We start from the raw sequence: 57,066 nt of genomic DNA on the forward strand, positions 1-57,066 counted from the left end.
AAACATACCAAAAACGAAAACGCAATAATTTACATGAGTACAGACACCTGAAAAAACAACATCAACAACCGTTCCCTGGACGCGTTCTTCGGTCGCGAAACTGCCCGCATGGTAGTTCGCCAGCCGCTGGAACTGACCGAGACTGTCGAAAAATTCGACATCTACGTCACTGTCATCGGCGGTGGTGTGAGTGGTCAAGCTGGCGCAATCCGCCACGGTATCACCCGCGCTCTGATGCAATATGACGAAACCCTGCGTGGCGCTCTGCGCAAAGCTGGCTTCGTTACTCGCGATGCTCGCGAAGTTGAACGTAAGAAAGTCGGTCTGCGTAAAGCGCGTAAGCGTCCGCAGTACTCGAAGCGTTAATTCGCTTTTCGTTCAAAAAGAACGCTCAGTTTCCTCTTGGAACTGGGCGTTTTTTTATGGGCGTCTATTATGGGGTGTGACGACACGACTCATCGGTAGATGCCCCGTCTCATAAGGCCTCCCGATTTCGCCAAATGGCGATGCCCTTGCGACTAGAAGGGCTTTTCATTACCATTCGGCAGATTTTTTTGACAGCTAGAACAATAATTCAAAGAGAAGCCTGGCCAAGCGGGCCTCTAAAAGCTGATGGGAGAGGACAATGAGCAATGACGGCGTGAATGCAGGCCGGCGTCGCTTCCTCGTCGCGGCCACTTCCGTGGTTGGCGCAGCAGGAGCGGTGGGGGCTGCGGTCCCGTTCGTAGGGTCATGGTTCCCGAGTGCCAAGGCCAAGGCCGCCGGGGCGCCAGTCAAGGTCAACATCAGCAAGATCGAGCCGGGCCAGCAAATGATTGCCGAATGGCGCGGCCAGCCGGTGTTCATTGTCCACCGCACTCAGGAAATTCTCACCAACCTGGGCAAGATCACCGCCCAGCTGTCCGATCCGGAGTCCAAGAACTCCACCCAGCCTGCCTACGTTGACCCTGTCGTACGTTCGATCAAGCCCGAGTTGCTTCTGCTGATCGGGATCTGTACCCATCTGGGCTGTTCACCGACCTTCCGCCCTGAAGTGGCGCCCGCAGACCTGGGCAAGGACTGGGTCGGTGGATACTTCTGTCCTTGTCACGGCTCCCATTACGACCTGGCTGGGCGCGTTTACAAAGCGCAACCTGCACCCCTGAATCTGCCAGTGCCGCCGCATTCCTACGAGTCGGACTCAATCATCGTCATTGGTGTCGATCAGGAGAAAGCGTAATGAGCAAATTCATGGAGTGGATCGATGCGCGCTTCCCTGCGACCGCGATGTGGGAAGACCATCTCAGCAAGTATTACGCCCCCAGAAACTTCAACTTTTTCTATTTCTTCGGATCACTGGCGTTGCTGGTGCTGGTCAACCAGATCGTTACCGGCGTCTGGCTGACCATGAGCTACACGCCTTCGGCAGAGGAGGCGTTCGCCTCCGTCGAGTACATCATGCGTGATGTGGAGTACGGCTCGATCCTGCGCCTGCTGCATTCCACCGGTGCCTCGGCCTTCTTTATCGTCGTGTACCTGCACATGTTCCGTGGCCTGCTCTATGGCTCCTACCAGAAACCCCGCGAGCTGGTGTGGATCTTCGGCATGCTGATCTACCTGGCGCTGATGGCAGAGGCGTTCATGGGCTATCTGCTGCCCTGGGGGCAGATGTCGTACTGGGGCGCTCAGGTGATCATCTCGCTGTTCGGCGCGATTCCGGTCATTGGGAATGATCTGACCCAGTGGATTCGGGGCGACTACCTGATCTCCGGGATTACCCTGAACCGCTTCTTCGCCCTGCACGTGGTCGCGCTGCCCATCGTCATTCTCGGGTTGGTGGTGCTGCACGTACTGGCGCTGCACGAGGTCGGCTCGAACAACCCCGATGGTGTGGACATCAAGAAGTACAAGGACGAGAACGGCAAGCCGCTGGACGGTATCGCCTTCCACCCGTACTACACGGTCAAGGATATTGTCGGGGTGGTGGTGTTCCTGTTCATTTTCTGTTCGATCGTGTTTTTCTTTCCCGAAATGGGCGGTTACTTCCTCGAGAAGCCCAACTTCGAGCAGGCCAATGCCTTCAAGACCCCGGAACATATCGCACCGGTCTGGTACTTCACGCCGTTCTACGCGATTTTGCGGGCGATCCCCGACAAACTTATGGGCGTCATGGCCATGGGCGCGGCGATTGCGGTGTTGTTCGTCTTGCCCTGGCTCGACCGCAGCCCGGTCAAGTCCATGCGCTACAAGGGCTGGCTGAGCCGAATCTGGCTGGTGGTGTTTTGTGTGGCCTTCGTGATCCTGGGGATGCTCGGCGTTCTGCCGCCCAGCCCCGGTCGCGCGTTGCTGTCGCAGGTGTGTACGTTCCTGTACTTCGCCTACTTCATCCTGATGCCGTTCTATACAAGGATCGAGAAGACAAAACCGGTTCCGGAAAGGGTGACTGGCTGATGAAAAAGCTACTGGCTGTTTTGCTGCTCGCCGCGCTGCCGGTGTTGGCTCTGGCTGATGAACACGGACCCGAGTTGGAGAGCGTCGACATCGATGTCTCGGACAAGGTCGCCATGCAGGACGGTGCCCGGACATTCGTCAACTATTGCATGGGCTGTCACAGCGCCAAGTTTCAGCGCTACGAGCGGGTCGCCGATGACCTGGGCATACCTCACGAACTGATGCTCGACAAGCTGGTGTTCACCGGTGCCAAGATTGGTGATCACATGGTTGCCGGGATGCAGCCGGCCGACGCCAAGACCTGGTTCGGTGCAGCGCCGCCTGATCTGACGCTGGTGGCGCGGGTACGCGGCACTGACTGGCTGTACGGTTACCTGCGCTCGTTCTATGAAGACCCTGCGCGGCCTTGGGGGGTGAATAACAAGGTCTTCCCTAACGTGGGTATGCCCAACGTACTGGTGGGCCTGCAAGGGCGCCAGGTGATCGGCTGCAAGCAAGTGCAGGCAGTCGAGGACGGCAAGAAACAATATGACCCGCTGACCGGATCGCCGCTGACCCACGAGGCTTGTGATCAGCTGACCATCGTGCCCAAGACCGGCACCCTGACCGAAGAGCAGTTTGATGAGAAGGTGAAGAATCTGGTGACCTTCCTTGCCTACTCGGCCGATCCGGTCAAGCTGCAACACCAGCGCATCGGCACCTATGTGCTGCTGTACCTGGCCATCCTGTTCATCTTCGCTTACCTGCTCAAGCGCGAATACTGGAAGGATGTGCACTGACCGATTGCCGGTCCTGTTATAGACCAAACGCGCTCTGAAGAGCCTCGTTCGGGGAATGGCCACAGAGCGGGTATAGTGGCGGGCTGAAGATTGCAGAATTTACTTCGAGTAAATGAGCTATCTTGTCGCCCGCGACGAACACCCGCTGAATGTGGACGTTGCCGGAGGCGCCTTCAGGGCGCGTTCGTTTTTTCTGCTTTTATATTTTAACAAGCGAGGAGGACCGCCATGGGCGTGACCAACCGGTTGGCCTGTTACTCCGACCCCGCCGACCACTATTCCCACCGCGTGCGCATTGTGCTCGCCGAGAAGGGTGTCAGCGCCGAGATCATTGATGTTGTGCAGGGGCGTCATCCGCCCAAGCTGATCGAGGTGAATCCGTACGGCAGCGTGCCGACCCTGGTCGATCGTGACCTGGCGTTGTACGAGTCGACGGTGGTGATGGAATACCTGGATGAACGTTATCCACATCCACCTTTGCTGCCGGTCTATCCGGTGGCCCGAGCCAACAGCCGTTTGCTGATCCATCGGATCCAGCGCGACTGGTGTGCCCTGGTGGACCTCATTCTGGATCCGCGCAGCAAAGAAGCTGCACGCGTCCAGGCGCGCAAGGAGCTGCGCGAAAGCCTGACCGGCGTATCGCCACTGTTTGCGGAAAAAGCTTTTTTCCTCAGTGACGAGCAAAGTCTGGTCGATTGCTGTCTATTGCCCATACTCTGGCGCCTGCCGGTTCTGGGTATCGAGTTGCCGCGGCCCGCCAAGCCGCTGCTTGATTATATGGAGCGCCAGTTTGCGCGTGAGGCATTCCAGGCAAGTCTGTCTGGTGCTGAACGTGACATGCGCTAAGGCCTAAGGAACCGTTCGATGAACTCCAGTCGCCCCTATCTGATCCGCGCTCTTTATGAGTGGATCGTGGATAACGATTGCACGCCGCACATTTTGGTCAATGCCGAGTACCCGTCCGTGCAGATCCCGCAAGGCTTCGCCAATGACGGGCAGATCGTCCTCAACATCTCGCCGAGTGCCGTGCGCCACCTGCACATGGATAACGACGCGGTGAGCTTCGAAGGCCGCTTTGGCGGCGTACCTCACAGCCTCTTCGTGCCCGTCGCCGCGGTCATGGGCATTTATGCGCGTGAAAACGGCCAGGGCATGGTCTTCGACCTGGAGCCTGCCGTGGATGATGATGAAGATCTGGACATGGATGACGACATGCCACCACCGGACGACGAGCCGCCACGCCCAAGCGGCCGGCCGAGTCTGAAAGTGGTCAAGTAGTCGACCTGCTGTAACGAAAAAGGCGATCCCTGAGGATCGCCTTTTTTTGTGTCGCCGTTTTGCTGGCTCTAACCTATTCCTGTAGCGGTCCGGCTTGCCAGCGCTAGCGGCGTGTCAGTGACAGATCAGTCGGCTGACACGCCGCTACCGCCGACAAGCCGTGTTGCTGCAGGGGCAGGGTTCGTCAGTCGATGTACTCGAACAGCTTCACGATTTTCTGCACGCCTGCCACGCCCTGCACCAGGTTGGTGGCGCGGGTCGCTTCGGCCTGGGTCAGCAGACCCAGCAGGTAGACGATGCCGTTTTCGGTCACGACCTTGATCCGCGAGCCCGGAATGGCGCTGTCGGTCAGCATCTCGGTCTTGATCTTGCTGGTCAGCCACGTGTCGTTGCTGCGTGCCAGCAGTGAGGAGGGCGCCATCACTTGCAGTTCATTGTTGACCTTCTTGACCTTCTGCACCTGGCTGGCGGTTTGCTCGGCCAGTTGCTTGAGGTCGGCGCGCGGAGTCTGCCCCGCCAGTAGAACCACGCCGTTGAAGCTGGTCACCACGATGTGCGAGGCGTTGTCCAGATCGGGGCTGGCCTTGGCTACGTTGACCGCTACCTTGGTTTCGATCAACGAGTCGTCGATCTTGCTGCCGAAGGTGCGAGTACCGCGGTCGTCGTCGATTGGCGCTTCCCGGCTGGCGTTGATTACCGAGCTGCATCCGCTGATGCCCAGGCACAGCGTCAGGGCCAGCAGGCTGAGACGTTTGGATATCATTCTTCACTCCCGAACAGTTGGCTGTCGATCAAGTCGCATAGGCAATGGATCGCCAGCAGGTGGACTTCTTGAATGCGTGCAGTGACCTTGGCCGGGACGCGGATTTCGACGTCCTCCGGCAGCAGCAGCGATGCGACATCGCCGCCGTCGCGACCGGTCAGGGCCACAACGATCATTTCGCGGTCATGGGCAGCCTGAATCGCCTGGATGATATTGGCCGAGTTGCCGCTGGTGGAGATGGCCAACAGCACGTCACCCGGTTGACCCAAGGCGCGAATCTGTTTTGAGAAAATCTCGTTGTAGCTGTAGTCGTTGGCGATCGAGGTGATGGTTGAGGTGTCAGTGGTCAGCGCAATGGCTGGCAGGCTCGGTCGCTCACGCTCAAAGCGGTTCAGCAGCTCGGAAGAAAAATGTTGCGCGTCGCCGGCCGAACCCCCGTTGCCGCAGGCGAGCATTTTGCCTTCGTTGAGCAGGGCGTTGACCATCACCTGGCTGGCTTGCTCGATGTGCGGTGCAAGAACGTCCATCGCCTGTTGCTTGGTATCGATGCTGGCCTGAAAAAGCTGGCGAATTCGGGATTGCATGTCCATCTATGAAAACCTTAATAGGGGCGGCTGGTCGGGCGACGTCTGAGGTCATCGGCTTCCCGGCACAAAACTGTGCAGCCCGCAAAGCAAAGAGCAAAAAAAAACGGTGTGGGTTATGTAGGTCGGCAAGCTTGCTGGCGAGCGATGGCGCGTGGTCGGCAGCATACTTCAGCTATCGAATGCATTCTGCAGCCAGTTCAATGCAGGCCCTGCACCCGGATCGCCGTTGATTGCGACGACATCGAAGCGGCAGGGCGAATCCGACCATTGCGACTCGCTCTGCAAAAACCATTGTGCGGCCAGGGTGAGCTTTGCCTGCTTGCGAAAATCGACGCTTTCCAGCGCGCCACCCCATCCAGCGTGGCGCCGATAGCGAACTTCGACGAATACTACTGTATCGCCGTCGAGCATGACCAGATCAAGCTCGCCGCGTTTGCATGACCAGTTCTGCGTGACCAGCTGTAAACCGTGTTGCTGCAAATGTCGCAGGGCACAGGCTTCGGCCTCTTGCCCTGCGGTTTTTCGCGTGTTGCCTGTGGTCAAGGTGCGGTGTCCGGCAGGCGCTGGACCTTGCCATCGACGAACTGTGCCCAGGGCAGCTGGCGTTCGATGCGCTGGCCCTGGCCGATGGCCAGGCTGCCAGACAGCCCGTCGATGCGGCTGTCGGGGAGGGTTTTGAGCTGGGTCAGGCGGGGCGCCAGGCGATAGGCATCGATGCCCATGGCGTAGAGCCGACCCAGGCTGCCGGCCGCTTGAGGCCATTGTGCGGTGACCTGCTGGCGCAGCGGATCGGTGGTGTTGAGCAGCCACGGGGTTTCGCAGAAGCGCACGCCACTCAGGTCGTTGTACATCGCCGGGTCGCCACTGTTGGTAAACAGGTGCGAGGTGGCATAGACCGGAACGTCGCCTGCGTACTGGAAGACCATGGTCGGTTTGATCTGCTGAGCCTGCTGCGGCGTTGCGGCCAGAAACATGAAGTCGACGTCCTGGCGACGGGTCGGCTGTGCGGCCATCTGCGCGCCGGTGGTGCTTTGCAGGCGCTGTGCCCGACCTTCGCTGTTGCGCAACTGGAACAGGTCGGCCACTTGCTGTGCCAGGGCCACAGGTTGATCAATGCGCTCGACACCCAGCAGGGTGCCGCCCTTGGCTTGCCAGCTTTGACGGAAGGCATCGAGGACGCGGTCGCCCCATTCGCCCTTCGGCACCATCGCCACGGCACTGCGCTTGCCGTCGGCCCATGCGCGACGTGCAACTTCGCGAGCCTCGTCTTCTGCCGCCAGTCCGAACTGGAACAGCTCGGCCGGACCTTGTGCGCTGGAGTCGCTGTAGTTCAGTGCCAGGGTAGTGATCGGCAATTGCTGGTGAGTGCTCAGCTGTTTGACCAGCGGTTTCTCCAGCGGACCGACCACCAGTTGCACGCCGGCTGCCTTGGCCTGGGCATAGAAGGCGTCCATCGACGTCACCCGGGAACTGTCGAATACTTCGATGGCGGGCGGTTTCTGGCCCGCTTGTTGAGCCTGGTAATGCGCGGCCATGAAGCCGTCCCGCAGGGCTCGGGCCACCGAGGCAAGAGGGCCTTCCTGTGGCAGCAACAGCGCGATCCTGGTCAGCGGCTCGCTTTTCAGTTCGCGCAACTGGGCAAGCGAAGTTGGCAATTGACGTGCTGCAGGGTGCTGCGGGTTCTGGGCTTTCCAGTTGTCAATGGCAGCCTGTTGCTGTTCCAGAGTGCCGGCGCCCTTGACTGCGCGAGCCAGGCTCAGCCAGCCGCCCATGTCGTCGTTGGCGGTGCTCTGCAGTTGTTCAGGAGGCAGGGCTGCGACCAGGGTCCAGATCGCGTCGTTGTTGGCGCTCAGTGCATCGCCCTGTAACAAGGGCCCCATGAACACGCGCTCGCTGGCGGCGGCAAGTGCCTGACCATCGGCTTCCAGTGCGCGAGCACGCACGGTGTGGCTGCGGGTCTGCAGATCAACCGGCATTTCAGCCAGATGCTGCATGCTCGGGTGGTTGAGCGCGGTCAAGGCAGCCTTAGGCTGGCTGCGACCCAGGGCCAGTTCGGCAGACAGCGTATTGGCGTAGATCTGCTTGTCGGTCTTGAGCTGATCCATTTGCACTTGTTCGAGGATGCTGGCGGCGCGGCTCGGGTTGTTCTGGCGCGCGGCGAGGTCGGCTGCGGTCAGGCGCAGCAGCGCTGCCTGATCAGGAGACTTGGCGGCCGCGGCTTGTTCGAGCAATTGCTCGATGCTGGCGTCGGGGGTGCGTGGCAGTTCGCCAAGGCTGGAGGAGGGCGAACCGGCGCAAGCTGCCAACAGGGCAGCCAGGCAGAGGGCAGAGAACAGCCGCAGGCAAGCGATCATGTATATGTCCTGATACTCGAGCAAATAAGCGTGGAATTGTACCCAAGCACTGGCCGGGGCGCGATGTTGTAGGTGCTAAAGCAGTGATATTGGTTGCCCTGGGGCGCGATTGCGCGCTTCAGTCAGGGTATTTCCCTGTCGCCAGCGGTACCACGGACATGTTGAGCGGATGTATTCGTCCATTGTTCAATCTCCCTGTGTGCAGCGCCTTAACCTGTACAATGCAGGCTTTTATCGAACATGAGGTGTGCGCTTTGACTGCTCCGGGTGCTTTGAATTCCACTACAGGCTCGCTTTATGTGGTGGCCACGCCGATCGGCAACCTGGATGACATGAGCGTACGTGCCTTGAAGGTGTTGCGTGAGGTTGCCTTGATTGCCGCCGAAGATACCCGGCATTCATTACGACTGATGCAACATTTCGGCATCGCCACACCGCTGGCCGCTTGCCATGAACATAATGAGCGCGAAGAAGGCAGTCGCTTTATTGCCCGCCTGCTGGCTGGGGACAGCGTTGCGCTGATTTCGGACGCCGGAACCCCGCTCATTTCAGATCCGGGTTATCACCTGGTGCGTCAGGCGCGGGCGGCGGGCATCACGGTCGTCCCGGTCCCGGGGGCCTGCGCGTTGATCGCGGCGCTGTCGGCGGCCGGGCTGCCCTCCGATCGTTTTATCTTCGAAGGTTTCCTGCCCGCCAAGTCGGTGGGGCGCAGGGCGCGGCTCGAGCTGTTGAAGGAAGAGCCGCGCACGGTCATCTTCTACGAAGCGCCCCATCGGATTCTCGAGTGCCTGCAAGATCTTGAGCAGGTTTTCGGCGCAGATCGCCCGGCGGTGCTGGGGCGTGAGTTGACCAAGACATTCGAAACCCTCAAAGGACTGCCCCTGTCCGAACTGCGCGCCTTTGTCGAAGCTGACAGCAATCAGCAGCGCGGCGAGTGTGTGGTGCTGGTTGCCGGCTGGAGTGAGCCGCAGGGAGAGGATGTGATCGGTGCCGAGGCGCGGCGCGTACTGGACTTGCTGTTGCAGGAAATGCCGCTCAAGCGCGCGGCGGCATTGGCGGCGGAGATCACCGGCGTGCGCAAGAATCTGCTGTATCAGGTGGCACTGGAGAAACAGAAAAGCGAGTGACCGGCCCCCGTCGGCCCGTCAGGTAAATGAGCGAGGGGCTTATTAAAGCTTGTTCTTGAGCCGCCCTGCCATTAACCTTGGCGGCGGAGAGTCGATTGGACAGTCGCTGCCTTTCATTGTTCCGCAATGAAGGGGGGAGGAAAGTCCGGGCTCCATAGGGCGGAGTGCCAGGTAACGCCTGGGAGGCGTGAGCCTACGGAAAGTGCCACAGAAAATAACCGCCTAAGCACTTCGGTGCCGGTAAGGGTGAAAAGGTGCGGTAAGAGCGCACCGCACGTCTGGCAACAGTTCGTGGCTAGGTAAACCCCACTCGGAGCAAGACCAAATAGGGTTCCTAGGCGTGGCCCGCGCTGGAACCGGGTAGGTTGCTAAAGATGTCCAGTGATGGCCATCGTAGAGGAATGACTGTCCTCGACAGAACCCGGCTTACAGATCGACTCTCCACCTCCCCCCCCCTCTTTTTTTATCTCGCAGAACCCCCTTCGTAATGTCGAAAAAATCTTAAACCTCACAAAGTACTTTAACTTCGTGCGGCATCTATTTGAGTGGTCTCGGATTTGTCTGTCAGAACCTTCCGAATTTTCGCAACACTCCTGCATTACCACTCCTAAATCTCCGTCCTGTAAGGGTTTTCCTTAAGAAGTTGCCTTGACGGTGTGGTGGGCGCATTCCTATAGTGTGCGCAAGTGGCGGAAAGTGGCGTGAAGTGGGTTTTTTGACCGCAAAAAGATAATATTCGGAGATCGCGCCTGTGTTCCGTGGTGCCAACGCAATCAATCTCGACGCAAAGGGCCGTCTCGCTATGCCGAGCCGGTACCGTGACGAGCTGGATTCGCGCAGCGCCGGCCAGATGATCGTGACCATTGATACTGTCGACCCTTGCCTGTGCATCTATCCGCTCCCGGAATGGGAATTGATCGAAGCCAAATTGCGTGAGCTCGCCACCTTCCGTGAAGAGAACCGTCGCCTGCAGCGCCTGTTGATTGGCAATGCAGTTGACCTGGAGCTCGATGGCAGCGGGCGTTTTCTGGTGCCGCCACGGTTGCGCGAATACGCCGGGCTCGATAAACGAGTCATGCTGGTTGGCCAGCTGAACAAGTTTCAATTGTGGGATGAGGACGCCTGGAACGCACTTGCTGATGCGGACCTTGCGGCCATTCAAAAACCGGGTGCGATGCCTGATGAACTGCGTGATTTGATCCTGTGACTACGAATAGCGGCTTTACCCACATCACCGTACTGCTCGAAGAAGCCGTCGAGGCTCTCGCGGTGCGCGCCGATGGGTGCTATCTGGATGGCACATTCGGAAGGGGCGGACACAGTCGCCTCATATTGCAGAAGCTTGGGCCGGACGGCCGGCTTCTGGGCTTCGACAAGGATCCTCAAGCGATTGCCACAGGGCAAACGCTGGCGGCCGAAGACGGCCGCTTTGTCATTGTGCAGCGCAGCTTTGCGGAGCTGGGCGCTGAGGCTCTGGAACGTGGCCTGGCGGGGAAAGTCAGCGGTATCCTGCTGGATCTGGGCGTTTCCTCTCCACAGCTGGACGACCCTGAGCGCGGCTTCAGTTTCATGAACGATGGCCCGCTGGACATGCGCATGGACCCGACTCGCGGCGTCAGCGCTGCCGAGTTCATCGCCACCGCGCCTGCCGAAGAAATTGCCCGCGTGTTCAAGGAATATGGCGAAGAGCGTTTCGCCCGACGCATGGCGGGTGCTGTGGTCGCACGTCGCGAAACTCAGCCTTTCGAGCGCACGGCTGATCTGGCCGAAGTGCTGAAAGTTGCCAACCCTGCATGGGAAAAGGGCAAGAACCCGGCGACCCGTGCATTTCAGGGCCTGCGTATTCACGTCAATAACGAGCTGGGCGATCTGGAAGCCGGCCTTGAGGCTGCTCTGCAAGCGTTGGAAGTGGGCGGCCGACTGGTCGTGATCAGCTTCCACTCGCTGGAAGATCGCATCGTCAAGCTGTTCATGCGCAAACTGGTCAAGGGCGAGGCGGATAACATGCCGCGTAACCTGCCGATCCGTCACCAGGCGTTCGAGCCGAAAATCAAGCTGATCGGCAAGGCGCAGTTCGCCTCCGATGATGAAACCCGTGCCAATCCGCGTTCGCGCAGTGCGGTCATGCGTGTCGCGGAGAAACTTCGGTGAGCCGCGGTATCTTCAAACCATTGCCGGGCGGCAGCTTCTTCATGCTCCTCCTGTATATCGCCGTCCTGGTTTCGGCAATTGCGGTGGCCTATAGCGCGCACTGGAACCGTCAACTGCTCAACTCGCTGTACTCCGAGCTCAGCGTCCGCGACAAGGCGCAGGCCGAGTGGGGGCGCCTGATCCTGGAGCAGAGCACCTGGACCGCCCATAGCCGCATCGAAGCCCTGGCCACCGATCAGCTGAAAATGCGCATCCCGAACGCCGCCGATATACGGATGGTGTCGCCATGATGAAACTCGAAGGGGCACTGTACCCTTGGCGGTTCCGCGTCGTGGTCGGCCTGTTGTCAGTCCTGGTGCTGGCCATCGCCTATCGCATCGTCGACCTGCAGGTCATCGATCACCGTTTCCTTATCGAGCAGGGCGACGCCCGCAGCCTGCGTAACGTCTCCATTCCGGCACACCGTGGTCTGATCACCGACCGCAACGGTGAGCCTCTGGCCGTCAGTACGCCGGTGTCCACCATTTGGGCGAACCCGTCCGAAATGCAGGCGGACAAGAGCAAGTGGCCGCAGCTGGCACAGGCATTGGGCCAAGACCCCAAGGCCATGACTGAGCGTCTGAACGAGCAGGCCAGCAAGGAATTCATCTACCTGGTTCGTGGCCTGACCCCGGAGCAGGGGCAGTCGGTGCTGGATCTCAAAGTACCTGGCGTCTACGGCAAGGAAGAATTCCGCCGTTTCTACCCGGCAGGCGATGTGACCGCTCACATGGTCGGCTTTACTGACCTGGACGATCACGGCCGCGAAGGCGTGGAGCTGGCTTACGATGACTGGCTGGCCGGCGTGCCGGGCAGAAGGCAAGTGATCAAGGATCGGCGCGGCAGGCTCATCAAAGACCTGCAAGTGAAGAAAAATGCCAAGGCCGGGAAGACCTTGGCTTTGTCTATTGATCTGCGCCTGCAATACCTGGCGACCCGCGAGCTGCGCAACGCCATTCAGGAAAACGACGCCAAGGCGGGCAGCCTGGTGATCATGGACGTGAAGACTGGCGAAGTGCTGGCGATGGTCAACCAGCCGACCTACAACCCGAATAACCGCCGCACCATGGTCCCGGCCGCGATGCGTAACCGCGCGATTATCGACGTGTTCGAGCCGGGCTCGACCATGAAGCCGATCTCGATGACCGCCGCACTCGACAGCGGCCGCTGGAAGCCCAGCGACAAGGTCGAGGTGTATCCGGGCACCCTGCAGATCGGCAAATACACCATTCGCGACGTGACCAAGACCGAAGGCCCGATCCTCGACCTGACCGGGATCCTGATCAACTCCAGCAACGTCGGCATGAGTAAAGTCGCGTTCGATGTGGGCGGTGAAGCGATCTTCCGCGCCATGCAGCGCGTAGGGCTGGGCCAGTACACAGGCCTGGGCTTCCCGGGCGAACGCGTGGGCAACCTGCCGAACTACCGCGAATGGCGCAAGGCTGAAACAGCCACTCTGTCTTATGGCTACGGTCTGTCGGTGACCGCGCTGCAACTGGTACACGCCTATTCGGCACTGGCCAACAACGGCAAGATCGTCCCGCTGACCATTCTCAAGACCGATAAACCGTCGGAGTCGACCCAGGCGATCCCGGAAGCGACCGCGAAAACCCTGCAAGGTATGTTGCAGCAGGTTATCGAGGACCCGCGTGGTGTGTATCGCGCCCGCGTGCCGTCGTACCACGTCGCCGGCAAGTCCGGCACCGCGCGTAAGACGTCGGTGGGTACCAAGGGTTACGCCGAAAACTCCTATCGCTCTCTGTTCGCAGGTTTCGGCCCGATGAGCAACCCGCGCTACGCCATCGTGGTGGTAATCGACGAGCCGAGCAAAGGCGGCTACTTCGGTGGTCTGGTCTCCGCGCCGGTGTTCAGCAAGGTGATGTCAGGTACCTTGCGCCTGATGAACGTGCGCCCGGACAACCTCGCGCCGGTTCCGCCCGAGCAGCAGGCCAACGCCGCACCGGCAGTCGTTCCAGTCAAAGGAGGGCGCGGCTGATGCCTTTCAACCTGAGCAAGATTTTCGCCCAGAGCGACCGTGATCTGCTGATTCGTGAGTTGACCCTGGACAGCCGCAAGGTGCGTCCGGGTGACCTGTTCCTGGCGATTCCGGGGCTGAAGGTCGATGGGCGCGATCACATTACCGATGCCATCGCTCACGGCGCTGCTGCTATCGCCTATGAAGTGCAGGGCGCCACGGTATTGCCAATCACCGATATCCCGATGATTCCGGTCAAGGGCCTGGCTGCACAGCTGTCCGACATCGCCGGGCGCTTCTACGGTGACCCGAGCCGCAGCATGAATCTGGTGGGCGTGACGGGCACCAACGGCAAGACCAGTGTTACCCAGCTGATCGCGCAAGCGCTGGATCAGCTCGGCCAGCATTGCGGTCTGATCGGCACGCTGGGCACCGGCTTCTATGACCAGCTGAAAAGCGGCATTCACACGACTCCCGATCCGATCTCCGTTCAGGCCACCCTCTATGACCTGAAAAAGGCCGGGGCCAAGGCGATCGCCATGGAAGTATCGTCCCATGGCCTGGATCAGGGCCGTATCACGGCACTGGCGTTCAACGTCGCGGTGATGACCAACCTGTCCCGCGATCATCTGGATTACCACGGCACGATGCAAGCCTATGGCGCCGCCAAGGCCAGGTTGTTTGCCTGGAATGACCTGCGTTGCCGTGTGGTCAACCTCGACGACGACTTCGGCCGGCAGCTGGCTGCCGAACAGCACCCTTCGCGCGTGATCACCTACAGCCTCGAAGACAGCAGCGCCTACCTGTACTGTCGCGATGCGCATTTCGACGACGATGGCGTACGCGCCACGCTGGTGACGCCGCAGGGCGATCACGCCTTGCGCAGCAGCCTGCTGGGGCGTTTCAACCTGAGCAACGTACTGGCTGCGGTCGGCGCGTTGCTGGGGCTCGATTACCCGCTGGATGACATTCTCAAGGTACTGCCCAGACTCGAAGGCCCTGTCGGGCGCATGCAGCGTCTGGGCGGGGGCACGCGTCCTTTGGTAGTCGTTGATTACGCGCATACCCCGGATGCGCTAGAGAAGGTTCTGGCTGCATTGCGCCCACATGCCAAGGGGCAACTGAGCTGCCTGTTCGGTTGTGGCGGCGATCGCGATCGCGGCAAGCGTCCGCTGATGGCCGAAGTCGTCCAGCGTCTAGCCGACAAGGTGCTGGTCACTGACGACAACCCACGCAGCGAAGACCCCGCCCGTATCTTTGACGACATCCGCGCAGGTTTCGTCGTGCCCAATAGCGTCGAGTTCGTCGCCGGTCGTGGTCAGGCCATCGCCCGGATCATTGCTCAGGCCAGCGCCGCCGATGTGATCGTGCTGGCAGGCAAGGGCCACGAGGATTACCAGGAAATCGACGGCGAGCGTCATCCGTTTTCCGATCTTGAACAAGCCGCCAAGGCGCTGGACGCATGGGAGGCCGCACATGCATAAGCCGCTCTCGTTCAGCGAACTGCTGCTACCGCTCGATGCTCGCCGCACCGGCGAGGATTGCAGCTTCAGCGGCGTCAGCATCGACAGCCGTGCGATCAGCGCGGGTCAGTTGTTCGTGGCACTCACCGGCCCGCGTTTCGATGGTCACGATTACCTTGATCAGGTCGCAGCCAAGGGCGCGGTCGGCGCGTTGGTCGAGCGTGAAGTGCCGGGCAGTTCTCTGCCGCAACTGATCGTTGGCGATACCCGCAAGGCACTGGCGCAGTTGGGTGCGATGAATCGCAATGCCTTCATTGACAAGCCGGTTGCGGCCATTACCGGCTCCAGTGGCAAGACCACGGTCAAGGAAATGCTGGCAAGCATCCTGCGCACCCGCGGTTCGGTGCTGGCCACGCGCGGCAACCTGAACAATGAACTGGGTGTTCCCCTGACATTGCTGGAGCTGTCACCGGAATTTGACGCCGCAGTGATCGAGCTGGGCGCATCGCGGGTCGGCGAGATCGCCTTTACGGTCAGCCTGACCAAGCCTCATGTCACCGTGATTACCAATGCCGGAACCGCTCACGTGGGCGAGTTCGGCGGCCCCGAGAAAATTGTCGAGGCCAAGGGCGAGATTATTGAAGGTCTCGATGCCCAGGGTGTCGCCGTGTTGAATCGCGACGACAAGGCATTCGATATCTGGGTCGCCCGCGCGGGTGCACGCAAGGTGCTGAGCTTTTCCACCAGCAGCAATGGGGCGGACCTGTACGCCAGCGACCTGGGCATCGACGCCCGTGGCTGCCCAGGCTTCACGCTGCACAGCCCCCATGGCTCGGCGCAGGTCCAACTCAATCTGCTGGGCGCTCACAACGTGGCCAACGCACTGGCAGCCGCCGCTGCCGCCCATGCGCTCGATGTGTCCCTGCCGGGCATCGTCGCCGGGCTGGGCAGCGTGCAGCCGGTCAAGGGCCGCACCGTCGCCCAACTGGCGAGCAACGGCATGCGCGTGATCGATGACACCTACAACGCCAACCCGACTTCCGTGGCCGCTGCCACCGACATCCTCGCCGGTTTTTCCGGTCGTACCGTGCTGGTGCTCGGCGATATCGGGGAATTGGGCGACTGGGCCGAGCAGGGCCATCGCGATGTTGGCGCCTATGCCGCCGGCAAGGTCGATGCGCTGTATGCCGTTGGTCCCTTGATGGCCCATGCGGTCGAGGCTTTCGGGCAGGATGCGCGGCATTTTGCCAATCAGGCCGACCTGATCGAGGCGCTGGGCGCCGAGCAAGACAAAAACACCACTCTTTTGATCAAAGGTTCTCGCAGTGCCGCGATGGAAAACGTCGTCGTGGCCCTGTGTGGATCCCAGACTTACCCCTTGAAGGCGGAGAAACATTAATGCTGCTGCTGCTGGCCGAGTATCTGCAACAGTTCTACAAAGGCTTCGCGGTCTTCCAGTACCTGACCCTGCGCGGGATCCTTGGCGTGCTCACTGCACTGTCATTGTCCCTGTGTCTGGGCCCATGGATGATCCGAGCCCTGCAGAACAAACAGATCGGCCAATCCGTGCGAAGTGACGGACCTCAATCGCACCTGTCCAAATCCGGCACTCCCACCATGGGCGGGGCATTGATCCTGTCTGCCATCGGCATCGCCACCTTGCTCTGGGCTGACCTGAGCAACCGCTATGTGTGGGTCGTGTTGATCGTCACGCTGTTGTTTGGCGGCATCGGCTGGGTCGACGATTACCGCAAGGTCATTGAAAAGAACTCAAAGGGCTTGCCAAGCCGCTGGAAGTACTTCTGGCAGTCGGTGTTCGGTCTGGGTGCTGCAATCTTCCTTTATATGACCGCGCAATCGCCGGTGGAAACCACGCTGCTGATCCCGATGCTCAAGGACTTCAGCATTCCGTTGGGCATCGGCTTCGTGGTGCTGACGTACTTTGTGATCGTCGGCTCCAGCAACGCGGTCAACCTGACTGACGGCCTGGACGGTCTGGCGATCATGCCAACGGTCATGGTCGGTGGGGCATTGGGTATCTTCTGCTACCTGTCCGGTAACGTGAAATTCGCCGAATACCTATTGATCCCCTATGTGCCGGGCGCGGGTGAACTGATCGTGTTCTGTGGCGCGTTGATCGGTGCGGGGCTGGGTTTTCTCTGGTTCAACACCTATCCGGCCCAGGTGTTCATGGGCGACGTCGGCGCGCTGGCGCTGGGTGCAGCCCTTGGCACCATTGCGGTGATCGTTCGTCAGGAAATCGTGTTGTTCATCATGGGCGGTGTGTTCGTGATGGAAACCCTGTCAGTGGTCATTCAGGTCGCATCCTTTAAATTGACCGGCCGCCGCGTTTTCCGCATGGCGCCGATCCACCACCATTTCGAACTCAAGGGCTGGCCCGAGCCGCGTGTGATCGTCCGTTTCTGGATCATCACCGTGATTCTCGTGTTGATCGGTCTCGCCACGTTGAAACTGAGGTAGAGCAGAGTGTCACTGATCGCGTCTTCTCACTTCCGCATCGTTGTCGGCCTCGGCAAGAGCGGCATGTCCCTGGTTCGCTTCCTGGCGAACCGGGGTGTGTCGTTTGCCGTGGCTGATACGCGGGAGAATCCGCCGGAACTGGCGACCTTGCGTCGTGACTATCCGCAGGTGGAAGTGCGTTGTGGCGAGCTGGATGTGGAGTTTCTCTGCCGTGCCGACGAGCTGTACGTAAGCCCCGGTCTTGCGCTGGCAACCCCTGCGTTGCAGCAGGCCGCCGCCCGTGGCGTGAAACTGTCCGGCGACATCGAGCTGTTCGCGCGTAACGCGAAGGCGCCGATCATCGCGATCAGTGGATCGAACGCGAAAAGCACCGTGACCACCCTGGTTGGCGAGATGGCCGCAGCCGCTGGCAAACGGGTTGCCGTTGGCGGCAATCTGGGGACTCCGGCGCTGGACCTGCTCAGCGACGACATAGAGCTGTACGTCATGGAGTTGTCGAGTTTCCAGCTGGAGACCACCGATCAACTCTGCGCCGAGGTTGCCACCGTGCTCAACGTCAGCGAAGACCATATGGATCGCTACAGCGGCCTGCCGGCTTATCACCTGGCCAAGCACCGGATCTTCCGCGGCGCTCGCCAGGTGGTGGTCAATCGCCAGGATGCCCTGTCACGACCATTGATCGGCGAAGGCGTGCCTTGCTGGACCTTTGGTCTGAACAGACCTGACATCAATGGCTTCGGTCTGCGAGAAGAGAACGGCGAAAAGTATCTGGCGTTCCAGTTTGAAAATCTGCTGCCGGTTCGTGAGTTGAAGATTCGCGGCGCGCACAATCAAGCCAATGCCCTGGCTGCCTTGGCGCTGGGCCATGCAGTGGGTCTGCCATTCGATGCGATGCTGCGCAGCCTGCGCACCTTCGCCGGCCTGGTGCATCGGTGCCAGTGGGTTCGCGAGGTCGCCGGCGTCAGCTATTACGACGACTCCAAGGCCACCAACGTCGGTGCAGCGCTGGCGGCCATTGAAGGGTTGGGCGCGGACATCGACGGCCAGTTGGTACTGATCGCCGGCGGAGATGGCAAGGGCGCCGATTTCTCTGCACTCAAAGCCCCGGTCGCCAACCATTGTCGCGCCGTTGTCCTGCTGGGGCGCGATGCCCAACTGCTCGCTGATACGTTCGGCGATTCGGTGCCTCTGATACGCGTCAATACATTGGAAGAAGCTGTGCAACGTGCTGCCGATTTAGCTCAACAGGGAGACGCCGTGCTGCTGTCCCCAGCCTGTGCAAGCCTGGATATGTTCAAGCATTTCGAAGAGCGCGGACGCCTGTTCGCCCAGGCCGTGGGGGACTTGTCATGATCTTTGGCGTGATCAAGCCTTACCCGTCGCCGATCATCAGTGGTCGGGGCGTCGACGTCGATTTCCCGATGCTTGCCGGTTGCCTGGCGTTGCTCGGCCTGGGGCTGGTGATGATCACTTCCGCCTCCTCGGAAGTGGCCGCCGTGCAGTCGGGCAATGCCCTGTACATGATGACCCGCCACCTGATCTATCTGGTGCTGGGGCTGGGCGCCTGTATTGCGACCATGATGGTGCCGGTTGCTACCTGGCAGCGTCTGGGCTGGCTGATGCTGATCGGCGCGTTCGGTCTGCTGATCATGGTGATCGTCCCCGGGATCGGGCGCGAGGTGAACGGATCGATGCGCTGGATCGGCTTCGGCATGTTCAACGTGCAACCATCGGAAATCGCCAAGGTGTTCGTGGTGATCTTCCTGGCCGGTTACCTGATTCGTCGTCAGCAGGAAGTGCGTGAAAGCTGGATGGGATTCTTCAAACCGTTCATCGTGCTGCTGCCCATGGCCGGTCTGCTGTTGATGGAGCCTGACTTCGGGGCCACCGTAGTGATGATGGGCGCGGCCGCCGCGATGCTGTTCCTGGGTGGTGTGGGCCTGTTCCGCTTTGCCCTGATGGTGGCGCTGGCCGTGGCCGCCGTGTTCGTGCTGGTTCAGGCGCAGCCCTATCGGATGGCGCGTCTGATCACTTTCACCGACCCGTGGTCCGACCAGTTCGGCTCCGGCTACCAATTGACCCAGGCGCTGATCGCCTTCGGTCGCGGTGAGTGGTTCGGCGTCGGCCTGGGCAATAGCGTGCAGAAGCAGTTCTATCTGCCGGAAGCGCACACCGACTTCGTGTTCTCGGTATTGGCCGAAGAGCTGGGTGTGGTGGGTTCCCTGGCCACGGTCGCGCTGTTCGTGTTCGTCAGTATCCGGGCGATGTACATCGGCATGTGGGCCGAGCGCGCCAAGCAGTTCTTCGCCGCGTACACCGCGTATGGCCTGGCGTTCCTGTGGATCGGTCAGTTCCTGATCAACATCGGGGTGAACGTCGGCCTGCTGCCGACCAAGGGTCTGACCCTGCCATTCCTCAGCTATGGCGGCAGCTCGCTGATCATCTGCTGCGCCAGTCTTGGTCTGTTGCTGCGCATCGAGTGGGAATCGCGCAACAACATGGGCAGTGAAGAGGCCGAGTTCAACGAGAGCGATTTTGCCGAGGAGCCCACCCATGGCCGTCGGTAATGTGCTGATCATGGCCGGCGGCACCGGCGGACACGTGTTCCCGGCACTGGCTTGCGCTCGCGAGTTTCAGGCGCGCGGTTACACCGTGCACTGGCTGGGCACGCCACGCGGCATCGAAAACGAACTGGTGCCAGCGGCCGGATTGCAATTGCACCTGATCAACGTCAGCGGTTTGCGCGGCAAGGGTCGACTGTCTTTGCTCAAGGCACCGTTCATGCTGATCAAGGCGCTGCTGCAGGCGCGCAAGGTCGTGCGCGAGCTCAAGCCGGTATGCGTGGTCGGCTTCGGTGGCTACGTGACCGGCCCTGGCGGTCTGGCTGCCAGGCTTGCGGGTGTGCCGTTGATCATCCATGAGCAAAACGCCGTCGCAGGTACCGCCAACCGCAGCCTGGCCTCGTTTGCCAGCCGCGTGTGTGAAGCGTTCCCGCAGACCTTCGCCGTGTCGCCCAAGCGCCGCACCACCGGTAATCCGGTGCGTGCCGAGCTGTTTTTCGAGACCCCGCGCCAGGCGCTGGCCGGGCGCAGGCCACGGTTGCTGGTGCTGGGCGGAAGCCTGGGTGCCGAACCGTTGAATAAATTACTGCCCGAGGCGCTGGCCCAGGTGCCCGCGCAGCTTCGTCCTGAAGTGTTTCATCAGGCGGGCAAGCATCACGATGAAATCACCACCGAGCGGTATCGCGCGGCCGGTGTCGAGGCGCAGGTGGCGCCCTTCATCAAAGACATGGCCCAGGCTTATGGCTGGGCGGATCTGGTGGTTTGTCGCGCAGGCGCGTTGACCATCAGTGAACTGGCGGCCGCTGGACTGCCGTCGTTGCTGGTGCCGTTGCCCCACGCGATCGACGATCACCAGTCGCGCAACGCCGAATATCTGGCTCGTGAAGGCGCTGCCTTCGTGATGCCGCAAGCGACAACTGGCGCCGCAGAGATGGCGGCTCGCCTGAAAGAGGTTTTGATGCAACCCGAACAATTGAAACGCATGGCAACCACGGCTCGCCAACTGGCCAAGCCGGATGCCACCAACACTGTCGTCGATGTCTGCCTGGAGGTGGCCCATGGTTGAGAATCAACGCGCCATGCCACAGCCGGAGATGCGCCGGATTCGCCGCATTCACTTCGTCGGTATCGGCGGCGTGGGCATGTGCGGGATTGCCGAAGTGTTGTTGAACCTGGGCTATCAAGTGTCCGGGTCCGACCTCAAGGCATCGCCCGTGACCGAGCGGCTGGAGTCTTTCGGTGCACAGATTTTCATTGGTCACCGCGCGGAAAACGCAGCGGTCGCCGACGTGCTGGTGGTGTCCAGCGCGGTGAACCCCTCCAACCCGGAAGTGGCGACCGCGCTTGAGCGTCGCATCCCGGTAGTGCCGCGCGCCGAAATGCTCGCCGAGCTGATGCGCTATCGCCATGGCATCGCGGTTGCCGGCACTCACGGCAAGACCACCACTACCAGCCTGATCGCTTCGGTGTTTGCCGCCGGCGGCCTCGATCCGACATTCGTGATCGGCGGCCGCTTGAACGCAGCGGGCACCAACGCGCAACTGGGGACCAGCCGTTACCTGATTGCCGAGGCCGACGAAAGCGACGCCAGCTTCCTGCACCTGCAACCGCTGGTAGCCGTGGTCACCAACATCGACGCCGACCACATGGCGACCTACGAAGGCGACTTCAACAAGTTGAAGAAGACCTTCGTCGAATTCCTCCACAACCTGCCGTTTTACGGTCTGGCAGTGGTGTGCATCGATGATCCGGTGGTGCGCGACATTCTGCCCTCGGTCAAGCGTCCGACCCTGACCTACGGCTTCAGCGAAAACGCCGACGTGCGTGCGATCAACGTCCGTCAGGAAGGCATGCAGACCCACTTCACCGTGCTGCGCCGCGATCGCGAGCCGCTGAACGTCTCGGTGAACATGCCGGGCAACCACAACGTGCTCAACTCGCTGGCGACTATCGCCATCGCCTCCGACGAAGGCATCACCGACGAAGCCATCGTACTGGGCCTGTCAGGGTTCCAGGGCGTGGGTCGACGTTTCCAGGTCTATGGCGAACTGCCGGTCGAAGGCGGCAGCGTGATGCTGGTCGACGACTACGGTCACCACCCGACCGAAGTTGCGGCGGTGATCAAGGCCGTGCGCGGTGGCTGGCCGGATCGGCGCCTGGTCATGGTCTACCAGCCGCACCGTTACAGCCGTACCCGCGACCTGTACGACGATTTCGTCCAGGTGCTCAACGACGCCAACGTCTTGCTGCTGATGGAAGTCTACCCGGCCGGTGAAGAACCGATCCCCGGCGCCGACAGCCGCCAGCTGGCTCACAGCATCCGCCAGCGCGGGCAACTGGACCCGATCTACATCGAGCGTGGCGTTGAACTCGCGCCGCTGGTCAAGCCGCTGCTGCGTGCCGGGGACATTCTGCTGTGCCAGGGTGCCGGCGACATTGGCGGCCTCGCTCCGCAGTTGCTCAAGAGCCCGTTGTTCACGGGCGCTATCGTGGCCTCAACCGAAGGTAAGCTGAAATGACAGCCGCCGTGCAGTCCTCCCTGATCTCGACCCTGGAGCCAGAAAGCTTCGGTCGCGTTGCCGTGCTCTTCGGTGGCAAGAGCGCGGAACGGGAGGTGTCGCTCAAATCCGGTCACGCGGTGCTTGAAGCGCTGCGTAGCGCGGGTGTTGATGCGTTCGGTATCGACGTGGGCGACGATTTCCTGCAACGGCTGGTCAGCGAGAAGATGGATCGCGCCTTCATCGTCCTGCACGGGCGCGGTGGTGAAGACGGCACCATGCAGGGCCTGCTCGAATGCCTGGAAGTCCCGTACACCGGCAGCGGCGTGCTGGCTTCGGCGCTGGCCATGGACAAACTGCGCACCAAGCAGGTCTGGCAGAGCCTGGGCCTGCCGACGCCGCGCCACGCGGTATTGGGCAGCGAAGCCGATTGTATTTGCGCGGCGACGGAACTGGGCTTTCCTTTGATCGTCAAACCCGCCCATGAAGGTTCCAGTATCGGTATGGCCAAGGTGACCGGCGTCGACGAATTGATCGCCGCCTGGAACGCCGCCAGTACCTACGATTCGCAAGTGTTGGTCGAACAATGGATTGAAGGTCCGGAGTTCACCGTCGCCTCTCTGCGCGGGCAGGTATTGCCGCCCATCGGCCTGGGTACCCCCCACAGTTTCTACGACTACGACGCCAAGTATCTGGCCAGCGATACCCAGTACCGGATTCCCTGCGGCCTGGATGCAGCCAAGGAACAGGAACTCAAGGCGCTGACAGCGCGTGCCTGCGAAGCGGTAGGCATCGCCGGCTGGGCGCGTACCGACGTCATGCAGGACGCCGAGGGCAAGTTCTGGCTGCTGGAAGTCAATACCGTGCCCGGCATGACCGATCACAGTCTGGTGCCCATGGCTGCGCGTGCGGCCGGGCTTGATTTCAAACAGTTGGTGTTGGCGATCCTGGCCGACAGTGTCCAGGTGCGGGGGTAAATCATGCACGGCGCGACGCTACGTCATCAGCAATCAGTCCCCGGCCGCAAGCCGGTCCCCCGTGGCGCCAGCCGTATGGTGGCCAAGGAGCCGTTGTCGGCGCGCATGCCGCGACCCAATTTCGGCTTTTTGCGCAGCCTGATGTGGCCGGTGCTGCTGGTGCTGTTCGGTTTTGGTACCTATGAAGCGGCCCAGCGTCTGCTGCCGTATGCCGACCGCCCGATTTCGCGGATCAACGTCCAGGGTGACCTGAGCTACATCAGCCAGCAGGCCGTGCAGCAGCGTATCGCGCCGTACGTGGCCACCAGTTTCTTCAACATCGACCTGGCGGGCATGCGCACCGAGCTTGAAAAGATGCCATGGATCGCCCATGCCGAGGTTCGCCGGGTATGGCCGGACCAGGTGGTGATTCGCCTTGAAGAGCAATTACCGGTTGCGCGCTGGGGCGAGGAAGCCCTGTTGAACAACCAGGGTCAGGCTTTCACTCCGCGTGAACTGGCCAACTACGAACACCTTCCGCAGTTGTTCGGGCCTCAACGGGCTCAACAGCAGGTGATGCAGCAGTACCAGGTACTGAGCCAGATGTTGCGCCCGCTGGGCTTCTCCATCGCTCGTCTGGAATTGCGTGAGCGAGGCAGCTGGTTCCTGACCACCGGTGCAGGCAATGCAGGCCCGGGCCTGGAGTTGCTGTTGGGACGAGACCATCTGGTGGAAAAGATGCGCCGCTTTATCGCCATCTACGAAAAAACGCTTAAAGAACAGATCACGAACATTGCGCGAGTCGACCTGCGTTACAACAACGGCCTTGCCGTCGGTTGGCGTGAACAGGCGTCAGCGCCAACGACGGACAAACCCGCCGTCGCGAAGAATTGATAAGAGGCAGGACCCATGGCAAACGTGCAAAGCGGCAAAATGATCGTCGGATTGGATATCGGCACCTCCAAGGTGGTGGCGCTGGTAGGCGAAGTCGCGGCTGATGGCACGCTGGAAATCGTCGGTATCGGCACCCATCCTTCACGCGGCCTGAAGAAGGGCGTGGTGGTGAATATCGAGTCGACCGTGCAGTCGATTCAGCGCGCCGTGGAAGAAGCGCAGCTGATGGCTGGCTGCCGTATCCACTCGGCGTTCGTCGGTGTCGCCGGCAACCACATTCGCAGCCTGAACTCCCACGGCATCGTGGCGATTCGTGACCGCGAAGTGAGTGCGGCCGACCTGGAGCGCGTACTCGATGCCGCGCAGGCCGTCGCCATTCCGGCTGACCAGCGCGTCCTGCACACCCTGCCGCAGGATTACGTGATCGACAACCAGGAGGGCGTTCGTGAGCCGCTGGGCATGTCGGGCGTGCGTCTGGAAGCCAAGGTGCACGTGGTGACTTGTGCGGTCAATGCTGCGCAGAACATCGAGAAGTGCGTGCGTCGTTGCGGTCTGGAAGTCGACGACATCATTCTCGAGCAACTGGCCTCGGCCTACTCGGTACTGACGGACGACGAGAAAGAGCTGGGCGTTTGCCTGGTGGACATCGGCGGCGGCACCACCGACATCGCCATCTTCACCGAAGGCGCGATCCGTCACACCGCGGTGATCCCGATTGCCGGCGACCAGGTCACCAATGACATCGCCATGGCGCTGCGCACGCCGACCCAGTACGCCGAGGAAATCAAGATCCGTTACGCCTGCGCGCTGGCCAAGCTGGCCGGTGCCGGCGAAACCATCAAGGTGCCAAGCGTTGGCGACCGGCCACCGCGTGAACTGTCGCGCCAGGCACTGGCCGAAGTGGTCGAGCCACGCTACGACGAGCTGTTCACCCTGATCCAGGCCGAACTGCGTCGCAGCGGCTACGAAGACCTGATTCCGGCCGGCATCGTGCTCACCGGCGGTACTTCGAAGATGGAAGGCGCGGTGGAACTGGCCGAGGAAATCTTTCACATGCCGGTACGCCTCGGCGTGCCGCACAGCGTCAAGGGGCTCGCGGACGTGGTTCGCAACCCGATCTACTCAACCGGCGTCGGCCTGTTGCTGTACGGATTGCAAAAGCAGTCTGACGGCATCTCGTTGTCCGGCCTTTCCGGCGCCGGTAGCAGTTATAGCGATGAACCGAAGGCTCCCGTGTTTGAGCGTCTCAAACGCTGGGTCCAGGGGAATTTCTAAGATTCAAAAAGTGGTAGGCAGGCAACAGGCGACATAAAACTAGAGAACTGAAGGAGAGGGAACATGTTCGAGCTCGTAGACAACATCCCACAAAGCCCGGTAATTAAGGTTATCGGCGTTGGCGGTGGCGGCGGCAACGCAGTCAATCACATGGTCAAGAGCAACATCGAGGGCGTCGAGTTCATCTGCGCCAACACCGATGCTCAAGCCCTGAAAAACATTGGCGCACGTACCATTCTGCAACTGGGTACCGGTGTGACCAAGGGCCTGGGTGCAGGTGCCAACCCTGAAGTGGGTCGTCAGGCGGCACTGGAAGATCGTGAGCGCATTGCTGAAGTGCTGCAGGGCACCAACATGGTCTTCATCACCACCGGCATGGGTGGCGGTACCGGTACCGGTGCTGCGCCGATCATCGCCGAAGTGGCGAAGGAAATGGGCATCCTGACCGTTGCGGTGGTCACCCGTCCGTTCCCGTTCGAAGGTCGCAAGCGCATGCAGATCGCCGATGAAGGCATCCGCGCGCTGTCCGAAAGCGTCGACTCGTTGATCACCATTCCCAACGAGAAGCTGCTGACCATCCTGGGCAAGGACGCGAGCCTGCTGTCGGCTTTCGCCAAGGCTGACGACGTTCTGGCAGGTGCCGTTCGCGGTATTTCCGACATCATCAAGCGTCCAGGCATGATCAACGTCGACTTCGCCGACGTCCGCACCGTGATGTCCGAAATGGGCATGGCGATGATGGGCACTGGCTGCGCCAGCGGTCCGAACCGTGCGCGTGAAGCCACCGAGGCTGCGATTCGCAACCCGCTGCTCGAAGACGTCAACCTGCAGGGTGCGCGCGGTATCCTGGTCAACATCACTGCCGGTCCTGACCTGTCCCTGGGTGAGTACTCGGATGTGGGTAGCATCATTGAAGCGTTCGCCTCCGAGCACGCGATGGTCAAGGTCGGTACCGTTATCGATCCGGACATGCGTGACGAGCTGCACGTGACTGTGGTCGCCACTGGCCTGGGCGCGAAAATCGAGAAGCCTGTAAAGGTCATCGACAACACCATGCAGACCGCTCAAGCCGCACCTGTGCAGCAGCACGCAGTCCGCCAGGAGCAGCCTTCGGTGAACTACCGCGACCTGGACCGTCCGACCGTGATGCGCAATCAGGCACACGCCGGCGCCACCGCTGCGGCCAAGATGAATCCGCATGACGATCTGGATTACCTGGACATTCCAGCTTTCCTGCGTCGTCAGGCTGATTGATGTTTTCTATCAGGGCTACAAGGGTGATTGGTGTTCAGCAAAGGCCAGGTCTGCTATCATCGCCGGCCTTTGTTGATACTAATTCGCGATATGCGCTGAAGCGGCCAATGCCATGATTAAACAACGCACCCTGAAGAATATTATCCGTGCCACAGGTATCGGCCTGCACTCGGGGGAGAAGGTTTACCTGACCCTCAAGCCTGCGCCTGTGAACGCTGGCATTGTGTTTTTCCGTACCGACCTGGAGCCGGTCGTCCAGATCAACGCTCACGCGCTGAATGTTGGCGACACCACGCTCTCCACCACGCTGTTCAACGGCGATGTGAAGGTCGATACGGTAGAACACTTGCTGTCGGCCATGGCCGGCCTTGGCATCGATAACGCCTACGTTGAACTCTCTGCCTCCGAAGTTCCAATCATGGATGGTAGCGCAGGTCCCTTCGTATTCCTGATCCAATCGGCTGGCCTGGAAGAACAGGACGCACCGAAGAAATTCATACGCATTCTTAAAGAAGTCTGCGTTGAAGAAGACGGCAAACATGCCAAGTTCGTGCCCTTCGAAGGGTTCAAGGTGAGCTTCGAAATAGATTTCGATCACCCGTACCTGAAGAACCGCACGCAAAGTGCAAGCGTCGACTTCTCCAGCACTTCTTTCGTGAAAGAAGTGAGCCGTGCGCGTACTTTCGGTTTCATGAAAGACATCGAGTACTTGCGCAAACACAACCTTGCACTGGGCGGTAGCGTCGAGAACGCAATCGTCGTGGACAAGGACGGCGTGTTGAACGAAGACGGCCTGCGTTACGAGGACGAATTCGTCAAACACAAGATCCTGGATGCCATCGGTGACCTGTATCTGTTGGGCAACAGCCTGATCGGTGAGTATCAGGGCTTCAAGTCTGGACATGGTCTGAACAACCGTCTGCTACGTGAATTGATTTCACAGGAAGACGCTTGGGAAGTCGTGACCTTCGAAGATGCCAGTACCGCACCGATCTCGTACATGCGCCCTGTAGCGGCGGTGTAATAGTCTCTCTTCTAGTTTGATATTTAAGGCCACCTTCGGGTGGCCTTTTTTATGGGGTTTTGTTTTGGTGTCTGGAGGGCGTGGCCCAGACTCCGGCGACGCTCCGTGGGCCCGATCAATCAACCCGATCTCCTACAGGTTCTGTGGCGTACCGAAAACATGTGAGCGCCACGAATTGTGGCTTTGAGGCGTACGGGGATTCGGTGAGCGCTGCAAAAAATCACCTGCTGTTAAGCATCAGGCGTTTTGGCCTTCCCATGCGCCGCCAGCCGCTCCAGTGCCGCCTTCAATTTCGGATCGCTGATGCCCTCGGCCGTCTCGCTGATCGTCTCCGCCGCCGCCACCGATAAATCCCGCGAATGACCAACGGCAGCCCGATGCACCGTCGCGGGCTGAACCTTGAGCTGCAGCCGAGTCAGATTGGCGAACTCCTTGAACGCCACCAGCTGCCGTTGCAAGCGCTTCTGCTGATAACGCAAACGCGTTGCCCAGTGCCCGTCGGTGACGATCAACAGCAATGTGCCCTCACGCCACGACGCGACATGGCAATGCTCGCGGGCAGCCGGTTGCAACTGGCTTTCCAGCAGGCGCTGCAAATGTGCCAGGCGTTGAGCATGATTGAAGATGGCCCTGAGCGGCTTGGCTTCACGCAGAAGGACAGCCGGTGCGCGAGCCGGTAAAGGACGAAATGCCATGGGAGGTGCCTTGTGTCACAAGCGCCCGATCTTATCAGAAAGCGCCGGCCGACCCCCGCAGGCATTGGCTGACTGGCTGCGCGGAACCACGATTTGTGAAAAAACATTAATCAAACTTCTGCCCGTGACGGGTTGAAGTCCGAAGAATTGCCCCTATTGTACTTCTGCCCCGTACCATTGCTGTGCCAGCATCGTGGAATAACGCCACTTTCCTCACCACCATTTCCGGGTAGAATGCTCGTTCGCATGCGGCCATGAGGGCTGCACGGGCGACTCACGGGGCCGCCCTCCATCCCTATGTGTGGAAGATCCTGTCGATATGTTTGCACCTTTGTTAAAAAAACTTTTCGGAAGCAAGAACGAGCGCGAAGTGAAGCGCATGCTCAAGACGGTTCAATTCGTCAACAGCTTCGAAGAGCAAATGGTGGCCCTTTCGGACGAGCAGCTGCGCGCCAAGACCGAAGAGTTCAAGGCCCGCATAGCCAAAGGTGAGACCCTCGATCAGCTCCTGCCTGAAGCGTTCGCGGTTTGCCGTGAGGCGGGTAAACGCGTCATGGGGATGCGCCACTTCGATGTTCAGCTGATCGGCGGCATGACGCTGCATGAAGGCATGATCGCCGAAATGCGCACCGGTGAAGGCAAGACCCTGGTAGCGACCCTGGCGGTGTACCTCAACGCATTGTCCGGCAAGGGCGTGCACGTGGTGACCGTGAACGACTACCTGGCCCGTCGTGACGCCAACTGGATGCGCCCACTGTACGAATTCCTCGGTCTGACCGTAGGCGTCGTCACGCCATTTCAGCCGCCGGAAGAGAAACGCGCCGCATACGGCTCGGATATCACCTACGGCACCAACAACGAATTCGGTTTTGACTACCTGCGCGACAACATGGCGTTCAGCCTGGACGACAAGTTCCAGCGCGAGCTGAACTTCGCCGTGATCGACGAAGTGGACTCCATCCTCATCGACGAAGCCCGCACGCCGCTGATCATTTCGGGGCAGGCCGAAGACAGCTCCAAGTTGTACACCGAAATCAACAAGCTGATCCCCAAGCTCGAGCAGCACATCGAGGAGGTGGAGGGCGTTGTCACCAAGCAGGGTCACTTCAGCGTCGATGAGAAATCGCGTCAGGTGGAGCTCAACGAGTCCGGTCACCAGTTCATCGAAGAGATGCTCACCGAAGTCGGCCTGCTGGCTGAGGGCGAGAGCCTCTATTCGGCGCACAACCTGGGCTTGTTGACCCACGTCTATGCCGGTCTGCGTGCGCACAAGCTGTTCCATCGCAACGTCGAATACATCGTCCAGGACGGCCAGATCCTGCTGGTCGACGAACACACCGGTCGGACCATGCCCGGTCGTCGTCTGTCCGAAGGTCTGCACCAGGCGATCGAGGCCAAGGAACACCTGAATATTCAGGCCGAAAGCCAGACCCTGGCGTCGACCACGTTCCAGAACTACTTCCGTCTGTACAACAAGCTGTCCGGCATGACCGGTACCGCGGACACCGAAGCGTTCGAATTCCACCAGATCTATGCACTGGCCGTGATGGTCATTCCGCCCAACAAGCCGTTGGCGCGCAAAGACTTCAACGACCTGGTGTACCTGACCGCCGAAGAGAAATACCTGGCCATCATCACCGACATCAAGGCCTGTCTGGCCGAGCGACGTCCGGTGCTGGTGGGTACGGCGACTATCGAAACCTCCGAGCACATGTCCAACCTGTTGAACAAGGAAGGCATCGAGCACAAGGTTCTGAACGCCAAGTTCCACGAGAAAGAAGCCGAGATCATCGCTCAGGCCGGCCGTCCGGGCGCCCTGACCATCGCCACCAACATGGCCGGTCGCGGTACCGACATCCTGTTGGGCGGCAACTGGGAAGTCGAAGTCGCAAGCCTGGAAGAGCCGACTGCCGAGCAGATCGCGCAGATCAAGGCCGACTGGCAAAAGCGTCACCAGCAGGTGATCGAGGCCGGTGGTTTGCACGTGATCGCCTCCGAGCGCCACGAGTCGCGTCGTATCGACAACCAGCTGCGTGGTCGCGCCGGTCGTCAGGGCGACACCGGATCGAGCCGTTTCTACCTGTCGCTGGAAGACAGCCTGATGCGTATCTTCGCCTCTGACCGGGTGAAGAACTTCATGAAAGCGCTGGGCATGCAGTCCGGTGAAGCCATCGAACACCGCATGGTTACCAACGCGATCGAGAAGGCACAGCGCAAGGTCGAAGGCCGCAACTTCGACATCCGCAAGCAACTGCTCGAGTTCGATGACGTTTCCAACGAACAGCGTAAAGTGATCTACCACATGCGCAACAGCCTGCTGGCTGCGGTGAACATTGGTGACACCATCGCCGAGTTCCGCGAAGAAGTGCTCGACGCCACGATCAGTTCGCACATTCCTCCGCAATCGCTGCCAGAGCAGTGGGATGTGGCCGGTCTGGAAGCCGCGCTGAACAGCGATTTCGGGGTCAAGCTGCCGATCCAGCAGTGGCTGGACGAAGACGACCACCTGCACGAAGACACCCTGCGTGCGAAACTGCTCGAAGCCATCATGTCGGCTTACAACGAGAAAGAAGACCAGGCCAGCGCCGAAGCGTTGCGCACCTTCGAGAAGCAGATCCTGCTGCGCGTTCTGGACGATCTGTGGAAAGACCATCTGTCGACCATGGACCATCTGCGCCACGGTATCCACCTGCGCGGCTACGCTCAGAAGAACCCGAAACAGGAATACAAGCGCGAGTCCTTCACCCTGTTCCAGGAATTGCTGGATTCGATCAAGCGCGACACCATCCGTGTGCTGTCTCACGTACAGGTTCGCCGCGAAGACCCGGCCGAGGAAGAGGCGCGTCTGCGTCGCGAAGCCGAAGAACTGGCCCAGCGCATGCAATTCCAGCACGCTGAAGCTCCGGGTCTGGATCATCCTGACGTGCTGGCCGAAGAGGGCGACGACATCGCCGTCGCGGCAGCCACGGCCCTGTCTCCAGTGCGTAACGACCAGAAACTGGGCCGCAACGAGCTGTGCTGGTGTGGTTCGGGCAAGAAGTTCAAGCACTGTCATGGCCAGATCAACTAAGCACGCCTCGACACTGGCTTTACTGTAATACCGCGCCGCGACCGGCTCTGCCGTCGCGGCGTTTTTCAATCGATCGAGCCGTACCGGCATGGCCGGGCGGCGTGGCTATCTTTCAAGGAGCGCATTTCATGGCTGTTGGTCTTGGTCCTCTGCCGACTCTGCACCCGGTTCCCGGTTTTGAACTGGGTATCGCCTCTGCCGGCATCAAGCGTGCGGGTCGCAAGGACGTGGTCGTCATGCGCTGCGCCGAAGGCTCCAGCGTCGCCGGCGTATTCACCCTCAATGCGTTCTGCGCAGCGCCTGTGATCCTGTCCAAACAGCGTGTGCAAGGCACTGTGCGCTATCTGCTGACCAACACCGGCAATGCCAACGCAGGCACCGGCGAACCCGGCCTGGTCGCCGCCGAGCGCACCTGCGCCAGACTGGCCGAGATCACCGGTGTAGATGCCAGTGCGGTGCTGCCATTCTCCACCGGGGTGATCGGCGAACCCTTGCCTGTGGAAAAGATCGAGGCTGCGCTGCAGGCTGCGCTGGACGATCTGTCTGTGGATAACTGGGCGGCGGCGGCTACTGGCATCATGACCACCGACACCCTGCCCAAAGGCGCCAGCCGCCAGTTCCAGATCGACGGCGTGACCGTCACGGTCACTGGCATCAGCAAAGGCGCGGGGATGATTCGTCCGAACATGGCCACCATGCTCGGCTACATCGCCACCGACGCCAAGGTGTCCCAGAGCGTGCTGCAGGACCTGATCCGCGACGGTGCCAACAAGTCGTTCAATCGCATCACCATCGACGGCGATACCTCGACCAACGACTGCTGCATGCTGATCGCCACCGGCCAGGCTGCGCTGCCGGAAGTCACCGAAGCCAAGGGGGCGCTGTTCGAAGCCCTGAAGAAAGCGGTGTTCGAAGTCTGCATGGATGTCGCCCAGGCCATCGTGCGTGATGGCGAAGGCGCGACCAAGTTCGTGACCGTCGAAGTCAACGGCGGTGGCAATCATCAAGAGTGCCTGGATGTGGGCTACACCGTGGCCCACTCGCCGCTGATCAAGACCGCACTGTTTGCCTCCGACCCGAACTGGGGCCGCATCCTGGCCGCTGTCGGCCGTGCCGGCGTACCGGACCTGGACGTGAGCAAGATCGACGTGTTCCTCAGCGGCGTCTGCATCGCCAGCAAGGGCGCACGCGCGTCTACCTACACTGAAGCGCAGGGCAGCGCGGTGATGGCCGAAGAGGAAATCACCATCCGTATCGAGCTGGGGCGTGGCGATTGCAGCGAGACGATCTGGACCACCGACCTGTCCCACGAGTATGTGAAGATCAACGCTGAATACCGCACCTGACAGGGTCTTTTCAGGGAAGCGGCGAGGTACGCAGATAATTTGTATTTGTCCGGCGTGCCGGCGGTGGCGCCATTGAAGCGCTGCCGCCGGCAATCCGAGCCGATTCAGGTGTCAGCCGTACAGGGTGCTGCGCCGCAACCTGTGTGTGAATTGTGATAAACGGAGCCACGACATGAGCCTGCACCTGATCATCGGCGACAAACGCTATTCCTCCTGGTCGCTGCGGCCATGGCTGGTGCTGGAATTGACCGGCACCGCATTCACCGATCAGGTCATCCGTCTGAATCAGGCCGACACCGACCGGCTGATCCGTGAGCATTCTCCCAGCGGCAAGGTCCCCGCGCTCAAATCCGAGCACGGCACCATCATCGATTCCCTGGCCATTTGCGAATACCTGGCGGAGCGTTTCCCTGGCGCGAACCTGTGGCCGAGCGATACGGCTGCCCGTGCCCAGGCCCGCTCGGCGTGCGCGCAGATGCACAGCGGTTTCATGGGGCTGCGATCAAACCTGCCCATGGACCTGCGCCGTGACGAAGCGCTGGAAGTGATTCCGGTGGAGGCGCAAACCGATATCGAACGCATCGTTGCGCTGTGGGCCGAATGCCGCGAGGCGTCTAGAGAGCGCGGGGCGTTTCTGTTCGGCAAACCGGGCATCGTCGATGCGTTCTTCGCACCGGTGGCGGTGCGTCTGCGCACCTATCACGTCGAATTGCCGGCCGCTGCGGCAGCGTATGTCGAAACCATTTACCAATGGCCTGCATTCAAGCGCTGGCAGCAGGCAGGTTTAGAGGAAGGTTGAAAGTGAAACGAGTCCATGTAGCCGCTGCGGTCATTCGCGGCACCGACGGCAAGATTCTCATTGCCCGGCGCGCAGACAAGCAGCATCAGGGCGGTTTGTGGGAATTCCCAGGTGGCAAGGTCGAGGCAGGAGAAACCGTCGAAGCCGCATTGGCCCGTGAGCTCAAGGAAGAGCTGGGCATCGTGGTGGTGGCGGCTCGCCCGCTGATCAAGATCATGCACGACTACCCGGACAAACAGGTGTTGCTGGACGTCTGGGAAGTGTCCTCATTCACTGGCGATCCGCACGGCGCTGAGGGTCAGCCATTGGCCTGGGTCTCCAACCGCGAACTGGCCGGGTATGACTTTCCCGCCGCCAATCAGCCGATCGTCGCTGCCGCGCGTCTGCCGGGCGAGTACCTGATCACTCCGGATGCGCTGGACACTCCCAAGCTGTTGCAAGGCATGCAAAAGGCGATTGCCGGTGGCATCAAGCTGATCCAGTTGCGTGCGCCCAAGGGCTACGATCCCAAGTATCGCGATGTGGCCGTGGATGCGGTCGGTCTGTGCGCAGGCAAGGCGCAGTTGATGCTCAAGGGCCCGCTGGAATGGCTGGGAGACTTTCCGGCGGCAGGCTGGCACCTGACCAGCGAGCAACTGCGTAAATACGCCAGCAATGGCCGTCCGTTCCCTGAGGATCGTTGGCTGGCGGCTTCGTGTCACAGCGCCGAGGAGTTATCCCTGGCCGAGCAGATGGGCGTGGATTTCGTCACCCTGTCGCCGCTACAGCCGACCCAGACTCACCCCGAAGCGCAGCCGCTTGGCTGGGAAAAGGCCCGCGAGCTGATCGAAGGCTTCAGCAAGCCGGTTTATCTGCTGGGCGGTGTCGGCCCGCAGCATCGCCAGCGCGCCTGGGAACACGGCGCGCAAGGCGTAGCAGGGATCCGCGCGTTCTGGCCTGAAGGGTTTTGAGTGCTGACACGGCCTCCTGTAGGCGTGAGCTTGCTCGCGATTGCAGAATGTCAGTGACCTGATGTGCAGCTGGCTCGCCTCAATCGCGAGCCAGCTCAGGCCTACAGTAGATCTGCTTTCACTCCGGCTTTTTCGCCGGCACCCACAGGATCTCGGCGACGCCTTCTCGGCGGGCAATGATGCGGGCCGCGACGAACAGCAGATCCGATAGCCGGTTGATATACGCCAGGCCGACCTCGGCCAGCGGTTCAAGGGCATTCAGATGCTGGCAGCGTCGCTCTGCGCTGCGGGCCAGGCTGCGGCACACATGGGCTTGCGCGATTAACATCGAGCCGCCCGGCATGATGAAGTTTTCCAGCGGTCCGAGCTCTTCGTTCCAGACATCGATCGCCGTTTCCAGGCGCTCGATCTCTGCGGCATTCAACGCCCGATATTCCGGCATCGCCAGCTCACCACCGAGGTCGAACAAGCGGTGCTGACAAGGCGCCAGCACATCGATCACTTCCTGCACTGACGGTGTCGTCCCGACCAACCCCGCAAGGCCTGCCAGCAGCAACCCCAGCTGACTGTTGAGCAAGTCGACCTCACCGATGGCCTCGACCCGAGGATGGTCCTTCGGCACGCGACGACCGTCACCCAGGCCGGTCTCACCCTTGTCACCTGTGCGCGTGTAAATTTTCGACAAGCGAAATCCCATGCTTCTACTCCCGGTCGTTCTGACCAATGATCTGTGGTGCGGGCACGTTCATCGGATTGCCGGCCAATGGCAGGCGCAGCGTGAAGCAGGTGCCCTGGCCGACGGTGGAATGCACCTCCATCTGGCCCTTGTGATTGTTGGTGATGATGAAGTACGAAACCGAGAGCCCAAGCCCGGTGCCCTGACCGATTTCCTTGGTCGTGAAGAACGGCTCGAAGGTGCGTTTGCGTACCGCTTCCGACATGCCGACGCCGTTGTCCTCGACCTGGATTTCCGCCCATGGCGGGTTCAGGCGGGTGCGCAGGATGATGCGCCCCGGCTCGGTTTCGCTCTCGCGCTGATGGATCGCCTGGGCGGCGTTTTTCAGCAGATTGAGCAGCACCTGCTCCAGTTCGTTGGCGGTGCCGGGTACCGGCCCTAGATGCGGGTCGAACTGGCGAATGATGTTCTGGCCCTTGAAGTCGAAACCGATGGTCAGGTCAAAATCGTTGCTGGCAATCTCCACCGCCTGATCGATCAGGGCTGGCAGGTCGCATGGCGCCATCTGCCGATTGCTGCGCCGACTGAAGCTGAGCATGTGGCTGACGATCTTCGCCGCCCGCGCGCCGGCCTGTTGAATGCCATCGAGCAACTGCGGCACTTCGCGCGCGCTGAGGTATTGATTCACAGCCCCCAGCTCGATGCCTTCCTGCGCGGCCTGCTCGATATTCTTCGGCAATTCGGCAGACAGGCGCCTGCGGATGTTCTGCACGTTATGCATGATCGCGCCCAGCGGGTTGTTGATCTCGTGCGCCATGCCGGCAGCGAGGCCACCGACCGAAAGCATTTTCTCCGACTGCACCATCATGTCTTCCAGGGACAGGCGCTGGGTGATGTCGTCGATGCGGATCACCACGCCCCGTCCTGCGCCGCCGGTCAATGGGTAAAAGGTCAGCGCATAGTGTCGGGTCACTTCGCCCTTGACCCAGGTTACCCGCTCGATCTTGGTCACGGTGTGGCGTTCCACGGTCTGTTTGATCTGCGGCAGGAACGACTTCATGGGCGGGAAGGCCAGGAAGATCGGCTGGTTGAGGGCCTCATCCAGTGGCGTGCCGGAAAGCGCACCGGCTTCCTGATTCCACTGGGTGACGTAGAGTTGCTCATCGAGTGCGATCAGCGCCGATGGCATGGAGTCGATGATGCTGTTGAGGTAGTTCTGAAAGCCGGTGAGCTTCTTCTCGATCTTGCTGCGCACCTGAACTTCCAGCTCCAGCTTGCGATTGGTGTGGCGGGTTTCTTCGGCCAGCCCCTGGGCCTGATCATAGGCTTCCTGAGAGTCGTCCCGCGCACGCCTGAGCTGCTGTTCGCGGGCTTCCATGCGCGACAGCATAGTGTTGAAGGCCTCGGCGAGAGAGCCGATTTCATCGCGGTTGCCCAGCCCTGCACGCAGCGCGTAGTTTTCTTCGCGGGTCACCCGGCGCGACAGTTCTTCGAGCTGGTAGATCGGTTCGGTGATGAAGCGGCGAATCTGCCGCGCCACGCCTGCCCACAGCAGGACGCTGAAAATCAGGATGCCCAGGCTTGCGGTGAGGGTGCCGGTATAGAAGGCCGTCGGCAGTTCACTGCTGGCCACCAGCAGCAGATGTCCGGGTGTCTGGCCCGGTTTGGGGATCGGGATCACCTGGGTATTGCGAAACTCGGTGATGCGCCAGCTCTCAAGATTGCGGTAGTGATCGGGCAGGCGCAGCTTGTCGCCCTGTTGCACCTGCGCAAGGCGGTTGCCATTGCTGTCGAAGACCGCGGCGGCGCGCAACGGGCCATAGTTTTTCAGTTCCTTGAGCAGCGCCTGAGCGTTGTAGGGCGAGGCGAGCGCCTGCTCGGCCAGCCCCGGGTTACCGATCAGCCGACCGATGGTCTGCAACGCCTGAGGCGCCATGGCTTCCTGGGAAATGTAATAAGCGGCGCTGATGAAGGTCAGGTTGGCGACCAGCAGGACAGTGGTCAGCAGAACCAGCAGGGCAGCCAGAATTTTCTGGCCGACCGGCAGGTTTTCGAGGCGCTGGCGCAAGGGCATTGGGCAGAGTCACTGACAAATGGGGAACAGGCAGGTTAGCGCTGTTCAGGGCCTGAGCAAACCCGCAATGCAAAACTGTGCAAGACAACCACCGCGGCGCAACGAACACCTGTAGCGCTTCGGCGGGCCGACGCTGACCTACCCGAGTTCGCAACTCCCAGCCGCCGCGCTGTCATAGGGGCGGTATCGGGGTTTAATCGCTGGGCAGGCCTTTGGCTTTCAGGTGTTCGATCAGTTGCACCCGCGTGCGGTTCAGCTGCGGGGCGTGGCAGGCGTGCCGGACAGCAGACTCACAGATATAGCCCAGCAGGAAGCTGATCTCGGTCCGTCGACCCTGAGCGACATCCTGGTACATCGATGAGTAATTGGCGGCGGTGGCGAGGATCACCTGATTCACCTGGCCCTGCAGGCCCTCTGCCGCCCGAGGCTGACCGCAGCACTGCAACACCTGGATCAACTCCTCGCACAGCGCGCTGACTTCCCCGGCATACGCCTGTAGGCCTCCGTTGCGGCAGGCGTGCAGCACGGTCAGGGGATTGATCGCGCAGTTGAGCGCCAGCTTGCGCCACAAGCGCTCATGGATCGCCGTGGTCCATTGGTGATCGATACCCGCTGCGAGCAACTCACCCAGCCAGTCTGGCGCGGCGCCTTGCTGCGCATCGCCCAGGAAGTTCAAGCCTTGCCCGGCGAACACCACGCTGAAATCCTCATCACGGAACGCGCCTTCGGTGCTGGAGACAAAAATACAGCGAGCCTGAGGAACTGTTGCGGCCACCGCGTCCTGGCTGCCGAGGCCGTTCTGCAGGAGCAGAATCTCGGCACCGTGGCTCAGGCGCGAGGCGATGCTGGCAACCGCGCGCTGGGCATCATAGGCCTTGCAGGCTACCAGCAGGCGCTGGATGGGCTCCGAGGCATCGGCGGTCTGCGCCGCGATGGCGAAGGTCTGGCGTTGCCCTTGCTCGCTCAGCGTAAGGCCGCCTTTGCCCTGATAAGCGTCCAGGCGCGCCGCGTCACGCAGTATCAGGCGAACCGGCAAGCCTGCACGGGCAAGGCGCGTGGCCCACAAGGCGCCCAGGCTGCCGGCGCCCAGAATGTGCCATAGGGTCGGTTTCAAGGCAGATTGCGCCGCAGGTCAGCCAGTGTTGATGGTAGGGAAAACAAAATCGACATCGCAGGCTCACATGATCATGGGAAAAGTCTCGTTATAATGACCGGGCTTTCATACCGTCAAGTCAGGCGCGCTCCATCTACATGTCGAGCGCGCCGTATCAATTGGAGAATCTACATGCCCTCGTTCGACGTAGTGTCCGAACTGGATAAACACGAAGTCACGAATGCCGTCGACAACGCGATCAAGGAGCTGGACCGCCGCTACGATCTCAAAGGCAAAGGCAGCTTCGAGTTCAAGGAAAAGGATTTGACCGTCAACCTGACCGCCGAAGCCGATTTCCAGCTTGAGGCCATGATCGAAATCCTCAAGCTGGCCCTGGTCAAGCGCAAGATCGATGCCCAATGCCTGGAAATCAAGGACGCCTTCGCTTCCGGCAAGCTGATGAAACAGGACGCGGTGCTCAAGGAAGGCATCGACAAAGAGCTGGCCAAGAAGATCGTCGCTCACATCAAGGACGCCAAACTCAAGGTCCAGGCCTCGATTCAAGGCGAGCAGGTACGCGTCACGGGCAAGAAGCGTGATGATCTTCAGGAAGCCATCGCGGCCCTGCGCGGTCACGAATTCGGCATGCCGCTACAGTTCAACAACTTCCGCGATTGATCGCCGCTGCGATTTGCCTCTGCGCGGGGAACCTGAAAGGTTTACGCGCGTCCGAGTGCAGGTCTCGCTGAAACGACGGCTTCGCGAGCTGACGTCGTTTCAGCCTTCTGTTTTCGCGACCGCGAGGAGAAATGAATGGATTTGGATTTGAACGGCCAGGTGGATCATCTGGTCAAGGCCTCCCAGGCGTGGCTTCCCATGGTCATGCAATACGGCAGCCGAGTGCTGCTGGCCGTCGTCGTATTGTTGGTGGGCTGGTGGCTGATCAACAGGCTGACATCGCAGATCAAGGCATTGTTGGCGTTTCGCCATGTCGACCTGGCACTGCAGGGCTTCATCGGCTCGCTGGCCAATATCATTCTGAAGATTCTGCTGATCGTCAGCGTTGCCTCGATGATTGGCGTGGAAACCACTTCCTTTGTCGCGGCCATCGGTGCGGCCGGCCTGGCCATCGGTCTGGCGTTGCAAGGCAGTCTTGCGAACTTCGCAGGCGGGGTGCTGATTCTGCTGTTTCGTCCGTTCCGCATCGGTGACTGGATCGAGGCCCAGGGCGTATCCGGCACCGTGGACAGCATCCAGATTTTTCACACCGTGCTGCGTACCGGTGACAACAAGACAGTGATCCTGCCTAACGGCAATCTGTCCAACGGCATCATCACCAATACCAACCGTCAGCCGACACGCAAGATCACCTTCGATGTGGGCATCGACTACGAGGCCGACCTCAAGCAGGCGCTCAAGGTGCTCACCGACATGGCGGACGATCCTCGCGTGCTGCAAGACCCCGCACCACAAGCGGTGGTCGCGGCGCTGGGCGACAGCTCGATCACCGTGTCGTTGCGGGTGTGGACCAAGACCGGTGACTTCGGCGACGTTTCCAACCGCTTCAACGCAGAGATTCGCGACCGCCTGCGTGCCGCCGATATCGACATCCCGTTTCCACAGCGGGTCATTCGTGTGGTGCAGGAGCAGGAGCAGAAAGCTGCACAGCGGTAACGCAATCCCCGGCAACGAAAAAGCCCCGGCTCGTGAGAGTTCGGGGCTTTTTTTGCCGCACGCACTGCGCACTGCGCATTCCGCTTCTGCCCTGAGGGTGTGGGATCCCGGCTTGCCGACGATCTAGCGCGAAGCGCTAGTAAATCCACCAACCGGGATGGACTGGAAAGACCGCGCTCGGGATGTGCTGCCGGTGCCTGGCAGATCGCCGGCAAGCCGGGCTCCCAGGGCCTGCGGCCAGAATCAAAGGTACGTCAGCGCAAGAGACTACGGCCGCTCGGTGACCGCTGTTTCGACGGGCTTGTCATCTTCCTCGCGCTTTTCCTTGCGCGCTTCCTGGGCCCAGTGCAGGGCGATCATGAACAGCGTCGGTACGCCCATCAGCGCGGTGGCGAGGAAGAAGTTGTGATAGCCCAGCTTCTCCACCATCACCCCTGAATAGCCGCCGATCAAGCGCGGCAGCAGGAGCATGATCGAGCTGAGCAACGCGTATTGAGTGGCCGAGAACTTGAGGTTGGTCAGGCTCGACAGGTAAGCGACGAACGCCGAAGTCGCGAGTCCCGAGCTGAAATTGTCCAGCGAGATGGTGACGATCAGCATCTTCAGGTTCGGGCCCATGTCGGCCAGCATCAGGAATAGCAGGTTGGTCGCCGCCGATGTCGCCCCGCCGATGAACAGAATGGGCAGAATGCCGAAGCGCACGATCGCCAGGCCACCGAACGCCGCGCCGGCCAGAGTCATCACCAGACCGAAGATCTTGCTCACGCTGGCGATCTGGTCCTTGGTGAAACCCTGATCGATGTAGAAGACGTTGGCCATTACACCCATGACCGTGTCGGACATGCGATAGGTCGCGATCAGACCCAGCAACAGGAAGGCCTGCCAGCGATAACGCAGGATGAAGTCGTTGATCGGCGTGAGCACAGGTGCCAGGCCGCGCCGGCCCACGGTGGACAGGCAGGCGGCTGTCAGCAGGGTGTAGAGGATTGCGCGCAGGAAGGCGCGGTCTTCCATGAGCAGGCTTTTCCAAGTGGTGCCTTCGAACAGCACGCTGGCAAAGTCGGTGTTGTACAGCTGAGTGAACATCGCCGGGACCGAGACCAGCAGGATGATCAGCACGAATACCGATGCCAGCTGGTGGGCAAACCCGTAGCGTGCCGCCGACAGCTGCGTACGCAACGGCACGGCGGGTTCGCGCATGATCAGCGTGGTGATCAGCGCAGGCACCATCAACAGGCCGAACAGCACATAGGTGCCGGTCCAGGCCGAATGTTTGTAGGCAAAGCCGGTGGAGCCAAAGCCTTCGGCGAAATACAACGCGCCGGCGGTGGCCAGCAGCGCTGCGACGCGATAGCCGGCCATGTAGCTGGCGGCCAGAGTGGCTTGTTGGCTGTCGGAGGCGATTTCCAGGCGATAGGCGTCGATGGCGATGTCTTGCGTGGCGGATGAAAACGCCACCAGCACCGCGATTGCGATCAGCCAGGACAGATGCTGCTGCGGATCACAGAAACCCATGCCGATCAGACCCAGGGTCACCAAGGTTTGCGACAACACCAGCCAGGAGCGCCGTCGGCCCATCTTTCCGAGCAGAGGCAGGCGCCATTGATCGAGCAGCGGGGACCACACCCACTTGAAGGCATACGCCAGACCGATCAGGCTCGCATAGCCAATGGTCTCCCGGGCGACGCCGGCTTCACGCAGCCAGACCGAGAGTGTGGAAAACACCAGCATGTAAGGCATGCCCGCAGCGAAGCCGAGCAACAACAGCACAAAGGTGGAGGGGCTGGCATATGCGGCGAGCGCGGCGCGCCAGGTTTTGCGGGGCATGGGCTGGAATCTGCCTCAGTTTACGTAAACAAAGCGCGCACTCTAACCGTTGTGCTCTATCGGACGCCAGCCATGGCGCTGCATATCCACCCGATTGTTACGTATGGTCACTCCTTCGGCGCGCAGTCGTGCCCGTTGCTCCTCCCCGGAGACGGTACCGGCGGCCAGGCTGATTCGACCCCCGGCACCCAGGACACGATGCCAGGGCAACGTGCTGTCATCGGGTAGCTGGCTCAGGGTTCGGCCAACAAAACGTGCCGCTCGTCCTAAACCGGCCAGATCCGCTAATTGGCCGTAACTGACCACTTTGCCCTCGGGAACCTGATGCAGTGTCAGGTAGAGCGCCGTGCGTCGGGCCTCTGCGGGGGACAGTCCGGTTGGATCATCCAGGGATGATGAGTGTTCGCTCACGCATTCGTTCCTGTTTATTGATTTAGCGGGAATTTTCGATAAGGAACTTGAGAAACTTCCTACGGTCAGTCATACCTATGCCGGCTGTCCTTGGATTGCCTTGACGTTATCCCGAAGGATAATGCCCGTTTATCGCCAATCAGAGCTCGTCGTCGCTTATGCTGTCCAGAACCTTGTTTTGCCTCGCCATTACCAGCGCTTCCACTCCCTTACTCGCCGATACCGTCTGGTTGAAGAACGGTGACAAGCTGACCGGGACCATCAAGGTCTTCGACGGTGGCAAGCTGCTGCTCAACACCAAATATGCAGGCGATATTCCGCTGGACTGGAAAGAAGTCAAGACGCTGGAAAGTGACCAGCACTTGCTGGTCAAGCAGGATGCCTACAACGGCGAGATTTCCAAGTCGCTGCACGCAGCCGATGACGGCAAGGTCACCCTGGCCAACGGCGATGCGCCGAAGACGGTCGAGCTGGCCAGCATTCAGCAGATCATGAAGCCCAAGCCTGTGGTCACCGATCTGGTCTGGAAGGGCAATATCGATGCCGCCCTGGATTTCCAGCGTGCCGACAAGGACACCGACGACTACAACATCGCGTTCAAGACCTCGGCCACCCATGGCAGATGGCGTCACAACGCCAAGGGCGAATACAACCGCGAAACGCAGGACGAGCTGACCACCACCAACAACTGGAGCGCCGAGTACTCCATTGACCGGTTCATCACCGACAAATGGTTCTGGGATGGCCGTCTGACCTACAAGCATGACGGCATCGAAGACTTGCGCAGTCAGCGTACCGTCGGTACCGGCCCGGGCTATCAGTTCTGGGATGACGAACTGGGCGCGTTCAAGGTTGGCACCCTGCTTAACCGCACCGATTACACCTACTCCAACAATGAGAAGGATAACTTCTACTCGGTCTCCGGTACCTGGGATTACAACCGCTACCTGATCGGCAAGAAGGTTGAGTTCTTCACCAATGGCGAGGTGGGCAAACCGCTCAGCGGCGTCGCCGATTACAGTCTCGACACCGAAATCGGCCTTCGCTACAAGGTCACTGAATGGGCCTCGCTCAACGTCAAGGCGGAGAAGGACATCATCAGCGGCTCGGATGACGGCGATCTGGACAAGACCCGCTACACCGCAGGCTTTGGTGTGGCCTGGTAAGGCTCTCTATATATAGCGCCTGCCTTCTCTGGAACTGAGGCCTTGCCTCTGTAGCAGTCCGGCTTGCCGGCGGTAGCGACCTTGAGGGCGCCTCCGCCGGCAAGCCGGACTGCTACAGAACCGCAGTACCCGCGCGTTTTTTTACGCTAACTCCGCGCTAAATCGTCACTCTCTGCCAATCTGGCACCCTCCAGCGATAACGATTATCTTGTGGCTTCACTCACCGCACGCAGCTGCGCGCCCTTCGTATTCGTCGATCTTATTTCAGGAGCCACACCATGAGCGCCAACGCCAACCGGCAAGCCCGAGCACTGCTGCTCAAGGAATATCGCGGGGTGCTCTCGACTCACTCCAAGTCGATGCCCGGTTATCCTTTCGGCTCGGTGGTGCCCTATTGCCTGGACGACCAGGGGCGGCCTCTGATTCTGATCAGCCGTATCGCACAGCACACCCACAATCTGCAGCGCGATGACAAATGCTCACTGCTGGTGGGCGAGCGGGGCGCAGAGGATATCCAGGCCGTCGGACGTGTCACTGTCATGGCCCAGGCGCAGAAAATCACCGATGAGGCCGCCATCGAGGCCGCCGCGCAGCGCTACTACCGTTACTTCCCTGAATCGGCGAGCTACCACAGCGCTCACGATTTCGATTTCTGGGCGCTGGTGCCGGTGCGCTACCGTTTCATCGGCGGCTTCGGCGCGATTCACTGGCTGGACGACGTGGCCCTGGCCAATCCGTTTGCCGGTGCTGCCGAAACCAGCATGGTCGATCACATGAACCAGGACCACACCAAGGCCATCGCGCACTACGTCCAGCTCGCCGGATTGCCGGACACCGAGCCTGCCTTGCTGGTCGGGATCGACAGCGAAGGCATGCACCTGCGCATCGGGCAGGGCCTGTACTGGCTGCCTTTTGCCGAGCCGTGTAACACGCCGACACAAGTCCGCCAGGCCTTGGTGCAACTGGCTCATGCCGAGAAATGGCCGACCGTTGAAGCAGTGGAGGCTTGAATTAACGAATTTGCGACTTCATCTACGCTCTACTGGAAGACATCTTCCGTTGAGGAATTCATTTGATGCGCGCGTTTTTGTTGCTTTTGTTGCTTTTTCCGGTGCTCGAGCTGTTCGTGCTGGTGAAAGTCGGAATGTCCATCGGCTTTCTGGCGACCTTCCTGCTGGTGGTCGGCGGCTCCATGCTCGGCGTTTTCGTGGTGCGGGTCGCAGGGCTCGCCACGGCCATGAGTGCCCGTCAAAGCCTGGCCCGGGGCGAGCTGCCCGCCCAGCAGATGCTCGACGGCCTGATGATGACCGTCGGTGGCGGTCTGCTGGTGCTGCCCGGGTTCATCAGCGATGTGCTGGGCCTGATCTGCCTGATGCCGTTTACCCGGCGCCTGCTGGTCAGCAAGGTGCGTCAGCGTGCCGAGGCTCAGGCCATGCGTCAGCGGGCTTTCGCCGATGATCTGCGTTCGGCGGGACCTGCCAGCCCGAACGCAAGCCGCCCTGGTGCGCGACAGCCCGAGGTGATCGAAGGCGAAGTGATCGAGGGTGAGTTCGAACCACTCGATAAAAAGTGATCTGAATCCATGACTGGCACGGCACCTACGGGTGCCGTTCCGCTTTTCGCGACCTCATCGCCCTTAAAAAATTTCTTCGGTGAGCCTTGTAATCAGCTTGCTCGCCCTTATGTATGGGTCACCGCAAGGTTTCTGGCGCATTTCGTCAGACCGTATTCTGCGGTTCGCTCGCGAACCGTAACCGGCAAGCCCGGATGTTTTAACCGGCCGGTGCCTACACCGGGCGTTCAAAAACCATAATTAGGAGATCGACAATGAAGCTTCGTCCTCTGCATGACCGCGTCGTAATCCGTCGCAGCGAAGAAGAAACCAAGACTGCTGGCGGTATCGTTCTGCCAGGTTCGGCTGCCGAGAAACCAAACCGTGGCGAAATCATCGCCGTCGGTACTGGTCGCGTCCTGGACAACGGTGAAGTACGTGCGCTGGCCGTGAAAGTGGGTGACAAAGTGGTGTTCGGCCCTTACTCCGGCAGCAACACCGTGAAAGTTGATGGCGAAGACCTGCTGGTGATGAGCGAGAACGAAATTCTCGCGGTCGTCGAAGGCTGAGTTGCTCCCCCTCATTTTCCCGTTACTACAAAGTATTTAAGGAATATCGATCATGGCTGCTAAAGAAGTTAAATTCGGCGACGTTGGCCGTAAAAAAATGCTCGCCGGTGTAAACGTCCTGGCTGACGCAGTAAAAGCGACCCTGGGTCCGAAAGGCCGTAACGTCATCATCGAGAAAAGCTTCGGCGCTCCGCTGATCACCAAAGACGGTGTGTCGGTTGCCAAAGAAATCGAACTCAAAGATCGTTTCGAAAACATGGGCGCGCAGCTGGTCAAAGACGTTGCTTCCCGTGCCAACGATGATGCTGGTGACGGTACTACCACCGCTACCGTCCTGGCTCAGGCCATCGTCAACGAAGGCCTGAAAGCCGTCGCTGCCGGCATGAACCCGATGGACCTCAAGCGCGGCATCGACAAGGCGACCATCGCTATCGTTGCCGAGCTGAAGAAACTGTCCAAGCCGTGCACCGACACCAAGGCCATCGCCCAGGTCGGCACCATCTCCGCCAACTCCGACAATTCCATCGGCGACATCATCGCTGAAGCCATGGAAAAAGTGACCAAAGACGGCGTTATCACCGTTGAAGAAGGCACAGGTCTGGAAAACGAGCTGTCTGTTGTAGAAGGCATGCAGTTCGACCGTGGCTATCTGTCCCCGTACTTCATCAACAAGCCGGACACCATGGTTGCCGAGCTGGACAGCCCGCTGCTGCTGTTGGTTGACAAGAAGATCTCCAACATCCGCGAAATGCTGCCAGTACTGGAAGCCGTTGCCAAAGCCGGCCGTCCTCTGCTGATCGTTGCCGAAGACGTCGAAGGCGAAGCCCTGGCGACTCTGGTCGTGAACAACATGCGCGGTATCGTCAAGGTTGCAGCCGTCAAGGCTCCAGGTTTCGGCGACCGTCGCAAGGCCATGCTGCAGGACATCGCTGTCCTGACCGGCGGCACCGTGATCTCCGAAGAAATCGGCCTGAGCCTGGAAACCGCTACCCTGGAACACCTGGGTAACGCCAAGCGCGTCGTGCTGAACAAAGAAAACACCACCATCATCGACGGTGCTGGCGTTCGTGGCGACATCGACGGTCGTATCGCGCAGATCCGTCAGCAGATCGGCGACACTTCGTCGGATTACGACAAAGAGAAACTGCAAGAGCGTCTGGCCAAGCTGTCTGGCGGCGTTGCAGTGATCAAGGTCGGTGCCGGTTCCGAAGTTGAAATGAAAGAGAAGAAAGCCCGCGTTGAAGACGCCCTGCACGCTACCCGCGCAGCCGTTGAAGAAGGCGTGGTACCTGGCGGTGGCGTGGCACTGGTTCGCTCGCTGCAGGCCATCTCCGAACTGAAAGGCGACAACGCCGATCAGAACGTCGGTATCGCTCTGCTGCGTCGTGCTGTTGAAGCACCACTGCGTCAGATCGTTGCCAACTCCGGTGACGAGCCAAGCGTTGTAGTCGACAAGGTCAAGCAGGGTTCGGGTAACTTCGGTTACAACGCTGCTACCGGCGAATACGGCGACATGATCGAAATGGGTATCCTGGACCCGGCTAAAGTGACTCGTTCGGCTCTGCAAGCGGCTTCGTCGATTGCCAGCCTGATGATCACCACTGAAGCAATGATCGCCGAGATCAAAGAAGATGCTCCAGCTGGCGGCGGTATGCCAGACATGGGCGGCATGGGTGGCATGGGCGGCATGATGTAAGCCAGCCTTACCCCGATGTTGAAAAACCCCGCTTCGGCGGGGTTTTTTTATGCTCGGATTTTGCGGCTAACGGGACAGGATGGCGGGTCTCCTACACCTGTAGCAGTCCGGCGTGCCGGCGGCAGCGATCTTGAATACGCCACCGCCGGCAAGTCGGGCTGCTACACCGCTACGGGCGAAGCGGGTCACCCGGAAACCGGTTCTGCCGCCAGCTCTTTGTCTTTCTTGCCAGCCGGCCTGTACAAAACAGCGTAATAAGCTCCCAGACAAATCAGCCAGCAGAACACCGCCGTCCAGATGTTGTGCGAGAAGAAATGCGCGCCCTGCAGCATGCGGCCCACGGAAAACACTGTGCCCAGCCCGAACGCGAAAATCAGACCGGCCTTGGCCAGGCGGGGACGACGGTCACGAAACACGAAGAACAACGCAAACAGGGTGAAGCCGGTGGCTGCATGGCCACCCGGCCAGCAGCGGCCTGGCTTGTCGGTGGCTGGGCGAGGGCTCAGCAGTTCGCTGTATTGTTCCTGGCCACCAAACTCAGTCAGGCTCCATGGGCACTGCACCGATGTCACCACCTTCATCGGCGTGACAAAACTGGTCGATAACGCCATCGACAACACCATGCAGCCCAGCTCGCGTTTCCAGGGCTTGAGTCGTGCCACGAAAAACGAGGCGATGAAACTGACGAACGACAAGACACCCAAAGCGATGACGATTTGTTTGGCCCGGTCGTGCAGCACGTTTTCCAGGAAGTAACTGTGCTTGCCGATGAACCCGCCGGCTGCCGGGTCGTAGGCCAGCTTGGCGATATCCATGTCCAGGGAGGTGAGTTCCAGTAGCACCAGCACAATGGCGGTGACCGCAGGTATGCCCAGATAAACCCACAGGTTGATCGGGCGCGAGGCGGGCCGAGCGAAGACTTCAGACATGGTGAATCCCGTGTAATGACAAGGTTGGCCCGCCGGGTTGACCGAGAGCATTCGGCAGTATGAACCGCAGGCTGTCGGAGACCTGTGAACCGCGAGTGAAAAAAACGTTATACACGCCGACGCTGGCCCTCGGGCGCGCTTGGCCTTAAGCTGCCGCCAACTCTGACCCTGTTCATCCGGGTCACGCTGACAACCGCATATGGAGACATGCCCCCCATGAGAATTCTGCTGGTTGAAGATAACCGGGATATTCTGGCGAACCTGGCCGATTACCTGGGCTTGAAGGGCTATACGGTGGATTGCGCCCAGGATGGACTGTCCGGGCTGCATCTGGCGGCTACCGAGCATTACGACCTGATCGTGCTCGACATCATGTTGCCCGGTATCGATGGCTACACCCTGTGCAAGCGCCTGCGTGAAGACGCGCGTCGCGATACGCCGGTGATCATGCTCACCGCACGCGACCAGCTCGACGACCGCTTGCAGGGCTTCCGCTCCGGTGCCGATGATTATCTGCTCAAGCCTTTCGCCCTGTCGGAACTGGCTGCGCGCATCGAGGCGGTGTTGCGCCGTGCCCAGGGCGGCGGACGTCGCACCTTGCAGGTGGCCGACCTGATCTACGATCTGGACACCCTGGAAGTGACCCGCGAGGGCCGGCTGCTCAAACTCAACCCGGTCGGCCTCAAGCTGCTGGCCGTGCTGATGCAGAAAAGCCCCCACGTGCTGCGCCGGGAAGTGCTCGAGGAAGCGCTGTGGGGCGATGACTGTCCGGACAGCGACAGCCTGCGCAGCCATGTTCACCAGTTGCGCCAGGTGATCGACAAGCCGTTCGCCAAGCCGCTGCTGCAGACCGTGCATGGTGTCGGGTATCGCCTGGCCGAGGGTCGCGATGGAGTTTAAGCAGAGCCTTGCTCAGCGGATCATCATCGCCTTTGCCTTGATGAGTGCACTGGTTGCCGGTTCTTTCGCAATGGGCATTGTCGCCACGGTTCATCTGGTCGAAGAAAAACTGATTTCGGCAGGTTTGGGCGGGGACCTCACGCGCCTGCTGTTGATGGACAGCGTCGAGGACTGGAGTCATCGCCCGGAGCCTGACCAGCTGTTCTATTTCACCGGCGGGCCGGGTGACTACGAGTTGCCCAAGGACCTGCGTCATCTGGAACCGGGTTTTCACGAGGTCTTTCGCGGGCCGTTGTCCTACCACGCCATGGTGGAGGTGGTCGACGGCCGACGCTATGTGCTGTTGCAGGATCAGAGTGATTTCGAAGAGCGCGAGCGGGTGTTGTTCGCTGTCGTGCTGGTCGGCTTTGTCCTGGCCCTGGCGCTGGCGGTCTTCCTGGGATGGATTCTGGCTCGTCGGGTGATGGCCCCGGTGGTGCGCCTGGCACGTCAGGTGCGTCATCGCGATCAGCTGCTGGGCCTGGCACCACCACTGGCGCCGGACTATGCCGCAGACGAAGTGGGAGAACTGGCCGTTGCGTTCGACGCGACCCTGGGACGCCTGCGTGACGCCTTGACCCGTGAGCGGATGTTCACCAGCGACGTCAGCCATGAGTTGCGCACACCCTTGATGGTGCTGGCCAGTTCTTGCGAGCTGCTCTTGGAAAACCCGGCGCTGGACCAGCGCGCCAGAGCGCAGGTCGAGCGGGTAGGGCGTGCCTGCGAAGAAATGCGCGATCTGGTGCAGACCTTCCTGATGCTGGCCCGCACGCAGCGTGACGATGCCGGCATGAATCCTCAGTTGACCCTGCAAGGGGCCGCGCAGCAGCTGCTGACCCTCTGGCGTGAGCCGATCGAAGCCAAGGGCCTGCGCCTGGAGTATTCCCCCGATGGCGCTGGCGACAGCAGTTACAACGCGACTTTCCTGTATGCGGTGATGGGCAATCTGTTGCGCAATGCGCTGCATTACACCGACAAGGGGTTTATCCGCCTGACCCTGCTCGAGCATGGATTTACGGTTGAAGATTCGGGTGTGGGCATTCCGGAAGAGAAGCGCGAAGCAATGTTCCAGCCGTTCGTGCGGGGTAACGAACAGAGGGGCGAGGGGCTTGGACTTGGCCTGTCGCTGGTCCAGCGTATCTGTGAAAACCAGGGCTGGACCGTGGACCTGGAAACCATGGAGCCCAATGGTTGCCGCTTCATCGTCGGCTTTCAGAAAGGCGCAGGCTGAACCACCGAGCCTGTGGCTCGCACGAATGTATAGACAATGTAAATGTTGCTGCGATCTGACGGCTTATGGCCATATGCTAGCCCTATCTTCCGGAAAAACCTCGTAACATTTACACTGCTCTTGCAACGTTTTTTTCACATTCGCATGACCTGAGGATGACGTAAATCGACTTAGTTTTGGCTGTATCACCTTCAGGAGATACAGCCATGAGCAAGCGGGTCGAGCTTGATTTCTCGCGCAAGTACAATGACGAGCACGCAAAAAAATATTTTCGCAAGCACACGGACGGATTGGCGCGGCGGCTGTCTGATCGTCGCGACAAGCAGTTGGCGCGTCGGGCGCTGGCGCTGGCGGGTGAACCTGGTCTGGTTCTGGACTTGCCTTGCGGGGCCGGTCGCTTCTGGCCTTTGCTGGCTGAGAAAGCCAATCGGGTGATCATCGGTGCCGACAATTCGGCCTCCATGGTCAAGATTGCCTGTGAGTCGCAGCCCGCCGAGGTGGTAAAGAGGGTACAACCCTTGCAGACCTCTGCGTTTGCCATCGATATGCCGGATAACGCGGTGGACAGCATTTTCTGCATGCGTCTGATGCACCATATCGGTGAGGCGAAGGACCGAGCGGTATTGTTGAAAGAGTTTCACCGGGTCACGCGGGACAGCGTGATCATGTCGTTGTGGGTGGATGGCAACTTCAAGGCCTGGAAGCGCAAACGTTCGGAGCGCGTGCGAAATCAGGCGGGTTACCAGAACCGCTTCGTGATACCGGCAGCGACGATTGAAGCAGAATTCGAGCAGGCAGGGTTCCGTATCCAGGAGCGCCTGGATTTCCTGCCCATGTACGCCATGTGGCGTGTGTATCTATTACGTAAGGGGTAACAGGATGGCCGTGGATTTTGCAGCTGAGTTGAGCGTTCCCGCCAAGGACCGTTTCGCCTATTTCTGGAATACCCGTGGTGAGTGGGTGGAAGAGCCCAACGTCCGCCGCGGTGGAGAAAGTGGCGTACAGCGCGTCGTGTCGGAGAATGGTCGCTTGCTGTACGTCAAACGGCAGACCGGGCATATCTACCGCAGTTGGTTGCATCCGTTCGGTCGCCCGACTGTGTTGCGTGAGCGTGATGCGCTTGAAGGGCTGCGTCAGCTCGACGTCAACGTGCCGCGCATGGTGTTCTGCGGTGCCGAGCGCGACGAAAAGAACGAATGGCGCGCCTTGCTGGTGACCGCTTCGCTGGACGGCTTCGATGAATTCGAAAACTGGCTGAAGGCCGGTGGTCGCGAGCAATACGGCGAAGCGCTGTATGAGCAGATGCTCAAGCAACTGGCCGAAAACCTGGCCCGCATGCACAAGGGCCGCTGGCAGCACAGCTGCATTTACATCAAGCACGTGTTTGTGCGCGTGGTCGGTGAAGGCGCCAGTGCCAGGCCTGAAGTCGCTTTGCTGGATCTGGAGAAATGTCGTCAGCGCCTGACCGCTTACGGCGCAGCCCAGCACGACATGAAACAACTGCGTCGCCACTCGTCGTTTCAGCCAGCGGACTGGAAGAAGCTCGTCTACTTTTACGAGACGGCGTTTGGCAGCCCCATCAAAGGTTTAGAGCGATGAAGTTAGAAATGGCGCGAGGTTTGTTTCTGGTCGGGGCATTGGGAGTCACCTCCATCGCCATGGCCGCCTGGGAGCAACCCAGGACACAGATTCTGAGCGCAGTACACGGCGAGGGGCAGTGCGCCTTGCCGCGGATAGCCAAGGCTGTTTCTCCGGTGCGTCCAGACCATGATTTGCTGTTGTTGATGTTCGGTCTGGCACAGGGAACGGGACCACAACATTGATGCAACTCCCTGACTGAAAAGCCCCGATCGTTCGGGGCTTTTTTCATGCAGATCTACCACGATGCGTTTCTGGCCGAAGGCCGTAGGGGCCGGCTTGCTGGCGAATGTGTTCGGTCAGCACTATCGGTGTTGACGGGCAGACCCGATTCGCCAGCAAGCGGCCTCCTACAAGGGTTTCGCGGCAACACTCGGCTCATCCTTCGCAGCCAGCAGCGTATACACGCACGGCAGCACGAACAGGGTAAACAAGGTGCCTACCGACATCCCGGTCGCGATCACCATGCCGATATCGAAACGACTGACAGCGCCCGCGCCGGTCGCCAGAATCAATGGCACCATGCCGAACACCATCGCCGCGGTGGTCATCAGCACCGGACGCAGACGAATCGCCGCCGCTTCCTCCACGGCCTCGCGCACACTCAGGCCCTTGTCGCGGCGCAGCTGATTGGCGAACTCGACAATCAGAATCCCGTGCTTGGTAATCAGCCCGATCAGCGTGACCAGCCCGACCTGGGTGTAGATGTTCAGCGTCGATACGCCAAGAAACAGCGGTATCAGCGCCCCGCAGATCGACAGCGGCACCGTCACCAGAATCACTAACGGGTCGCGGAAGCTCTCGAACTGCGCGGCAAGCACCAGGAAAATAATCGCCAGCGCCAGCGCGAAGGTCACCCACAAGGCGCTGCCTTCCTGGACGAACTGACGCGATGCTCCGGCATAGTCATAAGCAAAACCGGCAGGTGCCTCCTCGATGGCAATCTGGCGAACCGTCTCGATGGCCTCACCCATGCTCACCAGCGGAAAACCGGAGATGATCGCCGCGTTGAGCTGCTGGAACTGGTTGAGTTGACGCGGCCTGGCGCGGTCACTGACCTTGATCAGCGTCGACAGTGGCAGCATCTTGCCCTCGGCGTTTTTCACGTAATAGTTGGCCAGCCACTGCGGGTTGTCGCGGTAGGCGCGCTCCACCTGGGCAATGACCTTGTAGCTGCGCCCGTCGATGGTAAAGCGATTGATCTCCGCCTCCCCCAGCAATGTTGCCAGGGTGCCGCCCAGATCCTGCATCGAGACGCCCATCTGTGCCGCCTTGGCGCGGTCGATATCGACCACCACTTCAGGTTTGTCGAACGCAAGGTCAAGGTCCAGGAAGGCGAACTTGCCCGAGTCGGTGGCGCGTTTCTTGATCCGGTTGACCACCTCAAGCAAGGCGGCGTAATCGTTTGGCGTGTTGATCACGAACTGGAATGGCAGGCCCTCACCGGTGCCCGGCAACGATGGCAGGTTGAAGCCGAAGATCTGCAGCCCGGTGATCTGTCCCAGTTTGGCCTGGACCTCGGGCAGCAGTTGCATTTGCGTACGGCTGCGTTCGTCCCATGGCTTGAGCAGAAAACCGCCGACGCCGGTCTGCACGCCGTTGAAGCCGTTGATCTGGAACGATGAGTAGTACTCCGGGAACGCCTTGAAGATGTCGATGAACTGGTTGGTGTACTTGTTCATGTAATCCAGGTTGGTGGGCTGTGGCGAGGTCGCCATCATGAAGATGATGCCCTGATCCTCGTCCGGCGCCAGTTGCGACTGGCTGAACTTGAGAAACACCGGGATCAGGCACAGCACCAGCACGGCGAAGACGATCACCACCGGCCGGGTGTTCAGCGTGCCGTGCAGCAGACGCTGATAACGCAGCTTGAGGCCGTCGAAAATCGTGTCGAGGCGGTGCGCCAGACCGCTGGGGTTGTGTTCATGACGCAGCAGCAGCGCGCACATCATCGGTGACAGGGTCAGGGCAACGATGCCCGAAATCACCACGGCGCCAGCCAGCGTCAGGGCGAACTCCTTGAACAGCGCGCCGGTCAGCCCTTCGAGAAAGCCGATCGGTGCATACACCGCTGCCAGGGTGATGGTCATCGAGACCACTGGCATGGCGATCTCGCGCGCGCCTTCAAGGGCTGCATCGAACGGTGTCTTGCCTTCCTCGATGTGGCGATGAATGTTCTCCACCACCACGATCGCGTCGTCCACCACCAGACCAATCGCCAGCACCATGGCCAACAGCGTCAGCAGGTTGATCGAGTAGCCCATCATCTGCATGAAGAACATCACGCCGATCATCGACAGCGGAATGGTGATCACCGGGATCAGCACCGAACGCAGTGCCCCTAGAAACAGGAACACCACGACGATGACGATCAGCACCGCCTCGATCAGTATTTTCACCACCTCATGGATAGACGCCTGGATGAACAGCGTGGCGTCGTAGGCGATGGACACTTTCAGGCTCGGCGGCAGCTGGCTTTCCAGATCCGGCATGATGCGCCGCACTTCCTTGATCACGTCCAGCGGGTTGGAGCCGGGCGTGCCCTTGATGCCGATGTACACCGAGGGTATGCCGTCGAACGAGCTGACGGAGTCGTAGTTTTCCGCGCCCATTTCGACCCGGGCGACGTCGCCCAGCAGCACGCGGCTGTCGCCGACGGTCTTCAACGGAATCGCGGCAAACGTCTCCGGGGATTTCAGGTCGGTGGCGGCGTTGACGCTGGTGACCACGTATTCGCCTTTCACTTCGCCGGCAGCGGAGAGGAAGTTGTATTTGCGCACCGCATCGGTCACGTCGTTGGCGGTCAGGCCGAAACCGGCGAGCTTTACCGGGTCCAGCCACAAGCGCATGGCGAACACCTGGTTGCCGAGGATTTCGGCCTCGGCCATGCCCGGCAGCGTCGCCAGCTTCGGCTGGATGACCCGCGACAGGTAGTCGGTGATCTGCGGGTTGTTCAGCTCCGAGCTGTAGAAGCTGATGTACATCAGCGCCGAAGCGTCAGCTGCTTCCTTGCTCAACACCGGGTCCTCGGCGTCCTGCGGCAGCTTGTTCTTCACCTCGTTGGCCTTGGCCAGCAGCTCGGTGTACAGGCGGTCGCTGTTAGAGCCGATGCGCGCGTAGATCGAGATTACCGAGAAGTTCTGCCGACTGACCGAGGTCATGTAGTCGATGCCTTCGGCGCTGGCCAGACTCTGCTGCAACGGTTGGGTGATGTAGCCCTGAATGGTCTCGGCGTTGGCGCCGGGGTAAGCAGTGGTCACGGTGATCAGCGCGTTTTCCATCTGCGGGTACTCGCGGATGGTCAGCTTGCTGAACGCCTGGAAACCCAACAGCACGATCAGCAGGCTGATGACGCTGGCGAGCACGGGACGTCGGATGAACGGATCGGTAAATGCCATGGAAGCTCCTTTGAACGGTCAGCCTGGGTCAGTCAACTTTTGGTTGGCTGCTCTGCCCGGCGGGGGCTGCCTGATCGGCACTGATGGCGACATGCGCACCGTTATCGAGTTTCAGCTGGCCTCCGGTGACCACTTGCTCGCCCGCTTTCAATCCCTTGCTGATGATCACCAGGCCGGCGCGCCGCTCGCCGGTGTCGACAAAACGCCGCTCCACCGCGAGCTGCTGCTCACCCTTGTCGTTGTTTTGCGGCTGATCATCGGCGCCTTTTTTCGGTACCACGACATACACCGAGTTGCCATACAGCGTGTAAGTGATAGTGCTTTCAGGCACGACCAGTTGTCGGGTGTCCTGCCCCAGGATGACCTGCAAATTGGTGAACATCCCAGGCAGCAGTTTGCCGTCGGGGTTGGGCAGGGTGGCGCGAACCAGCACGTTGCGTGTGGCGTCCTCGACCTTGGGGTTGATGGCGCTGATGCTGGCGTTGAATAGGCTGTCCGGGTAGGCCGCGACGCTGACCTGCACCTGCTGACCGATGGCCAGCCGGGGCAGTGTCTGCTCCGGGACGTAGAAGTCGGCGTACAGGCTGCTCAGGTCTTGCAGTGTGGCGATGACCGTGCCGCTGGCCAGGTAATCGCCGACGTCTACCTGACGAATGCCAATGGTGCCGCTGAAGGGCGCCAGAATGCGCTTCTTGGCCAGCGAAGCGTTCAGCTGGGCGACGGTGGCGGCGGCTTTTTTCTGGGTGGCGGCGAGCTTGTCGAACTCGCCTCTGGAGATCGCGGCATCGCCCACCAGCTTGCTGCCGCGACCGTAGTCGACCTGCGCCAGGCCCAGATCGGCTTCGGCGGTGCCCAGCAGGGCTTTCTCGACCTCGCTGTCGAGCTGGAGCAGCGGCTGGCCGAGCTTGACCTTCTGCCCGGACTCGAACAGCACCGCCTTGACCGTCCCTGCGATCTCAAGGCTCAAGTCCACGCCCTGCAGCGCCTTGAGGCTGCCGATGGCCGGCAGCCGACTCTGCCAAGGTTGCTCCTGAACCACGGCTACGGCGACATTGATCGGGGGTTTGGGGGCGCTGAATTGCTGGATCTGTTTGTAGATAGAGAATGCCTTGTACCCTCCCAGGGCCAGCACCACGATCAGGACAACTCCCAACATGATCAACATACGGCGACGCAACATATTCCACTTCCTTTGGAAAACGGATGAATCAGGCGAATTTGATGCCCTGCGGGCGCTTTCGCGAGCAAGCCAGCTCCCACATTTTTTGCAACGTGCCACATTCTGACAGACCGAGCGGGCAGTCTTTAGAGCAGATTGCAAAATTTGCCTCTGTGCACCAAGCCTATCGACTTCGTGCATCAGGCCATGGCACGTTTAAACAAATGCAGGAGCGGCCGGGGTGGCGTTCCACCTTGCCCGCAATAAGCCCGCTGGGCTTCAAGG

At 60.5% G+C, this 57,066-nt stretch carries 51 protein-coding genes, 1 other RNA gene and 1 pseudogene; 40 read left to right on the forward strand and 13 right to left on the reverse strand.

Going from position 1 to position 57,066, the window contains the following annotated elements; translation table 11 throughout:
- Window positions 1–33 precede the first annotated feature (33 nt).
- From rpsI to ACI2KS_RS04860, 6 genes and pseudogenes are all read left to right on the forward strand, one after another.
- Window positions 34–366, forward strand: a pseudogene (rpsI, locus tag ACI2KS_RS04835) (30S ribosomal protein S9).
- A gap of 259 nt (window positions 367–625) precedes the next feature.
- Window positions 626–1,219 (forward strand): ubiquinol-cytochrome c reductase iron-sulfur subunit, encoded by a 594-nt coding sequence (petA, locus tag ACI2KS_RS04840; protein WP_404617730.1) that lies wholly within the window; start codon window positions 626–628, stop codon window positions 1,217–1,219.
- Complete coding sequence (locus ACI2KS_RS04845; protein WP_404617732.1) at window positions 1,219–2,430, forward strand: cytochrome bc complex cytochrome b subunit; 1,212 nt, start codon at window positions 1,219–1,221, stop codon at window positions 2,428–2,430. The genes petA and ACI2KS_RS04845 overlap by 1 nt, the downstream gene beginning before the upstream one ends.
- On the forward strand, window positions 2,430–3,209 hold the full coding sequence (locus ACI2KS_RS04850; RefSeq protein WP_404617734.1) for a cytochrome c1: 780 nt from the start codon (window positions 2,430–2,432) through the stop codon (window positions 3,207–3,209). Before ACI2KS_RS04845 ends, ACI2KS_RS04850 begins: the two co-directional genes overlap by 1 nt.
- Window positions 3,210–3,437: 228 nt before the next feature.
- The gene (locus tag ACI2KS_RS04855; RefSeq protein ID WP_404617736.1) at window positions 3,438–4,055 is read left to right on the forward strand and encodes a glutathione S-transferase N-terminal domain-containing protein; all 618 of its coding nucleotides are present in this window, start codon (window positions 3,438–3,440) and stop codon (window positions 4,053–4,055) included.
- Between the two features lie 18 nt (window positions 4,056–4,073).
- Complete coding sequence (locus tag ACI2KS_RS04860) at window positions 4,074–4,487, forward strand: ClpXP protease specificity-enhancing factor (RefSeq protein ID WP_404617737.1); 414 nt, start codon at window positions 4,074–4,076, stop codon at window positions 4,485–4,487.
- A gap of 184 nt (window positions 4,488–4,671) precedes the next feature.
- On the opposite strand, the gene ACI2KS_RS04865 is transcribed toward ACI2KS_RS04860, so the two are convergent.
- From ACI2KS_RS04865 to ACI2KS_RS04880, 4 genes are all read right to left on the reverse strand, one after another.
- A complete protein-coding gene (locus ACI2KS_RS04865; protein ID WP_404617739.1) occupies window positions 4,672–5,250 on the reverse strand; it encodes a BON domain-containing protein in 579 nt (192 codons plus the stop codon).
- A complete protein-coding gene (locus tag ACI2KS_RS04870) occupies window positions 5,247–5,840 on the reverse strand; it encodes a phosphoheptose isomerase (RefSeq protein WP_299607696.1) in 594 nt (197 codons plus the stop codon). The genes ACI2KS_RS04865 and ACI2KS_RS04870 overlap by 4 nt, the downstream gene beginning before the upstream one ends.
- A 165-nt stretch (window positions 5,841–6,005) precedes the next feature.
- Window positions 6,006–6,380: a YraN family protein gene (locus ACI2KS_RS04875; protein ID WP_404617741.1), complete on the reverse strand. Its 375-nt coding sequence runs from the start codon at window positions 6,378–6,380 to the stop codon at window positions 6,006–6,008.
- Window positions 6,377–8,191, reverse strand: a complete 1,815-nt coding sequence (locus ACI2KS_RS04880; RefSeq protein ID WP_404617743.1) for a penicillin-binding protein activator — start codon at window positions 8,189–8,191, stop codon at window positions 6,377–6,379. Before ACI2KS_RS04880 ends, ACI2KS_RS04875 begins: the two co-directional genes overlap by 4 nt.
- A 221-nt stretch (window positions 8,192–8,412) precedes the next feature.
- Between ACI2KS_RS04880 and rsmI the strand changes: the two genes are divergently transcribed.
- The 18 genes from rsmI (at window position 8,413) to lpxC (ending at window position 27,889) form a co-directional block, all read left to right on the forward strand.
- Entirely contained in the window at window positions 8,413–9,318 is a 906-nt protein-coding gene (gene rsmI, locus ACI2KS_RS04885) for a 16S rRNA (cytidine(1402)-2'-O)-methyltransferase (RefSeq protein WP_404617745.1), read from the forward strand.
- Between the two features lie 87 nt (window positions 9,319–9,405).
- Window positions 9,406–9,763, forward strand: an RNA gene (gene rnpB / locus ACI2KS_RS04890) — RNase P RNA component class A.
- 306 nt (window positions 9,764–10,069) lie between these two features.
- Window positions 10,070–10,525, forward strand: a complete 456-nt coding sequence (gene mraZ / locus ACI2KS_RS04895) for a division/cell wall cluster transcriptional repressor MraZ (RefSeq protein ID WP_404617747.1) — start codon at window positions 10,070–10,072, stop codon at window positions 10,523–10,525.
- A complete protein-coding gene (gene rsmH / locus ACI2KS_RS04900) occupies window positions 10,522–11,469 on the forward strand; it encodes a 16S rRNA (cytosine(1402)-N(4))-methyltransferase RsmH (protein WP_404617749.1) in 948 nt (315 codons plus the stop codon). The genes mraZ and rsmH overlap by 4 nt, the downstream gene beginning before the upstream one ends.
- Window positions 11,466–11,759, forward strand: a complete 294-nt coding sequence (gene ftsL, locus ACI2KS_RS04905) for a cell division protein FtsL (RefSeq protein ID WP_404617751.1) — start codon at window positions 11,466–11,468, stop codon at window positions 11,757–11,759. Before rsmH ends, ftsL begins: the two co-directional genes overlap by 4 nt.
- Window positions 11,756–13,504 (forward strand): peptidoglycan D,D-transpeptidase FtsI family protein, encoded by a 1,749-nt coding sequence (locus ACI2KS_RS04910; protein ID WP_404617753.1) that lies wholly within the window; start codon window positions 11,756–11,758, stop codon window positions 13,502–13,504. Before ftsL ends, ACI2KS_RS04910 begins: the two co-directional genes overlap by 4 nt.
- Window positions 13,504–14,967 (forward strand): UDP-N-acetylmuramoyl-L-alanyl-D-glutamate--2,6-diaminopimelate ligase, encoded by a 1,464-nt coding sequence (locus ACI2KS_RS04915; RefSeq protein ID WP_404617755.1) that lies wholly within the window; start codon window positions 13,504–13,506, stop codon window positions 14,965–14,967. The genes ACI2KS_RS04910 and ACI2KS_RS04915 overlap by 1 nt, the downstream gene beginning before the upstream one ends.
- Entirely contained in the window at window positions 14,960–16,345 is a 1,386-nt protein-coding gene (gene murF, locus ACI2KS_RS04920) for a UDP-N-acetylmuramoyl-tripeptide--D-alanyl-D-alanine ligase (RefSeq protein ID WP_404617757.1), read from the forward strand. Before ACI2KS_RS04915 ends, murF begins: the two co-directional genes overlap by 8 nt.
- Window positions 16,345–17,427 carry a phospho-N-acetylmuramoyl-pentapeptide-transferase gene (mraY, locus tag ACI2KS_RS04925; RefSeq protein WP_404617759.1) on the forward strand — a complete coding sequence of 361 codons (1,083 nt, stop codon included), beginning with the start codon at window positions 16,345–16,347 and terminating at the stop codon, window positions 17,425–17,427. Before murF ends, mraY begins: the two co-directional genes overlap by 1 nt.
- Before the next feature lie 6 nt (window positions 17,428–17,433).
- On the forward strand, window positions 17,434–18,780 hold the full coding sequence (gene murD, locus ACI2KS_RS04930; RefSeq protein WP_404617761.1) for a UDP-N-acetylmuramoyl-L-alanine--D-glutamate ligase: 1,347 nt from the start codon (window positions 17,434–17,436) through the stop codon (window positions 18,778–18,780).
- A complete protein-coding gene (gene ftsW, locus ACI2KS_RS04935; RefSeq protein ID WP_404617763.1) occupies window positions 18,777–19,994 on the forward strand; it encodes a putative lipid II flippase FtsW in 1,218 nt (405 codons plus the stop codon). Before murD ends, ftsW begins: the two co-directional genes overlap by 4 nt.
- Entirely contained in the window at window positions 19,981–21,054 is a 1,074-nt protein-coding gene (gene murG / locus ACI2KS_RS04940) for an undecaprenyldiphospho-muramoylpentapeptide beta-N-acetylglucosaminyltransferase (RefSeq protein ID WP_404617765.1), read from the forward strand. The genes ftsW and murG overlap by 14 nt, the downstream gene beginning before the upstream one ends.
- Window positions 21,047–22,507: a UDP-N-acetylmuramate--L-alanine ligase gene (gene murC / locus ACI2KS_RS04945; RefSeq protein ID WP_404617767.1), complete on the forward strand. Its 1,461-nt coding sequence runs from the start codon at window positions 21,047–21,049 to the stop codon at window positions 22,505–22,507. The genes murG and murC overlap by 8 nt, the downstream gene beginning before the upstream one ends.
- Window positions 22,504–23,463 (forward strand): D-alanine--D-alanine ligase, encoded by a 960-nt coding sequence (locus ACI2KS_RS04950; RefSeq protein ID WP_404617769.1) that lies wholly within the window; start codon window positions 22,504–22,506, stop codon window positions 23,461–23,463. The genes murC and ACI2KS_RS04950 overlap by 4 nt, the downstream gene beginning before the upstream one ends.
- A gap of 3 nt (window positions 23,464–23,466) precedes the next feature.
- Window positions 23,467–24,336 (forward strand): cell division protein FtsQ/DivIB, encoded by an 870-nt coding sequence (locus ACI2KS_RS04955; RefSeq protein ID WP_404617771.1) that lies wholly within the window; start codon window positions 23,467–23,469, stop codon window positions 24,334–24,336.
- 15 nt (window positions 24,337–24,351) lie between these two features.
- Window positions 24,352–25,611, forward strand: a complete 1,260-nt coding sequence (gene ftsA / locus ACI2KS_RS04960) for a cell division protein FtsA (RefSeq protein WP_404617773.1) — start codon at window positions 24,352–24,354, stop codon at window positions 25,609–25,611.
- A gap of 63 nt (window positions 25,612–25,674) precedes the next feature.
- On the forward strand, window positions 25,675–26,865 hold the full coding sequence (ftsZ, locus tag ACI2KS_RS04965) for a cell division protein FtsZ (protein ID WP_404617775.1): 1,191 nt from the start codon (window positions 25,675–25,677) through the stop codon (window positions 26,863–26,865).
- Between the two features lie 112 nt (window positions 26,866–26,977).
- Entirely contained in the window at window positions 26,978–27,889 is a 912-nt protein-coding gene (gene lpxC / locus ACI2KS_RS04970; RefSeq protein WP_404617777.1) for a UDP-3-O-acyl-N-acetylglucosamine deacetylase, read from the forward strand.
- Window positions 27,890–28,119: 230 nt separating this feature from the next.
- Here the strand turns inward: lpxC and ACI2KS_RS04975 are convergent, their stop codons facing one another.
- A complete protein-coding gene (locus ACI2KS_RS04975) occupies window positions 28,120–28,584 on the reverse strand; it encodes a DUF721 domain-containing protein (protein ID WP_404617779.1) in 465 nt (154 codons plus the stop codon).
- 319 nt (window positions 28,585–28,903) lie between these two features.
- Here ACI2KS_RS04975 and secA point away from each other — a divergent pair, with 319 nt between their 5' ends.
- From secA to ACI2KS_RS04995, 4 genes are all read left to right on the forward strand, one after another.
- Window positions 28,904–31,654, forward strand: coding sequence for a preprotein translocase subunit SecA (gene secA, locus ACI2KS_RS04980; protein WP_404617781.1), 2,751 nt, complete (start codon window positions 28,904–28,906; stop codon window positions 31,652–31,654).
- Window positions 31,655–31,782: 128 nt separating this feature from the next.
- Window positions 31,783–33,000 (forward strand): bifunctional glutamate N-acetyltransferase/amino-acid acetyltransferase ArgJ, encoded by a 1,218-nt coding sequence (gene argJ / locus ACI2KS_RS04985; protein ID WP_404617783.1) that lies wholly within the window; start codon window positions 31,783–31,785, stop codon window positions 32,998–33,000.
- A gap of 172 nt (window positions 33,001–33,172) precedes the next feature.
- Window positions 33,173–33,799, forward strand: coding sequence for a glutathione S-transferase family protein (locus tag ACI2KS_RS04990; protein ID WP_404617785.1), 627 nt, complete (start codon window positions 33,173–33,175; stop codon window positions 33,797–33,799).
- 2 nt (window positions 33,800–33,801) lie between these two features.
- Window positions 33,802–34,749 carry a Nudix family hydrolase gene (locus ACI2KS_RS04995; protein ID WP_404617787.1) on the forward strand — a complete coding sequence of 316 codons (948 nt, stop codon included), beginning with the start codon at window positions 33,802–33,804 and terminating at the stop codon, window positions 34,747–34,749.
- A gap of 118 nt (window positions 34,750–34,867) precedes the next feature.
- On the opposite strand, the gene ACI2KS_RS05000 is transcribed toward ACI2KS_RS04995, so the two are convergent.
- From ACI2KS_RS05000 to ACI2KS_RS05010, 3 genes are all read right to left on the reverse strand, one after another.
- Window positions 34,868–35,446 carry a cob(I)yrinic acid a,c-diamide adenosyltransferase gene (locus tag ACI2KS_RS05000; RefSeq protein WP_404617788.1) on the reverse strand — a complete coding sequence of 193 codons (579 nt, stop codon included), beginning with the start codon at window positions 35,444–35,446 and terminating at the stop codon, window positions 34,868–34,870.
- Between the two features lie 4 nt (window positions 35,447–35,450).
- Window positions 35,451–37,499 carry an ATP-binding protein gene (locus tag ACI2KS_RS05005; RefSeq protein ID WP_404617790.1) on the reverse strand — a complete coding sequence of 683 codons (2,049 nt, stop codon included), beginning with the start codon at window positions 37,497–37,499 and terminating at the stop codon, window positions 35,451–35,453.
- A gap of 193 nt (window positions 37,500–37,692) precedes the next feature.
- Window positions 37,693–38,613, reverse strand: coding sequence for a putative 2-dehydropantoate 2-reductase (locus ACI2KS_RS05010; protein WP_404617792.1), 921 nt, complete (start codon window positions 38,611–38,613; stop codon window positions 37,693–37,695).
- Between the two features lie 171 nt (window positions 38,614–38,784).
- Between ACI2KS_RS05010 and ACI2KS_RS05015 the strand changes: the two genes are divergently transcribed.
- Both ACI2KS_RS05015 and ACI2KS_RS05020 read left to right on the forward strand, forming a co-directional pair.
- Window positions 38,785–39,270 carry a YajQ family cyclic di-GMP-binding protein gene (locus ACI2KS_RS05015; protein WP_404617794.1) on the forward strand — a complete coding sequence of 162 codons (486 nt, stop codon included), beginning with the start codon at window positions 38,785–38,787 and terminating at the stop codon, window positions 39,268–39,270.
- A 141-nt stretch (window positions 39,271–39,411) separates the two neighbouring features.
- Entirely contained in the window at window positions 39,412–40,266 is an 855-nt protein-coding gene (locus tag ACI2KS_RS05020) for a mechanosensitive ion channel family protein (RefSeq protein WP_404618472.1), read from the forward strand.
- A 267-nt stretch (window positions 40,267–40,533) separates the two neighbouring features.
- On the opposite strand, the gene ACI2KS_RS05025 is transcribed toward ACI2KS_RS05020, so the two are convergent.
- Both ACI2KS_RS05025 and ACI2KS_RS05030 read right to left on the reverse strand, forming a co-directional pair.
- Window positions 40,534–42,093 (reverse strand): AmpG family muropeptide MFS transporter, encoded by a 1,560-nt coding sequence (locus tag ACI2KS_RS05025; protein WP_404617796.1) that lies wholly within the window; start codon window positions 42,091–42,093, stop codon window positions 40,534–40,536.
- Between the two features lie 42 nt (window positions 42,094–42,135).
- Window positions 42,136–42,504 carry an MGMT family protein gene (locus ACI2KS_RS05030; RefSeq protein ID WP_404617798.1) on the reverse strand — a complete coding sequence of 123 codons (369 nt, stop codon included), beginning with the start codon at window positions 42,502–42,504 and terminating at the stop codon, window positions 42,136–42,138.
- A 158-nt stretch (window positions 42,505–42,662) separates the two neighbouring features.
- Here ACI2KS_RS05030 and ACI2KS_RS05035 point away from each other — a divergent pair, with 158 nt between their 5' ends.
- From ACI2KS_RS05035 to groL, 5 genes are all read left to right on the forward strand, one after another.
- Window positions 42,663–43,670, forward strand: a complete 1,008-nt coding sequence (locus tag ACI2KS_RS05035; protein WP_404617800.1) for a DUF481 domain-containing protein — start codon at window positions 42,663–42,665, stop codon at window positions 43,668–43,670.
- Window positions 43,671–43,948: 278 nt separating this feature from the next.
- Entirely contained in the window at window positions 43,949–44,680 is a 732-nt protein-coding gene (locus tag ACI2KS_RS05040; RefSeq protein WP_404617802.1) for a HugZ family protein, read from the forward strand.
- A 65-nt stretch (window positions 44,681–44,745) separates the two neighbouring features.
- A complete protein-coding gene (locus tag ACI2KS_RS05045; protein WP_404617804.1) occupies window positions 44,746–45,243 on the forward strand; it encodes an FxsA family protein in 498 nt (165 codons plus the stop codon).
- 254 nt (window positions 45,244–45,497) lie between these two features.
- Window positions 45,498–45,791, forward strand: a complete 294-nt coding sequence (locus ACI2KS_RS05050; RefSeq protein WP_133749662.1) for a co-chaperone GroES — start codon at window positions 45,498–45,500, stop codon at window positions 45,789–45,791.
- Between the two features lie 52 nt (window positions 45,792–45,843).
- Window positions 45,844–47,487 carry a chaperonin GroEL gene (gene groL, locus ACI2KS_RS05055; protein WP_404617806.1) on the forward strand — a complete coding sequence of 548 codons (1,644 nt, stop codon included), beginning with the start codon at window positions 45,844–45,846 and terminating at the stop codon, window positions 47,485–47,487.
- Window positions 47,488–47,672: 185 nt separating this feature from the next.
- On the opposite strand, the gene ACI2KS_RS05060 is transcribed toward groL, so the two are convergent.
- Window positions 47,673–48,416 (reverse strand): phosphatase PAP2 family protein, encoded by a 744-nt coding sequence (locus ACI2KS_RS05060; RefSeq protein ID WP_404617808.1) that lies wholly within the window; start codon window positions 48,414–48,416, stop codon window positions 47,673–47,675.
- A gap of 216 nt (window positions 48,417–48,632) precedes the next feature.
- Here ACI2KS_RS05060 and colR point away from each other — a divergent pair, with 216 nt between their 5' ends.
- The 5 genes from colR to ACI2KS_RS05085 all read left to right on the forward strand — a co-directional run bounded on the left by colR (window position 48,633) and on the right by ACI2KS_RS05085 (window position 52,409).
- The gene (gene colR, locus ACI2KS_RS05065) at window positions 48,633–49,316 is read left to right on the forward strand and encodes a two-component system response regulator ColR (protein WP_037014624.1); all 684 of its coding nucleotides are present in this window, start codon (window positions 48,633–48,635) and stop codon (window positions 49,314–49,316) included.
- Window positions 49,306–50,586, forward strand: coding sequence for a sensor histidine kinase (locus tag ACI2KS_RS05070; RefSeq protein ID WP_404617810.1), 1,281 nt, complete (start codon window positions 49,306–49,308; stop codon window positions 50,584–50,586). The genes colR and ACI2KS_RS05070 overlap by 11 nt, the downstream gene beginning before the upstream one ends.
- A 206-nt stretch (window positions 50,587–50,792) precedes the next feature.
- A complete protein-coding gene (locus ACI2KS_RS05075; RefSeq protein WP_404617812.1) occupies window positions 50,793–51,461 on the forward strand; it encodes a class I SAM-dependent methyltransferase in 669 nt (222 codons plus the stop codon).
- Between the two features lie 4 nt (window positions 51,462–51,465).
- Window positions 51,466–52,185 (forward strand): lipopolysaccharide kinase InaA family protein, encoded by a 720-nt coding sequence (locus ACI2KS_RS05080; protein WP_404617814.1) that lies wholly within the window; start codon window positions 51,466–51,468, stop codon window positions 52,183–52,185.
- Entirely contained in the window at window positions 52,182–52,409 is a 228-nt protein-coding gene (locus ACI2KS_RS05085) for a hypothetical protein (RefSeq protein WP_404617816.1), read from the forward strand. Before ACI2KS_RS05080 ends, ACI2KS_RS05085 begins: the two co-directional genes overlap by 4 nt.
- A 165-nt stretch (window positions 52,410–52,574) precedes the next feature.
- On the opposite strand, the gene ACI2KS_RS05090 is transcribed toward ACI2KS_RS05085, so the two are convergent.
- Both ACI2KS_RS05090 and ACI2KS_RS05095 read right to left on the reverse strand, forming a co-directional pair.
- The gene (locus ACI2KS_RS05090) at window positions 52,575–55,622 is read right to left on the reverse strand and encodes a multidrug efflux RND transporter permease subunit (RefSeq protein ID WP_404617818.1); all 3,048 of its coding nucleotides are present in this window, start codon (window positions 55,620–55,622) and stop codon (window positions 52,575–52,577) included.
- A 28-nt stretch (window positions 55,623–55,650) separates the two neighbouring features.
- Window positions 55,651–56,802, reverse strand: coding sequence for an efflux RND transporter periplasmic adaptor subunit (locus ACI2KS_RS05095; RefSeq protein ID WP_404617820.1), 1,152 nt, complete (start codon window positions 56,800–56,802; stop codon window positions 55,651–55,653).
- Between the last annotated feature and the right edge of the window lie 264 nt (window positions 56,803–57,066).

Origin of the sequence: Pseudomonas sp. NPDC087358, assembly GCF_044900785.1 — a bacterium.
In the GTDB taxonomy this organism is placed as follows: Bacteria; Pseudomonadota; Gammaproteobacteria; order Pseudomonadales; family Pseudomonadaceae; genus Aquipseudomonas.

Coding starts and splice junctions, on each gene's coding strand:
- petA (WP_404617730.1), top strand. CDS start 626: ATGAGCAATGACGGCGTGAATGCAGGCCGGCGTCGCTTCCTCGTCGCG.
- ACI2KS_RS04845 (WP_404617732.1), top strand. CDS start 1,219: ATGAGCAAATTCATGGAGTGGATCGATGCGCGCTTCCCTGCGACCGCG.
- ACI2KS_RS04850 (WP_404617734.1), top strand. CDS start 2,430: ATGAAAAAGCTACTGGCTGTTTTGCTGCTCGCCGCGCTGCCGGTGTTG.
- ACI2KS_RS04855 (WP_404617736.1), top strand. CDS start 3,438: ATGGGCGTGACCAACCGGTTGGCCTGTTACTCCGACCCCGCCGACCAC.
- ACI2KS_RS04860 (WP_404617737.1), top strand. CDS start 4,074: ATGAACTCCAGTCGCCCCTATCTGATCCGCGCTCTTTATGAGTGGATC.
- ACI2KS_RS04865 (WP_404617739.1), bottom strand. CDS start 5,250: ATGATATCCAAACGTCTCAGCCTGCTGGCCCTGACGCTGTGCCTGGGC.
- ACI2KS_RS04870 (WP_299607696.1), bottom strand. CDS start 5,840: ATGGACATGCAATCCCGAATTCGCCAGCTTTTTCAGGCCAGCATCGAT.
- ACI2KS_RS04880 (WP_404617743.1), bottom strand. CDS start 8,191: ATGATCGCTTGCCTGCGGCTGTTCTCTGCCCTCTGCCTGGCTGCCCTG.
- rsmI (WP_404617745.1), top strand. CDS start 8,413: ATGCAGGCTTTTATCGAACATGAGGTGTGCGCTTTGACTGCTCCGGGT.
- ACI2KS_RS04910 (WP_404617753.1), top strand. CDS start 11,756: ATGATGAAACTCGAAGGGGCACTGTACCCTTGGCGGTTCCGCGTCGTG.
- ACI2KS_RS04915 (WP_404617755.1), top strand. CDS start 13,504: ATGCCTTTCAACCTGAGCAAGATTTTCGCCCAGAGCGACCGTGATCTG.
- murF (WP_404617757.1), top strand. CDS start 14,960: ATGCATAAGCCGCTCTCGTTCAGCGAACTGCTGCTACCGCTCGATGCT.
- mraY (WP_404617759.1), top strand. CDS start 16,345: ATGCTGCTGCTGCTGGCCGAGTATCTGCAACAGTTCTACAAAGGCTTC.
- ftsW (WP_404617763.1), top strand. CDS start 18,777: ATGATCTTTGGCGTGATCAAGCCTTACCCGTCGCCGATCATCAGTGGT.
- murG (WP_404617765.1), top strand. CDS start 19,981: ATGGCCGTCGGTAATGTGCTGATCATGGCCGGCGGCACCGGCGGACAC.
- murC (WP_404617767.1), top strand. CDS start 21,047: ATGGTTGAGAATCAACGCGCCATGCCACAGCCGGAGATGCGCCGGATT.
- ACI2KS_RS04950 (WP_404617769.1), top strand. CDS start 22,504: ATGACAGCCGCCGTGCAGTCCTCCCTGATCTCGACCCTGGAGCCAGAA.
- ACI2KS_RS04955 (WP_404617771.1), top strand. CDS start 23,467: ATGCACGGCGCGACGCTACGTCATCAGCAATCAGTCCCCGGCCGCAAG.
- ftsA (WP_404617773.1), top strand. CDS start 24,352: ATGGCAAACGTGCAAAGCGGCAAAATGATCGTCGGATTGGATATCGGC.
- ftsZ (WP_404617775.1), top strand. CDS start 25,675: ATGTTCGAGCTCGTAGACAACATCCCACAAAGCCCGGTAATTAAGGTT.
- lpxC (WP_404617777.1), top strand. CDS start 26,978: ATGATTAAACAACGCACCCTGAAGAATATTATCCGTGCCACAGGTATC.
- ACI2KS_RS04975 (WP_404617779.1), bottom strand. CDS start 28,584: ATGGCATTTCGTCCTTTACCGGCTCGCGCACCGGCTGTCCTTCTGCGT.
- secA (WP_404617781.1), top strand. CDS start 28,904: ATGTTTGCACCTTTGTTAAAAAAACTTTTCGGAAGCAAGAACGAGCGC.
- argJ (WP_404617783.1), top strand. CDS start 31,783: ATGGCTGTTGGTCTTGGTCCTCTGCCGACTCTGCACCCGGTTCCCGGT.
- ACI2KS_RS04990 (WP_404617785.1), top strand. CDS start 33,173: ATGAGCCTGCACCTGATCATCGGCGACAAACGCTATTCCTCCTGGTCG.
- ACI2KS_RS05000 (WP_404617788.1), bottom strand. CDS start 35,446: ATGGGATTTCGCTTGTCGAAAATTTACACGCGCACAGGTGACAAGGGT.
- ACI2KS_RS05005 (WP_404617790.1), bottom strand. CDS start 37,499: ATGCCCTTGCGCCAGCGCCTCGAAAACCTGCCGGTCGGCCAGAAAATT.
- ACI2KS_RS05015 (WP_404617794.1), top strand. CDS start 38,785: ATGCCCTCGTTCGACGTAGTGTCCGAACTGGATAAACACGAAGTCACG.
- ACI2KS_RS05025 (WP_404617796.1), bottom strand. CDS start 42,093: ATGCCCCGCAAAACCTGGCGCGCCGCGCTCGCCGCATATGCCAGCCCC.
- ACI2KS_RS05035 (WP_404617800.1), top strand. CDS start 42,663: ATGCTGTCCAGAACCTTGTTTTGCCTCGCCATTACCAGCGCTTCCACT.
- ACI2KS_RS05040 (WP_404617802.1), top strand. CDS start 43,949: ATGAGCGCCAACGCCAACCGGCAAGCCCGAGCACTGCTGCTCAAGGAA.
- ACI2KS_RS05045 (WP_404617804.1), top strand. CDS start 44,746: ATGCGCGCGTTTTTGTTGCTTTTGTTGCTTTTTCCGGTGCTCGAGCTG.
- ACI2KS_RS05050 (WP_133749662.1), top strand. CDS start 45,498: ATGAAGCTTCGTCCTCTGCATGACCGCGTCGTAATCCGTCGCAGCGAA.
- groL (WP_404617806.1), top strand. CDS start 45,844: ATGGCTGCTAAAGAAGTTAAATTCGGCGACGTTGGCCGTAAAAAAATG.
- ACI2KS_RS05060 (WP_404617808.1), bottom strand. CDS start 48,416: ATGTCTGAAGTCTTCGCTCGGCCCGCCTCGCGCCCGATCAACCTGTGG.
- colR (WP_037014624.1), top strand. CDS start 48,633: ATGAGAATTCTGCTGGTTGAAGATAACCGGGATATTCTGGCGAACCTG.
- ACI2KS_RS05070 (WP_404617810.1), top strand. CDS start 49,306: ATGGAGTTTAAGCAGAGCCTTGCTCAGCGGATCATCATCGCCTTTGCC.
- ACI2KS_RS05075 (WP_404617812.1), top strand. CDS start 50,793: ATGAGCAAGCGGGTCGAGCTTGATTTCTCGCGCAAGTACAATGACGAG.
- ACI2KS_RS05080 (WP_404617814.1), top strand. CDS start 51,466: ATGGCCGTGGATTTTGCAGCTGAGTTGAGCGTTCCCGCCAAGGACCGT.
- ACI2KS_RS05085 (WP_404617816.1), top strand. CDS start 52,182: ATGAAGTTAGAAATGGCGCGAGGTTTGTTTCTGGTCGGGGCATTGGGA.
- ACI2KS_RS05090 (WP_404617818.1), bottom strand. CDS start 55,622: ATGGCATTTACCGATCCGTTCATCCGACGTCCCGTGCTCGCCAGCGTC.
- ACI2KS_RS05095 (WP_404617820.1), bottom strand. CDS start 56,802: ATGTTGCGTCGCCGTATGTTGATCATGTTGGGAGTTGTCCTGATCGTG.